29 protein-coding genes and 6 pseudogenes are annotated in these 40,727 nt (G+C 62.5%); 9 read left to right on the top strand and 26 right to left on the bottom strand.

Annotation, left to right across the window (positions count from 1 at the left end; translation table 11 throughout):
- The 3 genes and pseudogenes from BSG17_RS27365 to BSG17_RS23650 form a co-directional block, all read left to right on the top strand.
- Positions 1-333: pseudogene (locus BSG17_RS27365) on the top strand (hypothetical protein); the annotation flags it as partial.
- A gap of 654 nt (positions 334-987) precedes the next feature.
- Positions 988-1,370 (top strand): annotated as a pseudogene (locus tag BSG17_RS23655) (hypothetical protein); the annotation flags it as partial.
- 355 nt (positions 1,371-1,725) lie between these two features.
- A complete protein-coding gene (locus BSG17_RS23650) occupies positions 1,726-2,256 on the top strand; it encodes a hypothetical protein (RefSeq protein ID WP_089827843.1) in 531 nt (176 codons plus the stop codon).
- A 25-nt stretch (positions 2,257-2,281) separates the two neighbouring features.
- On the opposite strand, the gene BSG17_RS23645 is transcribed toward BSG17_RS23650, so the two are convergent.
- From BSG17_RS23645 to BSG17_RS26490, 3 genes are all read right to left on the bottom strand, one after another.
- On the bottom strand, positions 2,282-2,620 hold the full coding sequence (locus BSG17_RS23645) for a type II toxin-antitoxin system PemK/MazF family toxin (protein ID WP_139246786.1): 339 nt from the start codon (positions 2,618-2,620) through the stop codon (positions 2,282-2,284).
- Positions 2,620-2,979 carry a helix-turn-helix domain-containing protein gene (locus BSG17_RS23640; protein ID WP_089827842.1) on the bottom strand — a complete coding sequence of 120 codons (360 nt, stop codon included), beginning with the start codon at positions 2,977-2,979 and terminating at the stop codon, positions 2,620-2,622. The genes BSG17_RS23645 and BSG17_RS23640 overlap by 1 nt, the downstream gene beginning before the upstream one ends.
- 575 nt (positions 2,980-3,554) lie before the next feature.
- On the bottom strand, positions 3,555-3,989 hold the full coding sequence (locus tag BSG17_RS26490) for a hypothetical protein (RefSeq protein WP_139246785.1): 435 nt from the start codon (positions 3,987-3,989) through the stop codon (positions 3,555-3,557).
- Positions 3,990-4,299: 310 nt separating this feature from the next.
- Here BSG17_RS26490 and BSG17_RS23635 point away from each other — a divergent pair.
- A pseudogene (locus BSG17_RS23635) lies at positions 4,300-4,597 on the top strand (hypothetical protein); the annotation flags it as partial.
- Positions 4,598-4,832: 235 nt separating this feature from the next.
- On the opposite strand, the gene BSG17_RS23630 reads toward BSG17_RS23635, so the two are convergent.
- From BSG17_RS23630 to BSG17_RS28105, 22 genes and pseudogenes are all read right to left on the bottom strand, one after another.
- Complete coding sequence (locus tag BSG17_RS23630; RefSeq protein ID WP_089827841.1) at positions 4,833-7,607, bottom strand: BGTF surface domain-containing protein; 2,775 nt, start codon at positions 7,605-7,607, stop codon at positions 4,833-4,835.
- A 57-nt stretch (positions 7,608-7,664) separates the two neighbouring features.
- Positions 7,665-9,962 carry a phage tail protein gene (locus BSG17_RS23625; protein WP_089827840.1) on the bottom strand — a complete coding sequence of 766 codons (2,298 nt, stop codon included), beginning with the start codon at positions 9,960-9,962 and terminating at the stop codon, positions 7,665-7,667.
- 1 nt (position 9,963) lies between these two features.
- Positions 9,964-12,057 (bottom strand): putative baseplate assembly protein, encoded by a 2,094-nt coding sequence (locus BSG17_RS23620; RefSeq protein WP_089827839.1) that lies wholly within the window; start codon positions 12,055-12,057, stop codon positions 9,964-9,966.
- On the bottom strand, positions 12,054-15,398 hold the full coding sequence (locus BSG17_RS23615; RefSeq protein WP_139246784.1) for a putative baseplate assembly protein: 3,345 nt from the start codon (positions 15,396-15,398) through the stop codon (positions 12,054-12,056). The genes BSG17_RS23620 and BSG17_RS23615 overlap by 4 nt, the downstream gene beginning before the upstream one ends.
- Positions 15,388-15,792 (bottom strand): GPW/gp25 family protein, encoded by a 405-nt coding sequence (locus tag BSG17_RS23610; RefSeq protein ID WP_089827837.1) that lies wholly within the window; start codon positions 15,790-15,792, stop codon positions 15,388-15,390. Before BSG17_RS23610 ends, BSG17_RS23615 begins: the two co-directional genes overlap by 11 nt.
- 16 nt (positions 15,793-15,808) lie before the next feature.
- Positions 15,809-16,111 (bottom strand): PAAR domain-containing protein, encoded by a 303-nt coding sequence (locus tag BSG17_RS23605; RefSeq protein ID WP_089827836.1) that lies wholly within the window; start codon positions 16,109-16,111, stop codon positions 15,809-15,811.
- Between the two features lie 12 nt (positions 16,112-16,123).
- Positions 16,124-16,762 carry a phage baseplate assembly protein V gene (locus tag BSG17_RS23600; RefSeq protein WP_089827835.1) on the bottom strand — a complete coding sequence of 213 codons (639 nt, stop codon included), beginning with the start codon at positions 16,760-16,762 and terminating at the stop codon, positions 16,124-16,126.
- On the bottom strand, positions 16,759-17,874 hold the full coding sequence (locus BSG17_RS23595; protein ID WP_089827834.1) for a phage late control D family protein: 1,116 nt from the start codon (positions 17,872-17,874) through the stop codon (positions 16,759-16,761). The genes BSG17_RS23600 and BSG17_RS23595 overlap by 4 nt, the downstream gene beginning before the upstream one ends.
- A gap of 1 nt (position 17,875) precedes the next feature.
- On the bottom strand, positions 17,876-18,538 hold the full coding sequence (locus BSG17_RS23590) for a CIS tube protein (RefSeq protein ID WP_170864939.1): 663 nt from the start codon (positions 18,536-18,538) through the stop codon (positions 17,876-17,878).
- Positions 18,539-18,540: 2 nt separating this feature from the next.
- A complete protein-coding gene (locus tag BSG17_RS23585) occupies positions 18,541-19,143 on the bottom strand; it encodes a hypothetical protein (RefSeq protein ID WP_139246783.1) in 603 nt (200 codons plus the stop codon).
- A gap of 761 nt (positions 19,144-19,904) precedes the next feature.
- On the bottom strand, positions 19,905-20,387 hold the full coding sequence (locus BSG17_RS23575) for an SMI1/KNR4 family protein (protein WP_089827831.1): 483 nt from the start codon (positions 20,385-20,387) through the stop codon (positions 19,905-19,907).
- Positions 20,377-22,452 (bottom strand): hypothetical protein, encoded by a 2,076-nt coding sequence (locus BSG17_RS28110; RefSeq protein ID WP_244531695.1) that lies wholly within the window; start codon positions 22,450-22,452, stop codon positions 20,377-20,379. Before BSG17_RS28110 ends, BSG17_RS23575 begins: the two co-directional genes overlap by 11 nt.
- 777 nt (positions 22,453-23,229) lie before the next feature.
- Positions 23,230-23,769, bottom strand: a pseudogene (locus BSG17_RS28820) (eCIS core domain-containing protein); the annotation flags it as partial.
- A 152-nt stretch (positions 23,770-23,921) separates the two neighbouring features.
- A complete protein-coding gene (locus tag BSG17_RS23565; RefSeq protein WP_089827829.1) occupies positions 23,922-26,186 on the bottom strand; it encodes an AAA family ATPase in 2,265 nt (754 codons plus the stop codon).
- A gap of 6 nt (positions 26,187-26,192) precedes the next feature.
- A complete protein-coding gene (locus BSG17_RS23560) occupies positions 26,193-26,669 on the bottom strand; it encodes a phage tail protein (protein ID WP_089827828.1) in 477 nt (158 codons plus the stop codon).
- Positions 26,666-26,878 (bottom strand): DUF6760 family protein, encoded by a 213-nt coding sequence (locus BSG17_RS23555; RefSeq protein WP_089827827.1) that lies wholly within the window; start codon positions 26,876-26,878, stop codon positions 26,666-26,668. The genes BSG17_RS23560 and BSG17_RS23555 overlap by 4 nt, the downstream gene beginning before the upstream one ends.
- The gene (locus BSG17_RS23550; protein ID WP_211609314.1) at positions 26,875-27,453 is read right to left on the bottom strand and encodes a phage tail assembly protein; all 579 of its coding nucleotides are present in this window, start codon (positions 27,451-27,453) and stop codon (positions 26,875-26,877) included. Before BSG17_RS23550 ends, BSG17_RS23555 begins: the two co-directional genes overlap by 4 nt.
- A gap of 6 nt (positions 27,454-27,459) precedes the next feature.
- The gene (locus BSG17_RS23545) at positions 27,460-27,903 is read right to left on the bottom strand and encodes a phage tail protein (RefSeq protein WP_089827826.1); all 444 of its coding nucleotides are present in this window, start codon (positions 27,901-27,903) and stop codon (positions 27,460-27,462) included.
- A gap of 12 nt (positions 27,904-27,915) precedes the next feature.
- Complete coding sequence (locus tag BSG17_RS27680; RefSeq protein WP_211609313.1) at positions 27,916-30,861, bottom strand: choice-of-anchor D domain-containing protein; 2,946 nt, start codon at positions 30,859-30,861, stop codon at positions 27,916-27,918.
- Between the two features lie 145 nt (positions 30,862-31,006).
- A complete protein-coding gene (locus BSG17_RS23530) occupies positions 31,007-31,768 on the bottom strand; it encodes a hypothetical protein (RefSeq protein WP_089827825.1) in 762 nt (253 codons plus the stop codon).
- A gap of 28 nt (positions 31,769-31,796) precedes the next feature.
- Positions 31,797-32,414, bottom strand: coding sequence for a Pvc16 family protein (locus BSG17_RS23525; protein ID WP_089827824.1), 618 nt, complete (start codon positions 32,412-32,414; stop codon positions 31,797-31,799).
- Between the two features lie 203 nt (positions 32,415-32,617).
- Positions 32,618-32,698, bottom strand: a pseudogene (locus BSG17_RS28105) (VapC toxin family PIN domain ribonuclease); the annotation flags it as partial.
- Positions 32,699-33,520: 822 nt separating this feature from the next.
- On the opposite strand from BSG17_RS28105, the gene BSG17_RS23515 reads away from it, so the two are divergent.
- From BSG17_RS23515 to BSG17_RS23505, 3 genes are all read left to right on the top strand, one after another.
- Positions 33,521-33,835 carry a hypothetical protein gene (locus tag BSG17_RS23515; protein ID WP_089827823.1) on the top strand — a complete coding sequence of 105 codons (315 nt, stop codon included), beginning with the start codon at positions 33,521-33,523 and terminating at the stop codon, positions 33,833-33,835.
- Positions 33,836-34,206: 371 nt separating this feature from the next.
- On the top strand, positions 34,207-34,485 hold the full coding sequence (locus BSG17_RS23510; protein ID WP_089827822.1) for a PadR family transcriptional regulator: 279 nt from the start codon (positions 34,207-34,209) through the stop codon (positions 34,483-34,485).
- A gap of 1,921 nt (positions 34,486-36,406) precedes the next feature.
- Positions 36,407-36,853 (top strand): helix-turn-helix domain-containing protein, encoded by a 447-nt coding sequence (locus BSG17_RS23505; protein ID WP_089827821.1) that lies wholly within the window; start codon positions 36,407-36,409, stop codon positions 36,851-36,853.
- A gap of 181 nt (positions 36,854-37,034) precedes the next feature.
- On the opposite strand, the gene chrA is transcribed toward BSG17_RS23505, so the two are convergent.
- On the bottom strand, positions 37,035-38,384 hold the full coding sequence (gene chrA, locus BSG17_RS23500) for a chromate efflux transporter (protein ID WP_089827820.1): 1,350 nt from the start codon (positions 38,382-38,384) through the stop codon (positions 37,035-37,037).
- Positions 38,385-39,600: 1,216 nt separating this feature from the next.
- On the opposite strand from chrA, the gene BSG17_RS28815 reads away from it, so the two are divergent.
- Positions 39,601-40,305 carry a site-specific integrase gene (locus tag BSG17_RS28815; RefSeq protein ID WP_089827819.1) on the top strand — a complete coding sequence of 235 codons (705 nt, stop codon included), beginning with the start codon at positions 39,601-39,603 and terminating at the stop codon, positions 40,303-40,305.
- A 173-nt stretch (positions 40,306-40,478) separates the two neighbouring features.
- Positions 40,479-40,727, top strand: a pseudogene (locus BSG17_RS23490) (hypothetical protein); the annotation flags it as partial.

The raw sequence follows: 40,727 nt of genomic DNA, 5'->3' as shown, positions 1-40,727 counted from the left end.
CAACTGCCAGAATGGCTGGCCGAGAAGAAAGTCGAATCCAAGAACAGAACCACGCCTACGATATTCGTTGGCTACATCTCTAGAGAGACCGAGGACGCAATTCTCTTCGAATCATCTGCGGCGGCTCGACCACTGATGGGACTCGCACACCAGATGCACTCGCTCGAAAAGGGGATCGAACGCACCGAAGACGATACTGACCGCCACAAACAGCTGGAGGATCAGTTTCGAGAACACGAGCGGAAGTTTGATGATCGGGATGATCTACCCAGCCTCTCCGACGAGTGGCTTCCGAGAAGCCAGCTCGGGACGATTGTTCGACGCTGTACATGAATCGAATACCGGCTGTTACTCTGGAACCACTGTGCGAGATCGCGCGCTGTATTCACCTATGGAAACGCTGCTGACCAATCAAACCACCGCTGACGACAAAATAATTACGCCGTCCCGGTGCAGTCCTGCGCTTCCGACCGACGGGCGGGGCGGCACGACTCTGCGGGGCGGTCGCTGTCGGGCGGTAGCAATGGCTCACGACGGCCTCGACCGGCCACTGCGGGCCGCCGACGGGCGGCCCGCAGGTCCCTCGTCGCTGCGATTACACTGCGATCGTCACTGTCGAGTTGCTTGCTTCGGTGACTCGGGACGCCAGCGCGTGAAGTAGAGATTCACCTATTCGGGCTTTCCCGGATGCCGCTCCCGGCGGCATCCGGGCTGGTGCGCCCATAACTCGGCTTCTTTCGCACTCGGACCAGTCAGCACCACGTGCTCTGAGGCACGGAATACAGCTCGGTCTCTTGCGTCCCATGCTTGCTTCACGGTCTCCAGGGATAGCAGCGTTTCCATCGAGTCAGCACGGCCTCAGAAACCTATCACTGATTGAGGGTTAACCGAGAGCGACAAACACAACCGAACTGGAGCGCACCGGAGAGCGTTTTTCTGCCCCCCAAGGGTGCGGGGCGTCACACACATCGCGTCCCGAGAACCACAATGCACCAACTCATCTACGCGCTCGTTGAAGCACCGAATAGAGACGATGCCCTCACTAGAGGTAACGCAGCGTTCGACCGTCTCGTCGGCGTCGGGCCAGACACCGCCGCTGTCTTCGATTACTACGTCACGTTCGACGACGAGACAACGTCTGTCGCCGGAACAGCCCGATGGGGTGAATTACCCTCGTGGCATCAGTCGACTCCGACGAGGGAGCAAAACTCCTCGAACGAGGATGGAACGCAACGACCGAAGAATTCGAGCGGAATCTCGAACGAGTTCGAACCGCCGTCGAGGAGTTCAGCACTGAGGAACTCATGCGCGACAAGGAGCTTGCTCGACACGCCTGCTACAATCTCGGAGCCTACCGAGGGTCGTCGCTCGTAGAGCGCTATTGAGGATGACAACGCAGCCACTGCCGGCCGCACGTCTGTATGCGTTGCCCAGAGCTGGTCGATTTCGTCCCAATCTTCGATTTCTGGTTGGATAGCCAATATAGTCCAGCTCCTCTGTCCTGTACTCCGTTCAGGATGCCATAATGGTTTGTACTGTATAGATTGTCGCCATGTATGTGCCATGGCACTCCTGACATCGATTGGGGAGATGTCTGTGGTCATGCTGAATAGCGAGTCCCGTACTGTGTTTTCACAGAGTTGACCAGCTCGGGTCGGGTTCACACTCAAATTTCGGCTTCATTGATGCAAGAGACTATTATTGAACCGGAGACAGGTGAGACGGATGGACAAAGACGACATTGAGAAATGGAGCAAACGGTACGATGATGACTATGAGCACCGGCTACAGACCATCGAGAATGACCTCCATTCTGCACTCCACGATCAAGGCTATTTGACTCAAGACGGAGTTGTAGATGCTATCCGATGGAAATTAGACGCCCAAATCGGTCGCCGTAATGGGAATATCAAAAAAGTCCGCCAGCTCCCCGAAGCGTTCGTTGAGAAGGTAACCGAAGCGGCACTACTCGTTGAGGACCCGAAGGTGCAAGTTAGCACGCTTGACTCGATTCCGGGTGTCGGGGCTGCAACGGCGAGTGTCATTCTTACGTTCTACGATCCGAAGAAGTACGCAGTCGGAGACCGATATCTCATGGACGAGTTGCTTGATAAAGACCGGACAATGGGCATTTCGGACTACCCGAAGATCCTTCAGGCATTACTGGATCGAAACCCAGGAGGCTACGACCTCCGGACCGTTGAGAAAGCCTACTGGAAAAGATACACAGTCGAGAACGACGTCGGGAATTGGTAGCTCTGGCACTCATGTTGCCCGTCGCTCAGTCGTCGATGTCGATATACCGTCCCAGTCGTTCAAGTGCTTTCTCGAGTGGATGTCTTCCAACAGCCGTCACATAGCGTTCGATGTCTTTCCTCTCGATAGTCGCAACCGACCATGGCATGATGTGTGACTGCATCGACAGGGGCGCATCGTCGTAGTCATCTTCGCGAAGTGGGAGTGCTTCGTCGTGGTACGTCTTCGACGTGAGTGCGAGACAGATGTACTGTTCGCCGTGAAACGGGGCCTCGGAATTCCCGATGACAAGCCAGGGGCGGCCCTCACCATTGTCTTTGAATGGGTCGACAGCCCAGATAATCGCGCCTTGCTCGAGCAGCACTACTCCAGCTCCTGGCTGGCTTCCGTAGTCCAGTCATCTGGGTCTTCCTCACCATATCGTTCATCGAGCCGCTTCGTTGCGGTGTGAAGACGATACGCGCTGGATAATCGGTCTCGGTCGTCAGTGATGGCCCAGTAAGGTTCCTTGTGACGAACAAGGCCACGGTCCTTGAGTCGGCTAAGAAGCGTACTGACCGAGTCAGGGTTGACGTCTGCCCGCTCAGCGATGACCTTCGCCTTCCATGCGTGGTCACTGTGAGTCGCAAGGAACTCGACAATCTTCACCGTATCCGTCTTGGAAGCGAACTCGTCGGAATCGGCCTCTTCGAATCGTCGAATGTCGATGCTATCGGCGCCCATAGTCGTGACTTGGTGTTCCATCGTCAAACTGTTTGTGCTGTTCCCTGTGTTCGCTACCTCCTTCGGTACTATCAGAATTCGCCAGTCCGAACATGGAAAACACACCGCGCAAGGGTGTTCCACCCATTTTGCTTACATAGCAGTTGTTCCACCCATTTCGAATTTGGGTGGAACACCGTTACGTCCTGCGATCACCCGGCAAAAACAGCCGCTGTTCCACCCAAAAGCCAACTAGTATAGATGGGGGGTATGCCGGTGCTAATATTGGTATGTAAGAAACCAGACATAGAAGCAGTCCGACTAAGTCGAAGGGTGTCGCGGACGACACACGGGCGAGAGTGTCGCCGCCTCTGGGGGCCATCGGTTGCACCCAACAGCCGGTCGACGTCCCCACGGAGACACCCAACTGCAAACACTCACTGCACTCTCTGTATGTGTCACGCCGCTACTAACAGTATTTGGTGAGGTTTCTGCGGTCGTGCTGAATTCAGCGCGCGTCTGCAGCATCTTTAGGGAAATAATGTCTGGATATAGTTGATTCCGAATGACTACATTCTCGTTCTTCCCTCTCAATTTTACTTGAACGCCTCTCGGATGACGCGCTCTCGATAATCCTGGTCTTTGGCAGTCTTATAGACTATCGGCTCGTGGTACCGCCGATACGGCGATTTTTTTGCACGCTTGATTTCCCTTTCCACTGCACTCAGCCAAAGACGCTTGAACTCGTTGTCAACGATTCGTTCAGGATTTCCATCGAATCCAACAAACCATGGTCGCTGCGACTCATCCTCGTTGTATATTGCATCGAATCGCCCCTTCCGATCTGCCTCCTTGAGATATTTGTTGACACTTCCTTGATTTGCAGGGAGAATAAATTCAGTCCGGGATTGCTCCTTTCGGAAGGGGTGTAACACGTAACGGTTGTTTACTGTTACTGGAAGTGTTCTTTTCGCTGGTAACGACATAACCAATCGGGGATCGTCACTCGTGAGGCTTGTCTCTGAAAGCATAGAATCTACGAGATTAAAATACGAATTAACCCATCCTGGATTGGGTGCTCTACCGATACTCTTGATCAGCTTCGATTGTTTATTGCTACCCATACAACATCACAGGATTTGATCGATAATTAAATCGAGGGGAAGTTTGTATTGGTTGGACGAACCTGGTGCTGCATACACCCTCTGAGTGTTGCACGCCGCTACTGACAGTGATTGGGCACGATAATTTCGTGAATGACGCTGTGTGCCCACCGCACCGTCGGAAACGCAGTGGCTCGGAAGTAAGGGGTTTAGCCCAACTGCTGAACTACCACCTCAGATGCCCTTCAGCGTCAGTTGGCACACGCTCTGCGACACCCTTGAGGACCTCCCGGAGGGAGCGACGCTTAGTACTCCACTCTCGCATGACCGTTTTCGACTCCTCGACGTCCAGGACCACCGGGTGGTCATCCAGGTCGCCCCCACAGACGAGACGCGACCACTCCAACGCGAGCAGTTCGAAACACTGTATGACCGGATCCAGGATGCCGCCAACGGCTTCGACCTTGACCGACTCCCACCTGGCGCCGATCCGTATCCCGCGGTGTTGAGTGTGCATCCACGCTTCGAGGTCGTCGATGAGACGCCGGCGTTCCAGGCGACGGTGCAGATGGAGGTGCAGGCGAAGGTCGTCGCTGTCGCCGGACTCAGCGGCGAGGGCACCTTCGAGGAGCGCGACTCGCCGACGAGTAGTCTTCCACGCGCTGAGTTGCTCTCACACCGCCTCGATCGACTGGTCTGACGCCGCTGCACGCTGTGCGATGGTGACCTCGGGGTTCGAAGGGGAGTAGTCTGGTCAGTCGAATTCCGTGGTCAGTCCAACCGAACGGTACACACCCTGACTACGCTCGGTCCGTCAACGTCGCCCTCGAATCTGATCTCTTCGAACAGCTCGCCTTCCAGGTCGATCACGAACGTGTGACGTCCGGTGGACGCGCTAGCCGTGAGCTCTTGGGTGGTTCCGTCGTTCCCCTCCACGACCAGCGTGAGGGGCTGGTCGGCCGTCCGCACGGTCACCGTCGCGAAGTCGGTCTCTTCGAATCTGATCTCGAGTCCGTCCTCGATCGCTACCTCGGTGAATTCCTGACCAGTTTCGTCGACACGGCGGATCGAACGAACTACACCGTCCGCAAACATGACCGTGAACTCGGTCTCTTCTACCGTGAACTCGAGTTCGTCTTCGCCGTACAGACCTTCCGGAATATCCCTCGTCTCCACGCATTCGAGTTCGCGATCCGGATCAGGTTCGGATTCCCGTAGCGGGACGAGCCACTCGGCGGCCTCGGAGACGCCGTCCTGTGCAAGCGCCAGTTCGAGGGCGTCACGGGGGTCGGCACCCCTGGCCTCGTCGAGACGGGAGAGCGCATTTGCGAAGCGCTCCAGACTCTGTAGCGTCGCCAGCCGAGGACCAGTAGGCGGTCCCTCCATGAGCGCCCGCAACGCCTCTTCCTGGTCGCGCACAGTGTCGATGTACGTCCCGAAGGCAGCCTCGTCGCGGTAGGCGCCGGCCGCCAGGGAATCGTTCGATAGCTGGGTGATCGTATCGGTTATGCCCGTGACTTGCGTTCCGAACGTCTCTTTGACGACCGAGTACGCCGTCGGTTTGTACGCGATGGCCTTCTTGAGGACGTACGCCTCGAGTGCGTCGAGTCGCCGTCGCATCCCGTCGAATCCGGCGACTTCGAACTCGATCGATCCCCCCCCGAAGCCGGGAGTGATGGAGACGGTCTCGTTCGGCGAGACGATGAGCACGTCCTCGTCGGTCGTCGGGAGGTCGTTGAGTGTCAGATACGCGCTGGTGGTCCGTTCCCCGACGAGGAGAGTGAACGCGGCGTTGGCGAAGCGTTCCTCCTCGGACTCGACGCCGAGAGGGTTCCCGTCGGAGAAGATCAGCGGGCGTCGGTTGCTGTCGGTGACGACAAATGAACCGGCTTCGAAGTCTCTCGTCTCGATCGTCTCGCTTCCGTCGTCAGTGGAGAGTTCGCGGATCAGATCACCGACTGCACCGTCGGTGAACTCGCGGAGTTGGTAGGTCCCTGTGGGATCGAGACCCAACAGCAGGAGTTCTTCACCCTGATAGTACGTCCCTCCCGATGAGAGGGTTCGCGTCTCTTCGAGCGTGTCCGTGGTCCGTCGGACGACGAGTGCGGTCTCGTGGGGGTTGTAGTAGTTGGTTCCGTGCCGGACCGTGAGGTCGTGCAGCAGATTGTTCCCGTACACGAGCGGGCCACGAGCGAACGACGTGCTCGTCCACGTCTCGCCCGTGCGCCTGAACCAGCCGAGCAGGACGCGGTGATCCTCCCCGCACGTCTCACAGGTGGTGAGCGGCCGGTTCGTGTAGTACGACCGGGAGATGCCGGCGAGCGCCGACGCTTCGGTGCCACCCTCCGGGACGTCGGGAGCGGCGTCCGCGGCAACCACCACGGTGTCCACGCTCTCCCTGACGTCGGGGGCACTGTCGTCACGCGGAACCCGTACCGAGACGACGACTGGGGTGTCGACCGGGATGGGGTCGTCCGACGAGTCGACGACCGTCGCGCTGAACGAGTTGTCTTCGACGGTCGCCGTGGGTGTCAATATGAACGGCCGGGAGGGATCTAACGACCGGACCCTGACAGTCACCTCGACCCCCGAACGGGCGGTGGTTCGACCGGAGACCGTCGTCTCGGTCGCCGAGGAGACGACCGGCCGCTCGTCGAACGCGACCAGGAGCTCCGACGGGTCGGTCCCGGACGCTCGGGCGGTGAGCGTTCGGGCGTCGGTCGCGGTCACGAGGAATCGCCGTCCACCGGACGCGACGAGCACGTCGCCCGCTTCCAGTGCAACCTCGTCCGTCGACGCGTTGGAGAGGCGCTCGTCGCCCCCGCCGACGACGACTACGGCGATAGGAGTGGCGTCGGTCGGGTCACCGCCCACCCAGCGTTCGATGAGGAACGTCCCGTCCGGGGCCGCCGAGAGTGGGTAGGGTGGCTGGCCGACCTCCGCTTCGGTCGGGTAATCTACGTGGGCGACTGGCTTGTACGGCATCGAGGGCTCGTCGAACTCGACTTCGACGACGCCGCGCTCGAGGAACAGACTGTCGACACACCGCTCCTCACAGGCGTTCTCCACACCCACGGCCGCGACCGGTTCGAGGGTACACCGCTCGTGGTCGAGGTAGACCGACAGGACGTCGGCCTCGGTCACCGTGAGGCCGTCGGCTCCGGACGCCGGGGCGTCGGTTCGGTTCGGGTCGGTCACAGCGTCTTCGAGGACGAGTTGGCGCCCACAGCAGTCGAGTGCGAGGCCCGGCCCCACGTGGACGTCCAGGAACTCCGCCTCGACTTCGGATTCGGGCACCGGCCGTGTCTCGAGCGAGAGGCTGACGTCCAGCCCACAGACGACTCCTGCGCCGAGCACGAACTGTGCCAGGTTACTCGTCCGGCTGGCGTGTAACGCCTGTTCGCGGGCGAACACCTGTGGTGTCAACAGCTGTCCGAAGAAGAAGTTGTTCCCGACGGCTGGCTGCAGCCGCCCCTCGTCGAATGTCGTGATCTCTCTGTGTCCGTTCGTATCGCTTCGTCCGTTCGTGTGTGGTTGTGGTGGCACGGTCGTAGTCGGGGTTCGTTCTCGTCCGGTGTCCGGACGGCTCTCCTCGGGGTCGGTTCAGAGACGGTCGTCGCCCAGATGCGCTCTCACCCCCAACTGCGCGGACGGCTCTCTGCTGCCCAGCGTGGTGTCGCGACCGAGACTCGACCGACCGAGAACGAGGTCGGTGTCGCCGAGGACGCTGTTGACGCCGAGATACGTGTGTCCGCCGAGGAACACCCACGACTGCAGACGAACGGCGCGACCGACGGCGTGTGCCGGGCGGTTCTGCACGACCAGTCGCTGGATGGTTCGGAGTTGTTCGTCGGTGACCGACGGCCGGACGAGGACGAGGAAACACTGAGGACAGTTGAGAAACGGCTCGAACGTCTCCGCCATCGCCTCGTCGCTCATGCAGTCGAGGTCGCCGTACTCGAGGAAGAACACCGGCCGGGTGGCACGCTCGACGATCCGGTCGGTCACCGACTGACTCAACGACTCCGCCGCGGCGATGGCTTCGACTTCGGCGATCTGGCGTCTCTGCTCCCAGTTCCACGTCACGGAGTCGGCGGTGATGCCGCGGAGGTAGATCTCGAGCAGCGTGCGGAGGCCCTCGCGGGTGCCGCGGGCACGGAACAGCGCGGCCGCCTCCGAGAGCAGTTCACGCCGTGCCGTCTCGGGCCAGGTCTCGTCGACCACGAGCCCGAGCCAGCTCTCCAGCCAGCCCAGCGACGCCGCTGGGATCCCGTCGGCGTCGGCGTACCGCGTGAGGTGGTCGACCTCCTCCTCGATGTCGACGAAGACCCGCTCGTACATCGAGAGGAACCGTTCGAGGAAGTCGCGGGACTCGGGATCAGTCTGATAGATCGCCGGGAGGTAGCGGAGATACGACTGCCGCGGGAAGTACGCACGGAGGGTGTCGACGGTCGGAGAGGTGAACTCCTCGCCGAGGAGGTCCAACCGGATCCAGAGATATCGGCCGACGGCGTCGTTGAGGAACGCGTCGGCCGGGTTGAGAACGTCCAGCGCCGTCCACACATCGTCTCCCCGTGGTCGAAGCGCCGCGTCGTCGGTCGCGAGGTAGCGAAGCCGTACCTGCGTTCCGGAGCCTTCGTGGACGGTCGAGAAGGTGATGCGGTGCCACTGGGTCGAGTCGACGCCCGAGTCGACCCGACCCACGGCCTGCCCACCGTAGCGCTCGGTTTGGCCGTTCCACCGGTTCCGTCGCGCCTGGGTCACGAAGGAGACGACGTGTCGGTCGTCGTCGACGACGAACAGGCCCGGAACGGCGTCACCGTCGAGGCTCACGCCTCGGCGCAGTCGCACGCACCCCTGCCTGAATCCCAGGAGGCGCTCGAACCGCCTGCTCTCCGGACGGTGGCGGAGCAGTGCTCGCTCTCCGTCCGGTCCGGACGCCATGCCGACGACGAGTTCGTCCTCGCCGGCGACCGCCATGCACGTGAGGGCCGAGCCGGGGAGGGGTGCGCCCACGTCGCCCGTCTGTTCCGTGTAGCCCCGCTCGGTGGGTCCGCTGCCAGTCACCGTCCCCTCTTCGTCGCCGGTCTCGGGGTCGGGCACGAACTTCCGGACCGACGCCCCGGGCTGGTCACCCATGAGTACGGAGACGTTTCCCGCCTCGTCGCGCGTGAGATCGGTCGGAGACGCCAATCCATCGACGACGACGCGGCCAGTGCCGTCGGGCGACAGGGCGACGACGACCCCGGACGGGTCGGTCGTGGGCGGTGCCGGCGTCGTGTCGTCGACCGAGGTCGGGTCGTCTACCGGAACCGGGTCCCGGTCGAGGGCGAGAACGCCACTACCACCGCTTCCGCCCCTGCCGCTGCCTCCGTCGACGTCGACGAGGCTGACGATGTCGCCGAAGCTGACGCGGCGCTCCGTCTCGTCGGGGGAGGTGTGGGTTGTCCCCTCGTCGGACGACGGGACGACCGCGGTCTCCACGACCCAGCGCGTCTGCAGATACGCCTTCGAGATCGCCCGGATTGTGCTGGTCGTGTCGGGGACGTTGCCGCTCCGGTAGGCGACGTAGATGTCGCGGTCGGTAACACAGAGCGCGCGTGGAGTGCCCCATCGTCCGGAGTCGCTCGAACACCTAAGTCGACGGAATCCACGTGCCCCCGCCTCGTAGACGTAGATGACACCGGTCGCGGCCAGGAGGTAGAGCGTACCGCAGTCATCCTGGTCGACATCGACGACGACGAGCGTGGGGTCGTCGACGACCACGTTCGGGTCGACGTACGTCGGGGTCGACTCGCGTGCGAGTCGGACGCCCGCCCCCGATGTCTCGACGTTGGTCGAGTCGGCGCGCCAGGCGGCCCACTCGGCTTCGGTCCGGACGCCGACGAAGGCGAACTCCATCTCAGAACTCCTCCCCACAGGTGTCGGTGTCGACTTCGACGACCACCTCGTGGTCGAGAGAGTACGGCAGCCCCGTCTCGTCGAGCGCGACGTCGCCGTCGGGGCCGACGCGTCCTGCCCCGCGTGCGGTCACGGAGAGGTCGACGACGCAGTCGACGCCCTCGACGGCCTCGATGACCTCGTGCAGCTCCGAGCGATAGACGGAGCGGCCGAACGGCCAGCCGTCGCCGTCGAAGCCCGACAACGGGTGGATGAACGCCTCGAGTGCCTCCGTGATAGCCACCGTGCGCTCGGCCACAGCCGCAGTTGGCGCCAGACTGACCACTGCGGAGACGCCGACGCCGACGTACGACGGTGGGTGGACAGTCACTCGGTCGGTCACCAGCGCGTGTTTCGCCAGGTGACAGCGAACCGCGTCGAGGAAGCCCGCACTCGGGACGGGTTGGGGATGTGTCCCGTACGGAACGACGACGACGCGGACCTCACCACGGTCCGTGCACGCGTCCGGGTCGTCCGCAGCGGAGACGACCGTGGCGTGAGCGCGTCCGAATCTGAGCCCTGGGGTCCGCTTCGCCACGGCGCGGTAGTCGTCCGCCGTGACCGCCCGATACGGCAACTGCAGGTCGCGCCGGACCCGCGCCAGTGCCGCTTTCACCGTCTCGGCGTCCGTACCGCCTGTCGCGTCGCTGAACGGCGAGACGGAGACGTCGGCCAGCTCCTCGTCGACGAACTGCCAGGGAACCGTCGGTGACACGTTGCCCGCGCTGCCGCCGCCGTAGACGGTCCGCGTGGCGACGACGGACGACCCGGCCGTGGGCACCGCACCGGCGACCTCGTCGCCGAAGGTGAGCCGACCATCCATCGTATCCAGCAGGAAGACGCGGGCCTCCGGGCCCTGCCCGTCGAAACTTTTGACCGCGTGCCAGACGTTCGCCGGGTCCGCCAGCTCGGCCGGATCCACGGCGGCGGCGTCAGCCGGCCCCGGGACGACTGCGATATCGGCCTCGAGCACTGGAGCGTCGTCGAACTCGAACACCTGTCCGGGGTGGGCGGTCGTCTCCGCTCGGCCGTCCGCTCGTGTCAGCGTCTCGTTGTGAACCGTCCGGCGGTGGACCGCGGGGACGACGTTGAGGGCGACGGCCGACAGCCGTGGCGGGATCTCGTAGCCACCGACCTCGACGACACAGCGGAGCCAGTAGCGCGCCCGGTCGTCGTCGAGAATGACGCCCGGACGGGCGGGCCACGACCGAGTCGGGTCGGGAGCCCCTGGAGCAGGCACTCCGACGTCGGACTCTGCCGGTCGCTCGAAGACGACGCTCCCGCTCTCGTACAGATGGTTTGTTCCGTCGAAGACGACCGGGAGTGGATCCCACCCGTCGTTCGCGTACCAGCGGTCGTAGTCGACGCAGAACTCCCACGCGAGTTCGACGCTGGGATCGAACGTCGACGGCTCTTCGCCGTGGGTCGCGGGCGTGGGGAGCCCTCTGTCGTCGTACGCAACACCGAGCGCGACGCGAGGCGAGGGGTCACCCGGCGCACCGACCTCGGGGAAGGGGTCGTCGTCGAAGCCGAGATACAGTTGGCTCCCGGCTGTGGCGTCGGGGCCGAAGGCTAGAAAGCCCATCCCCTCGGTGTCGTTGACCACGCTGTTGTCTACCCGGCCACCGACGTGGTCGACGACAACACGGTCGACCGCTGCGTCGACGACGCTGACCGAGTCGACAGGGCCGAGCGCGGTCGTCTCGAAGAAGAACGCCGTGCGGCGGTCGATGCCGGCTGCCAGTACCATCCCGGTGGTGAGGTCGACGGTCGACCCGCTGGCCGGTGCCAGCCGAAGCGCGACCGAGGCCGCCAGCGGTGCCTTCGGTGCGTCTCCCAGGAGTTCGAGATACTTTCGGATCTGACGGTCGCCGAAGCGGTCGAGCTGGTAGACGTAGGTCTCGGCGAGCCACGCGAACAGCTCCAGGAACGCGATACCCGGGTCGTGGGCGTTGTGGTCGGTCCACTCCTCGGCGTACGTCGGGATCCGACGTCGGGCCTCGGCGAGATACGCGGCGTAATCACGGTCCCCGAGGTCGGGGACGTCGAGCGTCATCGACGGCCCCCCGCTGTCGACACCCGGCCCGTGAGTTCGACGCCGATGGCGTGTCGTCCGCTCGAAACGAGCGTGTCCGGTCCCAGGGTGGGCGGTGACGATCCGTCGGTGACGGTGACCGTGTCACCCGTGCTGACCGACCGGAAGGTGAGCGTGACGTCCTCGACGTGGTCGACGTGGTCGACGCCCTCCAGGAGCGCGTAGAGGTCCGACAGACAGGGTGGCTCGCCGAACGCCCAGCCAGCGCCGGACGGACCGCCAGTGAGCGGGTGCAGGAAGGACGTGACAGCGTCTATCGCCGTCGACTCCACCAGCGAGACACTCTCGGCGGTCGCCTGCGCGACGACGCTCGCCGCGACGGACACCGTCACGTAGCTCGGCCCACGGACGAACAGTCGGTCGGTCGGGGCGACGAGCGTCGCCGGCGCCCGCTCGGAGACCGCGGCGTCGACCCGGCGACGGAGTTCGGTCGACGGGGTCGGTTGTCGGTCGTCGGTGTGGGGGACGATTACGACCGTCACCCAGCCCAACCGCCGCTCGCCAGCCTCGTCCATCCGGGGGAGGCACCGCGCCCGCGCCAGCGTTCGTGACGTGTCGAGCGCCACCCGTTCGACGTCCCCTGGTGCGACGGCTCGCCCCCGGCTTCTGAGTTGCGCGGGGGCACGGGTGAGCACCTGTGCCACCGACTCCGCGTCGGCTCCACCGTCGGCCGCCTCCGGGTTCGCCACGCCGTCGACCAGTCGGATATCGCTTCGCAGCTCGGTGACCGCTCCGGCGGCGACGTTCCCACCGCGGCCGCCGCCAGTCCGGAACGATATCCTGACGTTCTCGACGCCGCGTGGCGGGATCGCTCCTCTGACGCCGTCACCGAACCGGAGCGTCCCCGTGAGGGGTTCGAGAGTGACGTGTCTGTCCCGGGCGGTCGACGTCAGGAAGTCCGGGACGACCGTCCAGCGGACCCACACTGCCTCCACGCGTCCGTCGGGGTCGACTGTCTCCTCCAGCGCCTCTCGTGCCTCGAGCGCCTCACGGTCCGCTCGGGAGAGTCGGTCGCCTTCGTCGACCCATACCGCGGGCTCCAGTACGGGGATCGTATCGACGACGAACTGCTGGTTCGGTCGGCCGCTGCTGTCGCCGAGCGTCTCGTCGGTGACGCTCCGGACGTTCCACCCCCACCCGGTGTTGACCACGAGACGTCGGAGCGTCGGCGGAACCGTCGACGGCCGCCCCGCTGGCGGGTCGGTACGGAGTCGGCGCTCGGTGTCGCACGGCTCGCCACTGCACGGCCACGGTGTGAGGAGGCAGGGGCAATCGCGTTCGGTGGGTGGCGCGGTGCCGGACGCGTCCGCTGTCGACGTCGCGGTCGACGCGACGTGCGCGTCCGAAACGGTCGTCGTCGTGTCGTCCGCTCGGCGGAACGACCCGTCGAGGTCGGTCACCCGCGCACGGAGCCAGTGGAGTTCCTCGTCGAACCGCTCGTGAGCGACGCTCGGCTCCGAGAAGACGAGGCGAACGAGGCCGCGTCTGGTGAGATCTGCCGTCTCGTCGCGCACCTCGGCCCGGGTCCACGCGTCACCGTCACCGCCGGGTCCTGCGGGCTCGGATCCTGCGTCGTACTCCCACCGGAGGCGGGGAGTGAAGGTCTCCGGATACTCCCGGTCTTCCGGCGAGACGAACAGGTGGAGCGGCCCACCGACGAGCGGCCCGTCAAAGCCAAGGTAGACGGTCTGGCTCTCGTCGGGGAGTCGCCGGAACGGCGTGACACCGCCAGTGGTCGGTTCGAGCCGGTAGTCGAGGTTGTTCAGACTCACCAGCGCCTCCGCTTGCCCACCTGTCTCCTCGTAGCCGACCGTGATGCCGGTGAACAGCGGGACGCCGACGGATTTCGTGACGAGCGTCCAGTACACACCACCGCCGAAGTCACTCGTCGTGTTCTTTCTGAACGTGACCTGGTGGAACCGACCTCTGCGGAGTCGGGCACGAATCCAGTGGCCGTCGACGCCGAACACGGTCGTCGCTTCGAGGTACGACGGGACGGGGAAGGTGATTCGTCCCGTCGTCGAATCGCCCGTCAGCCGGAGGTTCGTGACTTCCGTGCTGTCGGTCGGTTCCCCGCCGTCGGGTATCTCCTTGCCCTCGAGCTGCTCGATGAGCGCCCACGACTTGCCGTTCCAGTACTCCCACGCGACCGGCGGGGGGTCGAGGGCGCCGACGCTCTCGGGCGGGAGGTCGACGACATCCATCCCCGATAGCGTCAGCGTGATCGTCGCGTCGTGCTTCACGAACGCCTCGGCGCACTCGATGTAGAATGCGTCTCCTGGCTGGGGTGCCAGTCCGAACGGCTGCACCGTCGGCTTCCCATCCACGGGGATGTCGACCGGACCGCCGCCGGCGAGCAGGACGTCGATGGTGGCGTCCGTCGAACCCACGCCGACGGTGAGCGACTCGACTTCGAGTGACTCGAACGTCTCGGGGCGGACGTCCGGTTCGACAACTCCACGGATCCAGCGGCTCTCCACGCCACAGACGGTCGTCTCGGTGAGTCTCTCGAACCCAGGGTCGGTGGCCGAAGTGGGGAGCACCAGCGTTACCGTTGGGGCCGTCACCACCTCGTGGGAGACAGTACTGGACGCGAACGGGTGCCAGTTGGCGTCGGGTCCCGCGGTCACCTCGGCGTCGTCGCGTTCCTCGTAAAACTCCCAGCGGAGGTGGTCGAGGACTGCCGGAGCCGACGTCTCCACGGTCAGCTGAATCTGTTTCCCACCGGGAAGGTCGAACAGGTCGGTGTGGCCGACGAGGAGAGCGTGGCGTTGCAGTGACTTGCGCACGTCCAGCCCGCCGAACAGCTGGGTCGACTCTCCGGCCGAGAGTGCCGACCCGTGCTCGAAGATGCCGTCGATCGCCGGGTCGACACTGTAGAGGCGGTGCAGGCGGGCGGGCGTCGCCTCGAATCCCTCGCCGGGGACGAACTCGAACACCTGCTCCGGTGAGTCACCGGCAGGTGGGGCCGCCATCTGTGTTCCGGCCGGAATTCGGACGTTTTCGGTCGCTCGCTCGGAGAGCGTGACGGTCACCGGGGCACGTCCCGACTGTGGGGGGTTCCGGGCGAATCCGAGCGTGTCGTAGAAGCCGACGCGGTGTTTCTCGGGCACCCGGTTCAGCCGTGTCACGACGTCGGTGACCATCTCCGAGAACAGTTCGGTCAGAGCCCATCCGGGGTCGTCCGACTCCGGGACTGGTGTCCACCGATCCGTGTACGCCGGAGCCACTCGTTCGAACGCGTCGAGGACATCCTGTCGAGTCCGGGCGTCGACCACTGGCGACCGCTGGTCACTCGCCACTGTTCCCCTCTCGGATGTAGAACGGGTAGACGAGGTTCGACTCCGTGTTCGTCTTCCGGACGCGGTAGTCGACGCTGATGAGGAGTCTTCCCGCCGTGATCTCCGCGGCCGAGACCTCGACGGCCGTCACCTCGATGCGCGCCTCCCACTCGAGCAGCGCCCGGCGAACCTCTTCTTCCACCCGGTGGAGGGTCGTCGCGTTGACCGTCTTGAAGACGTAGTTGTGGATACCACAGCCGAAGTCGGGGCGCATCACGCGCTCTCCGCGCGCCGTCCCGAGGATGATCCGGATCGACGCTTCGATATCAGTCTCGCCCGCGGTGAGGGCGAGCTGTCCACGCCGGTCGGTACGGACCGGAAACGCCCACCCCTGCCCCAGAAATTCGGTGTCCATCGCTTTCACGCTCCGCTTATGGCCCGACCTGGACGGACTGTTCACCGCCCATGATGGTGTTCGGTGGCCCTGACTCGACGATGGTGTCGCCCTGTCTCGCAGCCGCGAAGCCGTTGATGAAGACGGTGGTCGTCCCCGGCTGCGTGAGCCCCCCGACGTGTGGGACCGTCCCGCTCACGAGTGGACACACGTGCACGTCGAGTCCGGCCCGCCACGCGGGCTGTCCCCCGATGAAGACGTCGCGGCATCCGCCGGCCGGGGGCGGCGTGAGTGGGTTTCCGTGCTGTGTCGCATCTCCGAGTCTGGCTGCTGCTGGCATTGAGTTACGCTCCTACGTTCCTGGTTTGTTGAGGTGAATCGGCTTACCGGCGACTGAGACCTCGCCGCGAGACGAGATGCTCACACCGGCTGCTCCGTCGAGTTCGATACTGTTCGCTCTGAGCGTGAGGGTGCTGTTCGCCGCTATCTCGACGCTGTCTCCCGCTGCGTCGAGGACGACCCGCTGGCCGGCGTTGTCCTCGATAGAGACCTTCCCCGACGCGTCGTCGAGGACGATCCGATGGCCCTCGTTCGTGACCAGCTCGATTCGCGTCTCCGAGTCCCTGTCGTCGAGGGTGACCTCGTGTCCGGTTCGCGAGCGAATCCGCAGCACGTCGCCCCGTTCTTCGGATTCGACCGGCGGTTCGGCTTCCGCGTTCCAGACCGACCCGAGGACGTACGGGTAGTTGATGTCGCCACCCTCGAACGCGAGGAATACCTCTTCGCCGGGTTGTGGAAGGAGGTACGTTCCGCCCTCGGGCGTGGCCAGCGGGACCACGACCCGGATCTGGTCGCTCTCACGGTTGGACCCCCGCCACGAGTAGCGCACCCGGACCGTACCGGGGTTGTCGCTGTCCTCGCTCTCGACGACAGTGCCGACCGCGAAGTTGAGGCGGTCGTCGACACCGGTGTCGACGGACGGGTCGATCACGACTCCGCCCCTCCCTCGGCCAGTCGAACCCTGAAGTCGGTCGTGTACCCCGACTGGTCGATTCGGTGTGTCACACCCGTCACGTAGTAGGTGCCATCGAACCGCCCGAGACCGCCGAGTTCGAGGAGTTCTCCGATGCGGAGGTTCGGGAGGCCGACCACCGTTCCGTTACCGGTGACGCGTTCCTGCCGGAGCCGGTCGTACTCCGCCTCCGCGACGAGTTGCCCCTCCGCTGCGGAGGTCACGGGGGTGTGTATCTCCTTCATCCCCGGGGCGTCCGGGTCTGCACCCCTCGGAGCCTCCTTGGTGATGTCGAGTCCCTGACGTCGGTCGGTGTATCGGAGCACGACACCCGGGAGCTGATTGGCCTCGTTCGAGGTGAGCGAGAAGGAATGTAACGACTCGCCGTACAGCAGCGTCAACAACCCGCTGGCGTTGCTCGCGTCGTCTGCTGACGGCCTGAAGTAGAGCCGGTTCTTGTACTCGACCTCGGTAGCGGTTTCGGAGCCGATCGGGTCGACCCGGGTGAACAGCTCGAAGTTGTACCGGTTCGCCCGAGTACGGAGGAACTCGTAGTCGTCGTTCGACCGTTCGAGCTTCCGGAACCGGTCGAGGTCGAGCGGGCCGGCGACGAGGTTCTGCTGGGTGGGCGTGAAGCCGTACCGTTCGACGACCGACGCGACGATCTCGACCATGTTCATGTCTCTGAAGTCCGTCTCGCCGGTCTGTTTCGTCAGTTCGTGGAGCCTATCGTAGCCGCTCACGGCGAGCGTCGGGAGGCTTCCAGACGGGAACTCCGGCTGGATCGACTGTATCTGTCCGTGGAGGACCGGAACGAACTGACTGTCGTATCCGAGCTCGATACGGATCGGCGTCTGCCGGTCGAACAGCTGCCACACCGTCTCGACGAACCTTCGCTGTTCGAGGTCGAACGCGTCGACCAGGGTGAACGAGAACTGGTCGGCTCCGTCGAGCGTCGCGTCCACCTTCAGGCCCGAGACGACGCCGTCGTACTCGCGGACGATCCGTCTTGAGCCAGGCGGGCCGACGACGAGGCGGAACTGCGGCCGATAGAAGTCACCGTACTGCGCTCGGGCCTCTTCGTACTGCATCTCACACCTCCTCCAGCGCCGGGAGAACGAGGTCACGACCAGGGGTGACCGTCCGCGGGTTGTCGATGTCGTTCGCTGCCGCGATCGTCCGCCAGTGGGCGGGGTCGCCGTACTCCCGCGCGGCGATGAGTGCAAGACTGTCCCCTTCGGTTAGCCGCCGGATCTTCGTCTTGTCGGGCGAACTCCGTGGCGACTCTAGCCGCTCCCAGCGGGGCGAGTCGTACTGCTTGAAGGTGACGTCCACCCGTGCGCGGACCGGCGTTCCGTTCGGGAGGAAGAGTGTGAACCGCTTGGTCGCGCTCTCAAGGACACACCGGAACGTGAGGCTCGACCACTCGACTAGCAGTCGCGGCGGTTCATGTACCTCGCCATCCACGGTGAGGAGCTGGTCTAGTCGGTTCGTCGACTTCCGCACGTCCGTCCCCTTCTCGTAGGTGTCGAAGAACAGCTCCATCGAGAGCGTCTCGGCGGTGCCACTCACGAACTGCGTCACCGGCGTCGTCAGTCCGAGGAGGTTCTGTTCTGCGTACGTGGTGTTCCGTGTGAGCGTGTACTCCGTCGGATTGAACAGGACGTCGAACGACTCGCCGGCGACACCGTCGCGGTCGAGGACCGTTATCTTGAGTTTCGTGAGGCTCTGTTCGGTCCCGGTGAAGTCGACCATCGTCAGCGACCCCGCCGTTCGCGTTCGACCCGAAGCTTGCGTGCGAACTCGTCGTAGAGACGGTCGACCAGTCGGTCGACCTCGGCTCTCGGCGCCGTCGAGAGGTCGAGGGTCGGTGCGGGCGTCAGTGGTGTGGGCGTCGCCGTAGCGTGCCCGTTCGTCGCCGGCATACCGGGACCGACACCGGTAGACGATGTCGACGTGCTCGTCGTCGCCGGTCCTGACCGGCGGTCGTTCGTCGTGTCGTCTCGGCCAGACGAGGGAGTAGTTCTGACTGTCAACGTCGGCTTGTCGGGCGGATTTACGGCGGTAGGACCGAACGCGATCTGTCGCTCGGCGGTTCGAGACGAGCGACGCCACCCGACACGCGCCGGTGGCTCCGTGGTGACCCGGAGGTTCGGTTCGGTCTCCATCCACTGCGGACTCGTGTTCGGCGGCCGCCACCGAGCGGTCGGACGCCCTCTGGTCGCTCGCGCGAGCGTCGTCCGAGGTTCGACGAGGTGGCGGCGGACCGGTCGGAGTGGTTCGTTCGACTCGGTTACCGAGGTTCTGACGCTGGACGCGTCGCCGGTCGTCGGAGCCGTCGCGGAATCACGCGTGTCCACCGGCGTGGCAGTCGTAACCCGTCCCCGTCGGAATTCATTACCGCCAGCCCGTGGTCGTTGCGAGACGGCATCGGGCCGACTGACGACAGTCGGTGGCGACGTCCGCACTCGCGTTGACGTCGTCCTCGGTGTGACCGTGTGCAGGTTCGTGACGACGGTCTGCGTCGAGTGGTGCACGTTCGTCGTCAGCACCGACTCGACTCGCGACGAGGGCGTGCTCGACGCGACGTCCACGAGCGACTGCCGCGGCCGGGCGTGTCGAGAGTGGGGCCGTTTCACTACTCGCGTCCGGTCGACGAACACGCGCGTCACGAACGGCTGGAGTGTCAGATACGAAAGCTGTGGGTGCCGCCGCCGACCGAACCAGTCGGAAATTCGACCGACAAACGGCCTGATCGTGGTGAACGATCCGTCGGCCCCAGCCACCGCACCGCGTCGGCGCACCGGACGCACGACTCCGAGGGGTCGCACGAACGGGGGCTGGTGGTCGTCTCGCTCGATGAACGGCGTTGGCACTACTAGATCCTCTGGTCTCTTTTTGGTCTGCTGAGGAGTAGTATCGGTGACTACTCGTCAGGGGAGATGTTGTTCGCGAGTATATTATATCTTATTTACATTATACGAGATACTCCTGGCGAGAGTAATGTTTGTGGATCCCACTCGGTGAGGGATGCTGAAACGTCCTGCACCTATGCAGACATCTACCAGGTGTGGCTGACCGCTCGATAACAGGGGTGATACCGTCGTCGGTGCTAGTCGAGCTATCCCTCAGTCGAGTAAAAGTAATCCAAGAAATTCGCTCCATCCAACACTCGAGATACCACGTCGGAGAGGCTCTCACCGATGAGGACCGACGAATCTCTGTCGAAGACGTTCATCTCGACGTAGTACACCGCATCTGGCCCGTTTCCAAGGTGGTCTTGTGGGTCGAAAAAATACAGACAACCCCCTTCGTCGCTTCCGAACACCAATGGATCTGAGAGATCGTCTGTGAACCTCCAGCCCTGGTTGAGTTCAACCAATCGGTTGACCGGTTCATAAACGAGAGACGTATTCGGGCCGTACACTACGCCACTCCGAGAGCGTCGGAGCAGCTCACGATAGTCAGATGGAAACGTACATCCTAGCGCTTCCTCGGCAGTATCGATTTCTTCCGAGGGCGCTGGAGGCTCGCGAACCCACTGGTCGCCTTCTAGAGCCTCCAGCCGTTGAATGAAGTTCGGAGTCCCCATCTCAACTGCCATCTGGAGTCCAGTCTCCAAAAATATCTCGCAGTTGCGAGGCAAGGAGCCTCTGTTGCAGTTCACGATACAGATCGCCGAAATGGTCCTCAACCTGATTAAGGATCTCGTCTCGGAACCGTGGTGGAACCTCGGCCTCGATCAGGTCTAATTCGACGTTCCGAAGTTCGTCCGAGAAACTCCGATTCTGTAGGCCCGCTTGCCGTGCACGCTGTCGGCCGGTGATGATCTGGTGTGGGGAGCCACGGTAGCTATCTCGAAGGAGGATCGTCGGCGCGTTATTGTGGTTGTATCCGGGGATTCGTGCTCTTGCCCACGCGCCCTGAACAGCGTGGTGTGCCTGAAACACCGAGGCTGTTCCTCTGTGGCCGGGGTCCTGCCCAACCATTCGGTGATAAGGACCGACTTCGTACTCCCAAATCTCTGCTCCGTCTCGTCTGCGTCTGTAAACGTAACGGTCACCAACCTGTCGTAACACCCCTCCTGTGGTCACCTCACGCAGCTGTCTGGTGTGTCGTTCGACTTGCCTCCAGGCCCTCGAACTTTCGTCGCGGAGTTCGTCGAGGAATGACCGTTGAACGACAGCACCCTCGCCCCGAAGAATACTCTCGATGGCGTCCAAGTACCGCGTGAACCGGGTGTATCGGTAGTTAGATCGCCGGAGTAGTAGACTGAATGTCTCGTACCCGTGATTGTGAATGAATCCGAGAACCCGAGGTCGCTGGGCGAGTCGTTCGAAGAACGCGAACGTTCGCTGGCGCATGAGCCCACCTTCAATTGCCACGTCCGAGATATTTCGAACGACGAGCATGTACAAGTCGGTATCCTGTCTATCGATGAGACGCATCAAGTTGGTAAGCCGCTCTGCGTTGGCCTCCGGATGCCGCATGAGTCGGGAGAGCCCGGCAACCAAGTCATCGGTCAACGTCCCGGCAGTTCGTTCCAGCGCGCGGAGTACTCGAACCCGTTCGAGTGCGCTCTGGACGACGTCAGACGTGTCACCTCCGATGTCCGCTAGCCGCCGGATGCTCCGCATGTTGACTGAGTCCAGTGCCCGACCGAGACGCACCAGTTCGTCGTCCGGGAGGTACGAGAGGTAGCGAAGCGTATCTGTCGGGGAGGCCCGACTCGCCCGACTCATCAGTCGAGCCAGTCGCTGGAACTTCTGTGCGATGGCTGTTGCGTTCTCGATACCACCGAACCCCATGAGCGACCCGCTGATTCGAGCGAGTGGAACGGCGCTTCTGCCTGCTGCCCGACCCCCGGTGAGAAGGGCTTTCACTTCCCCAACCCCGACGAACCAGGACGCGGCTTCCCAGATAATCGCCCATTTGACACGACGGATAACGTCCTCTGTGACCCCGAGGAGTATCGCACCTTTCAACCCCGAGACTGTGCTACTTGCGAGTTGTTCCCCGATGGTGCTCAGATACGTCTGCGCTCGAGCGTCGCCCCACACAGCGAGCGCCATCATCTTGATGAGCATCGCCAGCTGATGGAGCCCGTCGACGATTTTATCCGCCTCTGTGAGAAGAGACCACACACCTTCCAGTGTACCGACCGCCCACCTGACTAGCCCATACCACGCCTCCTCAGCTTCCTCGAGTGGATCGTCTACGTGACCTGGAAGCAGCTGGAAGCCGAGCGAGAGTGCGATGTCGAGCAGTTCGGTCCCGCTGATACCACCCGGGTCGGCGAACCGACTCCCAACCGAAATGAGCAGGTTCCACAGTTCCGAATCGAGATCGTCGAACATGCTGTCGAAAATCCCACCATCACGGAGCAACTGGACGATCGCCTCCAGTTCGGAGCGACTCTCGGCAGCGGTAAGGATTTCTACAATTGCTCGTTCCTGTGGCTGATACGTCCAGGCGTCGACGAGGACCCGGATGTAACGGGCCTTGCGCTCGAAGGGGAGGAGCCGGAAAGCGAACGCACCCAGTTCAGCCAGGAGTTCAGAAGCGCGCTGGGTCTCCCCAGCTCCGACGAGCCGATCGATCTCGTCGAAGACGAACCGGCGAGCGGTCTCGGTTGGAACTACTCCTCTACCTTCGGGTGTGAGACCCAACTGTCGTATGAACAGATCTACGATTCGAACGTTCTGCGGGAAGATGGTGTCACCACCAGGCGTTACCAGTGCACGAAGTAGGTACGGTCTTGACTGTGCGTCGCGGAGTTGCAGGTTCCACGTCATGTCGCCTGCGAACGGTACGACCCGACGTCCCTGTATTTCGAGTTCTGATTCAGCCGACGCAGGTTCTGACTCTGATTGTGTCGATTGCTCGGATGGTGGTTGCGTCCTCGCAGAAACAGCAGACGCCTGTGGTAACTGGAGATTCACGTATCCGTGGCCTGATCCGGTTCCGACGACGTAGTACCGTTGTTCTTCTGGTGGGTCAAGCAGCGGCCCCTGGATAATCGCGGACGTGCGTGTTCCGAAGAGCAACCGTCCCCAGATGACGGCACGAGCCAGTTCGGAGGTGACGACGTGTCGATCCGAACGCACTTTGATCGTCTGGAAGCCGGGCGATCTGGAGATGATCACGATCGGTTGTTCTTCAAACGGACTCGGTGACTGTTCGATACGGTCGTCTTCGACATCTCCCGTCGGAACCGATATCGTCGCCTCTGTCGGTTGCCCCTCGTCGAACGTGATCGAGTGGCTGGATACGTCCTGTCGAGCGATAACTCCTGTTCGAGCGGTCCGAGCTAATACGGCAGTGTCGACAACGCCCCCCTGTGCAACGACGCTGGCCGCTGTGTCGGCGGCTCGTTCGAGCGGTTCGGTCGGGCGAGTAACTCGATACCCAGCCGTTCCACGGTGGTCAGCGACTCCGCGGTTCTGTACGGTGTGAGCCAACTCGTGGGCAAGCAATCCCAGACTGCGACCCGAGCCGGGGCGATACGACCCCTGCCTGAACCCGATACCCTGCCCGACGGTGAACGCGTGAGCGTCGATGGCTCGTGCGGTTCGATCCGTCTGTGAGTCTGTGTGAATCCGAACACTGGATAGGTCAGTTCCGAACCGTGGCTCGAACCACCGACGGATCTGTCGAGGGAGCGGTTGACCACCGGGACCGAGTACTGGTGTCGGCGTCCCTCCTGGTGACTCGGGTGACGGTGTTTCCCCTCCCGTGAGCAGTGAGCGCCCGGTAGCTCCATGATTTCTGTGTTCGTGACTCGTTCTGAGCGCTTCGTGGTTCGTCGGCCACCAAACAGGGGAAGTGCCTAAAGCCGAAGTCAGTGCGTCTCTCGACTGGACTTCGTGATGTCGGGCTGATCTAGCGACTCCCGTGGGCGAGAGGCTCGGAGCCCGACGAGACTCCGATGAGTCTGCCGATTTTCTTGTCTCCTGATTGTCCGAGCCAGTCTCTCGAGACTTCATTGGCCGGCCCGTCTGTGTGTTTGTATCTCGCTCGCAAGCATATCCAGACCGAGGTGATGGAGTGGTTCGACTGTGTCGTGATGGGGTGTGTCTGCCGCCAGTTTCGGTTTCGAATTTTTCAAGAGGTTCTCCGTTGGGTTAGACTCCGGAATTCATCCCTTGCTCTCCTCGAAGTAGGTCCCGAACGCATCAGGGCCGACGAGGCGGCCAGTCTTCTGGAACTCCCGTCGCATCGCTCGCACGACGTGACTCATCTCGACGCGTTCACCCTCTTCGGCCGCCAGAAACGCCGCGGTCAACGCCGCGTTCCGGATGTTGCCGCCGGGAATCTCAAACGTCGAGAGGAACTCGTAGTCGAGGTCGCCGACCGGCGTCGCCGTCGGGAACACTCGTTCCCAGAGTTCGCGGCGCAGCGTGCGGTCCGGCCGGGGGAACTCGAGGCTCACGTGGATACGCCGCAAGAACGCGTCGTCGACGTTCCGTTCGAGGTTCGTCGTCAGGATGACGGTGCCGTCGTGGGCCTCGATGCGCTGGAGCAGGTAGTCCACCTCGATGTTCGCGTAGCGGTCGTGTGAGTCGCGGACCTCGGTCCGCGTGCCGAACAGCGCGTCGGCCTCGTCGAACAGCAGGATGGCGTCGGTGGTCTCGGCCTCGTCGAAGACCGCCGCGAGGTTTTTCTCCGTCTCACCGATGTACTTGCTGACGACCCGTGACAGGTCGATCTTGTACAGGTCGACCCCGGCGTCGGTGGCGAGTATCTCGGCCGCCATCGTCTTGCCCGTGCCCGAGGGACCGGTGAAGAGCGCGAGCAGGCCGTTGCCGAGCGTGTACTTCTCGGCGAACCCCCACTCGGTGTACACCCGGCCGCGGTGCCCGATGCGTGCCGCGAGTTCGCGCAACACCGCCTTCGTCGCCGCCGGCAGGACGATGTCGTCCCAGCCGAACGTCGAGACGACGGGAGTGGAGAGCGTTTCCAGGCGCTGCCCAGAGAGTTCTCGGCAGGCGTGATACAGCGTGGCGTCGGAGAGGACCCCCGTCTCCCCATTTGCGCCGTCCTCGTCGTCCTCGCCGTCTCCGTCGTCATCGTCGTCTTCGGCCGCAAACTCGACCGCCACGCTCTCTGCGGTCGCGATGGCGTCGGCGATACGTCCGGGTGTGAACCGGAACGTCGAGGCTAGTCCGTCGACGTCGACGGCCGACGCCCGGCCGTCGAGTAACTCCCGCCAGACGTCTCGACGCGTCTGATACGGAGGGATCCCGAGTTCGACGGCGACGAACGCGTGGTTCTCGGGGGGTCGTGGCGGTCGCCAGGCCTCGCTCCCGGCGAGGAGGACCGTCCGCGGCAGGTCGTCGAGGCGGTCGACCACGGCACGCCGTGCAGTCTCCGAGCAGGCGTCGACGTCGGTGATGAGCACCGACGCGTCCGACAGGAGCGCCTCACGCCTGACGGCGTCGAGCACGCGCGAGAGACCGCTGTCGGTGTCGGTCAAGTGGGTGACGACCCGCGTGGCGTCGACCGTCAACAGCGCCACTCCCTGTGCGTGACTGATCGCCGTGGCGACCGCCCGCACACCTGCACCGGGCGGGCCGTGGAGGGAGACGGTGGCCGGCACGTCGGCGGCACAGACCCACTCGACACGCCGACGGGCCCGCTCGTCGAGCCATCGAAGGCGAGTCGCACCCGCGTCCACCTCGTGCTCGAGCGATGCGACGTCGGCCAGGAGCGGGTCGATGTCGTCGCCGCCGAGGAGGTAGTCGACGAGGCGTTCCGCGACGACCACCGGACGGGACGGGAGCGGAACTCCCTCGCGCTCCCCGGGGAGCGACACGAGCGCATCGCGCACAAGCGGGGCACTCCGGGCGAACGCTCGGCGGACCGCGAGTCGTTCTCTCGTCCCCGCGTCGACGGCACTGAGCAGTTCGACCGTCAGGTCGACGGTCGGGCGCTTCCGCGTCACGTCGTCCTGGAGATACGAGTAGAGCGTCTCGTAGTCGGAGGAGACCGACGGGGCGAGCGCGACGAGCAGCGCGTCGACCGACGTGGCGTCAAGACCGAACAGCTCTTTCACGCGAAGGAGACGGAGTTCACCGCCAGCCGTCCGGGTTTCGACCTCTCGAGTCGCGATCTCGTGCGCACGTCGGTCGGCAGCGGCCCGCAGCGTCTCCCCGGCTTGAGTGGGCGACGCTCCCGTCGGTCTCCCCTCGTCGACCAGTCGCGCGACAGTCTCGTCGGAGACGTACAGCCCGCGGTACTCGTCGACCGTCCCTGTCTCGCTCCACCACGCGTCTAGACGGCACCGGATCAGTGCGTCGAGATAGCGTAATCGATCGAGGAGATGTGCGAGGCTGTCGGGGTACGGACCGGTGGCTCGGTCAGCCAAGTCGACGTCGTCGGCCCACGGTTTCGACTCGCGCATCGCCGATCAGATGAGCCCCCCGATCCCTTCCGATTCGGGTGGGAGCCCTGGTATCTTGGTCAGCCCCTCGTGAGCGAGTTCGAGTGACTCCATCGCGACCGTGTTCCCGTCGGCCTGGAGTTCCGGTCCACTCCACTGCACGGGGAACGCGTCACTGAGCGCCCAGCCCCAGGTGGGATTGCCCGCGTGGTCGTGCATGAGAATCTCGACGGGAAGGCGGAGGAACTTCCCGTACTTGCTGGGGTGTGTCCAGGCGTAGAGGAGCGGCGAGTTGCCCAGGCCGTGACGGAGTGTGACCGTCGACTGTGTGACCCGGGTCGGCAGTCTGTGGGTGTGTGAGTTGAGCCCACCCTCCTGGTACTCTTCGGTCTCGACTTCCATGGTGAGCCCCGACACCTCCGAGAACCCTGCGACCTCTTTCGGGCCGACGAGGACGACGAACCGAAACGAGAGGTACGGATCCGTCTCCCGCCCGTTCGTCATCGAAGCTCCTCCAGCGAGCGGATCCTCGTCTCACCCGTCGCCTCGATTGCCGTGGCGTTCATCCGCTCATTGATGCGGCTGATCTCTGCACACCAGCGCCGTCGCTCCCAGTGTGGCATGTTCAGCACCTCCTCACGGCTCCACCCGAAGTGGTAGGCCACGAACGCCACCTCCTCGTAGAGGCGATCGGGTGGATACCGTGCCGTCACTCCCACGACGGGACCTCCGACTCCGGCAGCTCCTCGCGCAGGGTGGCGAGCGCGGTGGCGTCCGACTCCCGGTTGGCGTTCGACTCCGATCCCGCCTTCGACTCCGACGCCGAATTCGGCCCTGCGTTCGCTCCCCCGTGACCGTCGTCCGTCCAGGGGTCGACCGTGTCGGTCAATGGATTTCCCGCGTGGGGCGCACTCTCCGTCGTCGTCCCGTCTCCGCGAACCGACACTTCGAACTGCTCGCCACAGTCGGGACAGGTCGCGTCGACGGTGTCCGAACCGCGGTCGTTCACTCGCTCGTACAGTTCCTGGAGGTGCGCGATGTCGGCGACGAACAGCTTCTCGACCACCTCCGGGGTCACCTCGGGGAGCGTCCCCAGCTTCGTGACGACGCGGGCGAGCAACAGCACCGTCAGATACGGAGGGTTGCGCTGGACGCGCGAGTCACAGAGCGGGTCGAGTTCGTCTGCCGCCGTGGCCAGTCGCATCGTCCCCTCACGGTGGAGCGTTCCGTCGTCGTCGAACCCCCTCGGTAAGGTGAACTGGAACTCGGTCTGGAGCAGGTCAGGCATCTGCGATCAGGGCTCCTTCCGTGTCATCCCTTCGTGGACGATCTCGAGCGACTCGACGGCCACCTCGTTGGCGGACGCATCCAGGTCGGGGGCGTCGTACTGCGTCGGCCAGGCGTTGGTGAACTCCCATCGGGTGGCGTCGTTGCCCTCCTCGTCCAGGAGGACGACCGCGATGGTGCGTCGGGCGTCGGTGAGGTTGCCGTCTTCGACCTGTTTCCGCCACGTGAACAGTTCGTCGAGCGACCCGTCAGTGACGCCCTTCTGGAGGGTGAGGTTGCCGTACGAGACCAGGCCGGCGAGCTTGCGCATCGTCGGGCCTTCGTTGCCTTCGCGGTACTCGATCGGCTCGCTCGTCGTCTCGGGGATGGTCGCCTGGCTGAACGTGATATCCGTCCCGTTGACCTCTAGTCTGAATCGGTAGCTCCGGTATGGTCCGTGTCTGTCTGGCATATCTGGTACCTCTCAGGCCCCACTCGCGTCTGCCGTCCACTGGCCGATTCTGAACACGACGAACTCCGCCGGCTTGGTCGGGGCCACGCCGATGACGGCGATGAGCCGGCCGTTGTCGATGTCGTTCTGGGTCATCGTCGAGCGGTCACACCGCACGAAGAACGCCTCCTCGGGCGACGACCCCATGAGCGCACCGGACCGCCAGACCGTCGTGAGGAAGTTCTCGAGGGTCTGTCGCACTCGCGCCCAGAGCGCCTCGTTGTTCGGCTCGAACACCACCCACTGGGTCCCCTGGTCGATGGACTCTTCGAGGAAGAGGAACAGTCGGCGCACGTTCACGTACTTCCAGCTCGGGTCGGACGACATCGTCCGCGCCCCCCACACGCGGATACCGCGGTCACGGAAGCTCCGGACGACGTTGACCCCCCGGGGGTTGAGCATGTCCTGTTCGCCTTTCGTGACGGTGAACTGCAGTTTGTCCACCCGTCGGAGCCGCTCGTTGGCGGGTGCCTTGTGGACGCCCCGCTCGACGTCGGTCCGGGCGTAGACGCCGGCGACGTGGCCCCCGGGTGGGACCCGGGTGATCACGTTCGTCTCGGGGTTCTGGACGTCTACCCACGGGTAGTAGAACGCTCCGTACGAGCTGTCGAGAGGGGGTGCCAGGGTGCCTGCCCCGTCGTTGTCCTCGGACGCCTGCAAGATAGCGAACCGGTCACCGAGCGTCTCGCAATGTGTCACCAGCGCGTCGGTCAACCCAACGACCTCGTTCTCGTCTGGCGCACAGACGAGCGAGATCTCGTCCAGCTCGACGAACGCGTTGAGCCCCGTCCGCTCGCCGGCTCTGTCGTTCCCCTCGTAGTCGTCGAGACCGATCTCCGGTGCCGGTCGCCTGAACGTGCCGTCGAGCCAGAACGGTTCGACGTCCCACCCGGTCGGCATGGCGGTGCCCTCGCGAGCGAGTCTCACGACGGTCGACGCCCGGTTGACCGTCTCGACGAAGTACGTCTGCGACGACTCCGACACCGAGAGGTTGTCGTACGAGTCGTCGATGTCGGGCTCTGGGACGGGACTCTCTCTCCCCGTGTTGAACGGCCCGTGGTCACGGGCGAGCGCCGCGTCGTCGTCGCGGGCCCAGTATCGGACCCGCAGCCGGAACACGGGGTTCGTTGGCGAGTACTGCGTCCCCGCCCCGACGCTGATGGCGACGTTCCGCCCCCACACTCCGGGGCCGACGGCGGTCACCGACGCGACGGCAACACTCGTGGCCGCGTCGAGGCGGTCGACGATATCGGCACGCACCGGGAGCGTCAGTTGCTCCGGCGTGCCACCACCGATGCTGTAGGGGATGGTGAGTGTCGCCTCGACGGTGTTCAGCGTCGGGTCCATCGTCGTCGTGTCGAGCGTCACGGTGACGAGTGTCGGGTCGCCGTCGGCAGCCTCTGCGGGGGTGACCGTGACGCCGAAGCCGTCGATGTCGGCCCCGCCCGTTCCGGTGACGGTCGCGTTCAACGCGTCGAAGACAGCCGAATCGCCCCCACCGCTGCGATTGGTGACGGAGACCTCTTCTCTCGCAGTCGTCCCGTACGGGACCTCACCCATATCGATGCGGAGTACCTCGGGGGCCAGGTCGGTCGGTCCCTGTCCGACGAGCGGCACCCGCAACGGCTGCGCAGGAGTTCCGCCGACCGAATAGGGAATCACGAGGATCGCCTCGACGCGTGAGTCGTCGCCCGCTGTGAACTGCACGTCGAGTGTCGACTCGTCTCCCTCCGTGAGGGTATCTGTCAACGTGTCCCCCGTGTCGGTGAACTGAGAAACAGAAGCGGTGGCATCATTCGGGTCGACGGCTTCGATACTGGCTCCATCGACGTCGACGTCGACGTTCGACCGGTTCCTGAGGACGAGCGACTGCGGCGGCGTCGCGGTTCCCGTGGTGTCGACCCGTCCGAAGTCGAGGGCCGGTTCGGAGGCGACGAGCGCCGAGGCCGCCTCTCCGGACAGTTTGATAGTGAGGTCCTCCGGCGCACCACCGACCTCGTAGGGAACGGTGAGCGTGGCAGTCAGGGGACCGAGATCAGTCGGTCCCGGGGCGAACTCGACAAGCAGTGTCGTCCGGCCCTCCGGGCCGAGACTTTCCGGGTCGACCGTGGCGGAGAACGCGTTGACGTCACTGCCACCGTCGGTCGGCGTCGGTATCGTGCCGAAGTCGACCACCTCCGTCGAGAGGTTTCGCAACGCGACGCGCCGGGTCAGAGGGTCTCCAGCGGCGACTGCGGCCTCGAAATCGACGTGTAAGGCGTCGCTCCCGACGTTTCCCGCCCCCTGCCCGACGAGTTCGACCTCGAACGTCCGTGTCGTCGTCGCCTCCAGGCCGCCGTAGGGGACAGTGAGCGTGTGGGTCGACCGAGAGCCATCGGTCGGCTGGTACGTCACCTCGATACTCGTCGCCTCACCCGGTTCGACCTCTGTCACGGTCGGCACACCGACGTGGAAGACGTTGCCGGTGGGCGGGCGGCCGATGTTCCCCCCGTCGATTCGGATCGGTACGTCCAGTTCGTTGGTGAGCGTGAGCGTCTCCGACGCACGTGTCCCGATACGGACTGACCCGAAGTCGACACGCGGCTCCGCTCCACCGACCTCGCTCCCCTGGAGAGTGCCCGTCGCCGTTTCCCTCTCGGCCTCGATGCGACCGACGAAACAGCGCTTCCCCCCGTTGTCGAAGAAGCCCTTGACCGCGTATCCGAGATACGTCGAAGCGAGGCGTTCTCCAGCGGCGTACAGTTTGAATCCGCCGTAGAAGCGCTCGTAGTCGGCCGGGCTCGTAAGTAACCGTGGGGCGACCTGCCCCCGTTCCGTCTGTCCCAGGAATCCGACCGTACTCGTGCTCACACCCTCGATGGGTTTCGGTCCCATCTCGATCTCCTCGACGTACACGCCCGGAGAGAGGTACTCCGCCATCTACGCCCACCGTCCACACCGGTGCATGACAGTAGGTACCACGTAATGGTAGATAACCATTTCCCAGATTAGTTATAATATTATAGAACTGTCAAGTTTCGCAAACATACTCGAGGACGGGGTGACAGACCGGCGCCGCAGGGGCTCAGGGTGGGTCGACGAACGTGAGCACCGTCCGTGTGGTCCGCCCCGTTTCGACCCGGACTGTCGATTCGACTGTCGTCGAGCCATCGGTCGCCACGAGTGTCGGGTCCTGGTTGCCGACCTTCGTCACCCACTCTCCGCCCTCACGGACGACGGAAACGGTGCCCTCGGGCGACGGCTGGAAGAACAGCACGAACTCGCCGATGTCGGTGGTTCTCGCCCGGCGGTCGACGCCGTCGACCGCGACCGCTGCGTCCGGAACGGCTCTGTCGGCCCCGCCGCGCTCGTCTCGGACGGTGCCACGGACGAGTGTCGTCGCCGCGGGGAACGGATACGTCGTTGAAGGCATCATCTCGAGGACGACGGGACGCTGTCGAGGGTTTATCACCGGCGGCGTCGGGCTATCGGTAGTCACCCACTCGACCTGCTCGCTAGTGTCGTCGTACCACGGCCCGCCGGTGACGCCGACGGTGATCGGACTACTCGGCAGGTCGACGTCGAGAAACAGGTAGTGGCCCCGGCGACCGCTCACTGGTGTCACGTCTATGCCGTCGACTGATACGTCGAGCGGCCACTGCGGTGGACGGCCGGTGAAAGCGTCGACGACTCGAACGACGAGCGAGAGCGAGGCACGGCGCTCGCGTCCGGTGTCGAGCTTCCGCCATCGCCACTGTCGGGGGGAGGGGTTGGCACTCGGTGCCGTCCCTCGAACGACGAACGTGCGCTCGTCGATGTGGCCACCGGGGGTCCGGTAGTCCGTCATCGCCAGCACCTCACCAGTCGCTGCCGAGTCATGGGTCAGACCCCTCAGCGTCGGCGTCGTCCGCTCCCGCTCGGACGTACTCCTCGACGTACCAGTCGGTGACTGGCGTCGTCGGGTCGTTCCGCGCCGGAGCGACGAGCACCGGCGAGACGAGGTAGGAGACCGACGGCTGATACGGCGTGTCCGCGAACGTGTTCCATACGTCCAGTACCTCGTCCATCGCCTCCGTGTGCATCGTGATCCGGACGTCCTCGCCGACCTGAACGCCGCTGAGAACGGGGTTGTCCTGCAGTACCCGTATCGCTTGCCCCAGGACGCGGTGCTGTTCGTACGTGTCGTCGCTGTCGGGCTCAGTACTGGTGGGCGGGACCGTCAGGAGGTACGACAGGTCCAGTGCGAGCGGTGGCTGTCTCCGTGTGCCGTCCGGTTCGACATACGCACTGCGGTTCGACACGTCGCCGTTCCGTGTGATCCGGTACAGGTAGACGGTGAGGTGGGCGTTGGGTGCCGGGAGGTCGGCGGGCGAGAGCAGCTCGACGTTTATCCCGGCGGTTTCGTCGATACTGATCTCCTGGAGCCCGTCGGTCAGAAGGATCACCAGCGCCCTGCTCACGCGCTCGATGACCGAGTGGTCCGAAACGGACACGGGCTACTGCCCTCGCGTCGGCCGCTGACGTCTCTCTCCCCACTTACCCCCGCCGAGCCTGTCACCCCTGGTGTCGACGACAGTCTTGTCGTCTCTGTCGCGGGTCATCGTCTCTCCATCACTCTGTCGACGCGCTAACTCTTAGGCGTTGTTCAACATTCTTCAATACTGGTAGATCCGAATCGAGGTGACACGTCCGAAGTTGGACGAGCGTCGTCGTGCGCACCGTCGCGACGGTACGCCGCTGCGAAGAGAACCGTCGTATCGACAAACTCACGTGGCATCTATACTTGCGGGAACGATCGTATGACCTCGGACGGGACCTCCTATGAACTGGTCGTCCTGAGCGACCCAACGGGCCGCACTGAGGCAATCGATCCAAGAATCGATGTTAACCCGTTCCGTACTGAAGAATCCGAATGTTACGGACTAGAGGTTTTGACGGACGAAAAGAGTGAGGAGGAAGAATCTACGAAGAAGGATTGAGCGCGGAGGCCCACGCATGAGCGCGCGCGAAGAGCTAGAGATGCATCTCTCACAAGCGTTGTCGCGAACGGAGGACCCGGACGTGCAAGCGCATCTGTCCTGTTGGATATAACTTATAGAGTCAGTACAGCTGAATCTTGCACTTCGCACCTCAAGGGCTAGGTTAATCTAATGCATTATATTATCATAGTTCAGTAGCCTGCCGCTCACTGAGTATCTCAACAAAAGCCTCGCCGACAGAAATGCAGGATTATCGACCGCGTTCGAGACGCCCACACGACGACGGTGCACTACACAGGCAACAACAACGTCGACTACTCGAAAGAGTGCCACCCAAAGCAAAGTGACGTCCAGATTTCCACGAGTGCAGCGATGGTGACAAGCCCCCGACGACGAGGCGGGCAATCCGTAATTGGCGTCCCACCGACTTGCGGTCCCCGCCCGCATCGATGACGAACAAATCGCGGTGGCCCCGAGTGCAACCGAACGTCGAAGACGAGGGCAAACGGGTGGGAAACTCCTTCCCGCTTCTAGCTACTCACCGACGCCGACGCACGCCCACCAGCCAATTCCCACCCCAACATGTATCAACACTAACCACTAGCTAGTACTAAACTGATATGTCCGCGTCACTCCCCACCCAGCTCGAAGCCCTCGAAGCCCGCTCCCCCCAACACTACGGAACGTTCCGACGACATCTCCCCCTGCTCCGGACGGCCCTCAACGACGCCACACGCCCGTATCCAACGAGTCGGCAACTGTACGACCAACTCGAAGACCCACCGATCCCACCCCACACCTTCGGCCGCTTGGTTGCCCTCTTAGTCGACTTCGCGATCATCGGCATCTACACGGAGCGCTCCAGCGCCAACCGCTACGATATTCGTGCATATGACTCGGCAGCGCTCAAGGAGCTCGAGGTACTGCTCGCGTAAGCACCCGCAGCGAGCGCACACGACGTGCGTCCGTGCGCCAGCTAACTGCACGAAAGCGACGACGTTCATTCGGGTGTCCCGGTCGTCGCGCAGGTCGAGTGTCGGCCCTGTCGTCGACGAGTGGGGAGATCTATTGCACATCTGATGGACGTCGCCATACTCGAAGACCAAAGCGGACATATCACAGACGCCTCCCTGGCCGTCGCGAAGATGGGACAACACGATTGGACGGATTGAGAGTGTGTCTAGGCGATTGGTAGTTCAGCCACTCCACACATACAGAATTTATTTATATTATAAGATTGTTCGGAATAGAAATACACAAATGCACAGAAGACAATCGATACAGAGAGGCAATAGGGATGAACGGAATGTTTGCGTTGAGTGGGTTCCAGCGAGACTTGCTCGTGGTGGCAAGTGGCCTGGAGAACCCATCGGGACAGCAGCTCAAAGGCCAATTCGAAGATGAGATGGGGACCGAAGTGAAAGACGGGCGGCTGTATCCGAATCTCGATACCCTGGTTGAGCAGGGTTTACTCGAGAAAGGCCAGCGGGACCGCCGGACAAACTACTACCAGGTCACTGAAAACGGGTCGTCGACCATCCAAGAGTACGTGGAGTGGATGCAAGCGCGAGAACTGCCAGCCTAACACTCGGTTGGCGGTGTGGTGAAAAGCAGATGCTCGCACCCCGGTTCGCTTCTGTGCACCCGATTATTCCTCTGATGGACAGAGCATATGCGGCGTGCGGCGATGAGTGGGCTCTGCAAGAGAGGCTTGGATGCGCTCACGGTCCTCCTCTGTGATACCCTGGGCAGTAGCTGCCGATGAGTCATGTGAATCCATTGAAATTTTCTTAGCTTTTTGTTTACCAGACACGGTGATAAGCATTTTGAATATGTTTAATAATGTCACTCTCAGGAAATCCTACACGACTTTCTGAGTGGTTTCAGAAACGCAGTCCTGTGTCCTGATGGCCAGTTCAGTCCCGTCGATCATCGCAGAAGAGCCACTGCTGCACGCTGCAAGAGGCATCTGACTGTGAGGACTGCGGATCGGGATTGGAGATGGTGCCGCTGCACGTGCGACGTCTCACATCCGGGTAGGGGGTAGTGTCGCAGTCGGTGTTTTCGAGTCGCCCTCTACCACAGCGTCGATATCTCTACACAGACGATTCGCTGTCGATAAGTCGTTTCCAGATAGACTGAATGGCCAGTCACCACCGCTCACAATGGGGTGTCCACGGTCGTCGCAACGGTCGGGTGTCAACCCTGTCGCCTCCAAGAGGGAAATCCCCACGGCGCCAAACGTACGGGTGTCGACGGCGTCGCCGCTCGTGGGTCTGTCACGCGGCGACGGTATCCCAACCCCGCCCTGGGCGCTGTCAGTAGTCGCCGGTTGCAGAGACCGGATGTCGTACTCGAGAGGGCTGCGACGCGAGCACCGAGATGGGCCCGCCGTGTGGCACACACCACGTGGCTGGACTCGCGGTCGTCCGGTTGAGTCCACTGTGTCGCAGCCGTTGGGTGCGCTTTTGTCTTGTCAGTTCGGCCCTCGTCGTCGCCACGAGCGGTTCGCCATCCGTTTTAGATCCAGTTCGCAGTCGCCGACAGTACCATCGACGTCGCACTCGACACACTTGCTGGCAGGCAGACACGCAAGACCCGGTTTGCTCAGTGCACTAGATACTAGTCCCTGATCGAGTGAGAGACGGTCTGCAACACGGCTAGTGAAACCAGCGACGCGAAGAAGAAAGCAGACCCATCTCCCACCGCGACAGTGGCGTGCGCTAGTCACGACGTGAGAGAGTCCCCAGGGAGAACCCAATAGTTGAGACTCCGCACGCACTCGCCTCGGGTGAAAACGCCCTTGGCCAGAGGGCGTTGCGAAAACCGGAATGCCATCTGCATTCTCCCCGCTGCGGGGTTATGATTGCGGGGTGGGTAGAATGCATTCTCAGCTTCGTCCCTCACGCGGTTACGTGTAGTGGCCAGCTGTGACCGTTCCTTGCAGTTGCAGTCCGACGCACCGAGTAGTGGTGTCGCCTCCGGACGGACACGGAGTGTGGACACTCTGGAACCAGTGACTTCGTCTGTGTGTTCGGTGACCTCGCCAGCGTCATCTACTCGTCGCCGAGCGGTGGGCACAACTGTTTGTGCTGTTGGGTGCAGTGAGATCGAGTGCGGGTCGGCCCACCAATGTTGGTCTCCTGCGGCGACGGTCGTCGCCGACAGCAGCAGGCCTCCGCGTGCGGTCAGGTCCTGGCGTTGCCTCCCTCATTCGCGATGTGTGTCGTCGTCAGGTTGGCGTCGCCGCGAGGGTGCACTCATCCGCATCTCGCCTGTCGCTAGTGGTCGACATCCCCTCTCGAGCGCTCGCCTGACACCCCTGTCTCGACTGTATCAACTTCCAGAGACGTTCGTCGTCGACACCCACCTACACAGCACCGCTTGTTCGACACCCCATCTGGCCAGCGTTCACCTCGTACCCCGCCTTATTGTGTCGGCGGTTTCGATGAAACCGGTTACTAATGCATTAAGGCCTATACTGATTCAGTGCGAAGGACCCCACAATGAGCGACACAAACGACGACGAATCCAGTATCGAGACTGTGACAGGTGTCCGGCGATCAGCCCTCGAAGCAATCGCCTATCTCGGTGGGGAGGCACCCGTCCACGACATCATGTCCGCCGCCGAGATTGCCGAGGGATCACGGACCTATGTGTTCCGCCCACTGCGTGATCAGGGCCTGATCGAACAGAGCGGTGAGGCGGATCGGGGAACGCGCGGCCCGCCGGGAGCGGTCTATCGACTTACCGACGCCGGGCGTGAGGTCCTCGACGAACATGTTGATGCAATCCCATCCGCCGAGGACGTCACACAGCTTCGAGACCGGGTTGACGAGTTAGAGCGGGAAAACGAACTCCGTCGCGACGAAGTCAAAGCCCTCGTCGCCGCCCTCGAAGACCAGGGTGTGCACGTCAAAGACGCCTACCTCAGTCTTCGCGACGACGCGTAGAGATGTAACAAAAGAATCCGGACAGTGCGCTTGTCTTTTCTCCGGATATTGTCAGAGGCGGCGTGACACAGACAGAGAACGCATCTTGCACTACATAGATGCCTGAAAGTGACGATGAGTGGACGGGAATCGGTCGAAGAAGCTGAAACTGTTTGGTTTCGCTACCGTTGGGTAGAGTGAATTACAGGAAAAAGAACGCTCCAATCCCGACAGCCCCGCCGCCGATGATGAGGTATACCGCGTCGATTCCCCGGCGGAAGAGCACGAAGGTCGCGCCGGCAAGGATAACCGTGAGCGGGTCGACGAAGGACTCCTGAGCCAATGTGACGGTCGCGCCAAGGATGGCGCCGACGACCGCCGCGTTCACCCCCATCAACGCGGTCTGAACAATCTCGTTGTCACGGACCTGAGCGAAGTACGGGAAGAAGCCCAAAATGAACACGAAAGACGGTCCGAACGCTCCGATGGTGGCAACGAGTGCGCCGATGACGGCTATCCAGATGACCCCACCGCTCGCATCCAACAGGAGCTTGTAGCCCACGAACGCGGTCGTCATCACCACAGGGCCGGGCGAGAGCTGGCCGATGGCCACGCCGTCGACGAACTCGCGAGCGGTCATCCACGCGAACTCGTTGACGACGTACTTCTCGATGAACGGGATCAGGACGAGCCCGCCACCGTAGATGAACGACCCCGTGTAGATCATGAACAGAAAGAGCTTCACCCAAGTGTTCGCCCAGAGGGCCACCAATAGGCCCCATATCGGCGAGCTCTCGACTGCCGTCCGAAGATATGGCCCCAGGATTGATTCGAGCCGGTCACGGAACAGATAGACAGTGCTGGCGATCGCTCCGATGGCACTCCACCAGCCAACGCGCTTCCGGTTCTCCCGGACCCAGGCCATCCGATAGATTGCCACCGCCATAAGCCCGGCGACGATGAATGACAGCACGGGGTTTGGATTCAAAACCACCGTGACGACGATGGTGGCGACGAGCAGCACGAGAAGGAGGAAGTCAATCGTCCAGGCTTCTGAGCCGAGTTCAAACTCAATATCGTTCCGGCCCTCTGCGAGTGCCGAACGTCCCATCGACCACGCCGCACCGACGATGAGACCGATGACGACCGGATTGATTCCGTAGAAGAAGGCCTCGACGGATGGGACCGTCTGGTAGACAAAGTACAGCCAGGAGAACGTCACGACGAGGGCGAACGTTGGGAGCATGAACGCCCCACCCGCGACGAGCGCGCCGAGTGTGCCACCCCGGACCCACCCCATGAAGATCCCGAGTTGCGTCGAGGCAGGCCCCGGGAGGGTATTGCAGATGGCCAATCCCTCCATGAAGGTCCGCTGGTCGGTCCACCCGTCCCCACCGACAAGGTCGTCCTCCATCATCGCGATGTGGACGAGTGGTCCCCCGAACCCAACGATGCCGATGTAGAGAAAGTATCGAGCTATCTCGGCGAGTTTGGCTTCAGATGGCTCGCCACCGTATGATTTAACGGCCTCACCCTCTGTTGGTTCTGCCATTGCTGACTTGTTGTTCCACCCCTCTCGTGGGTATCACATAACATTCACTCGTCAGGAATCCGAATATACAACGGTCGCAATTTCTCTGCAAGATATGCGCGCTGTATTCAGCACGCAGATTTCAGCAGGTAGGAATCTTGAGACGTTGAAGAGTACGAAGACTTCAGCTAATCACTATGAGTAGGGTGGAAATAGCTCCCGATAGAAAACGTCGGTGCCCCGCTTACCGAGGTGCCGATCTTGCGGTAGTTCGCACCCTTGCCGTGCAAGTCAAGTACGTTGAGTATAGTCTCGAAAGGTATCACAAGTGGTCGATACAGGCGCTTCTCGTTCGAACAATCTGTGAGGGAGGCCTGTTCTAAATAAAGAAAAGAGAGACCCCCATCCGAATAGGGGACGCTCGTTGTTAGCCTCTAATCTTAGTCGTGGACTGTTAGGTTTCCACCTATCACGGTTCTTGATGGATTAGTCATGGTAGGACATTGCAGGAAGTTATCCTCGTTACTAGACCTATCAAATTCAATTTTATCGGGCTGACCCGTACCGGAGTTATCTTTGACATAAATTATGAAGCGTGCTCCATTGCCTTGTGTAACCGGACCAGAGAATGCCGCAAGGTTCCCGTTCTGGGTGTAGCAATCAATGGTCCCTTTATTACGCTCGTCTTGGGAACCTTGAAACCGCGCAGTCCATTGACCACCTATCCCCTTCGGATGGTCACTTCCATGGGCGGTAAACGACAGTTTTATGTCTTTGTTTGCGTCTGAGACCGTGACGCCCCCGGTAGTCTTCCCTGTAGTTGCAGCCGCAGCACTCCCACCGATTCCCGAACCGATGGTAAGCCCTCCCGCTACAATCGTACCTTTTCGAAGCATTTCCCGACGTGACCAGTTTGGCTTGTCTTAAGATGTGTCTCTTCTCATAGTTCTTTGTCCCCGAAGGGCCTTTGCTCCGTGGGACAAATGTACTTCCACCGCTGAGAGCATAACATCTTTTCACCACGCCACCAAGTGTACAATATTGGCGAATATGCCATTTCGAAGATGATATTTCAAAAAATGCAATAATTCCTATGACACTATATTCTGCTGATAAATCCACATTGGATCCTGTGAACCGAAATCCTCTCTGTTGGTAAATACACCCTCTAAGTGTTGCACGCTGATTCTCTCTACTTACAGACATATTCTCGGGATTCGGGACCTATCGAACTGTGATGACACCGCATCATTCCGAGAGGAACGCGTGGGCGAAGCGGCATCGAAAAGCACTGACGGCTCGACACACCCACGAAGATGTGCTGACCGACCGTGAGTTTGAGTTGCTCTTAGAAGCGTGCTCCGAACTGCCCAGCCCTCGAGCATTCCAAGCGCGGTTCATCTGTCTTATCGCCGGTCGACTCGGATTGAGGGCCGGAGAAATCGCTCACTTCGACACGACTTGGCTCGACTGGGATCGGATGCTTATTCGAATTCCACAGTACGAGCCATGTGCCTGTGGGTACTGCCGTCGACAATCAATCCAAGAAGCTACACGCAACGACGAGCTCACCGAAGAAGAGGCGTTGGAAGTTCGCTGGCACCCGAAGACGATCGCGTCTGCAAGAGCGATACCATTTGACCTGTCTCTGCGTCTTGAACTTTGTATTGAGCGGTTCACGAACCGGTACGATTCGTTCTCCCACTCACGCTTGACCATCAACAGACGCGTTCAAGAAGCAGCGAATCAGGCCAATCTCAACGGTCGCGTGTATCCACACTGTTTGAGAGCAACCGCTGCCAGTTATCACGCCTACAAGGGAGTTGCACCAGTCCCACTCCAGGCGCTGATGGGATGGAGTGATCTCGCCACCGCTCAAAAATACATCCGGATTTCAGGAACAGCTACCGCTGATGCCCTTCGACAGGTGCACCATCGGTAGCTGCTGGGTTCAATGCGCTCGCAGAAACCTCACCGAATACTGTCAGAACCGTCGTGCAACAGACAGAGGGTATATTCAGCACGGCGACTCTGATTATTTCGCAGTTGCTGATCAGAACAGCTGTCAAGATCGGTGGGAGATCTTAAGGTGTTTGCACCCTCTCTTTTGACAGAGTGGCTGACCTGATTACCGAATACGCCGATTACGACTCGTTCGCCCGTGAGTGGCATTCAGGGACCCTCGCCGACTACAATGTCTCGCTCGACGAAGCCCGGAAACGGGGACTTCTCAACGAACAGCAGACTCGAAAACTATGGCAGTTGTTAGGGCTCCTCGACCCCGAGGAATGTCTCCTTCAACTGCCAGAATGGCTGGCCGAGAAGAAAGTCGAATCCAAGAACAGAACCACGCCTACGATATTC

The organism is Halogranum amylolyticum (genome assembly GCF_900110465.1).
GTDB lineage: Archaea > Halobacteriota > Halobacteria > Halobacteriales > Haloferacaceae > Halogranum > Halogranum amylolyticum.
Note: the sequence above shows the minus strand (reverse complement) of the source record. Positions and strands in the feature narration are given on the sequence as shown.

Coding starts and splice junctions, on each gene's coding strand:
- BSG17_RS23650 (WP_089827843.1), top strand. CDS start 1,726: ATGGACAAAGACGACATTGAGAAATGGAGCAAACGGTACGATGATGAC.
- BSG17_RS23640 (WP_089827842.1), bottom strand. CDS start 2,979: ATGGGCGCCGATAGCATCGACATTCGACGATTCGAAGAGGCCGATTCC.
- BSG17_RS26490 (WP_139246785.1), bottom strand. CDS start 3,989: ATGCTTTCAGAGACAAGCCTCACGAGTGACGATCCCCGATTGGTTATG.
- BSG17_RS23625 (WP_089827840.1), bottom strand. CDS start 9,962: ATGGAGTTCGCCTTCGTCGGCGTCCGGACCGAAGCCGAGTGGGCCGCC.
- BSG17_RS23620 (WP_089827839.1), bottom strand. CDS start 12,057: ATGACGCTCGACGTCCCCGACCTCGGGGACCGTGATTACGCCGCGTAT.
- BSG17_RS23610 (WP_089827837.1), bottom strand. CDS start 15,792: ATGGACACCGAATTTCTGGGGCAGGGGTGGGCGTTTCCGGTCCGTACC.
- BSG17_RS23605 (WP_089827836.1), bottom strand. CDS start 16,111: ATGCCAGCAGCAGCCAGACTCGGAGATGCGACACAGCACGGAAACCCA.
- BSG17_RS23595 (WP_089827834.1), bottom strand. CDS start 17,874: ATGCAGTACGAAGAGGCCCGAGCGCAGTACGGTGACTTCTATCGGCCG.
- BSG17_RS23590 (WP_170864939.1), bottom strand. CDS start 18,538: ATGGTCGACTTCACCGGGACCGAACAGAGCCTCACGAAACTCAAGATA.
- BSG17_RS23575 (WP_089827831.1), bottom strand. CDS start 20,387: ATGGCAGTTGAGATGGGGACTCCGAACTTCATTCAACGGCTGGAGGCT.
- BSG17_RS23565 (WP_089827829.1), bottom strand. CDS start 26,186: ATGCGCGAGTCGAAACCGTGGGCCGACGACGTCGACTTGGCTGACCGA.
- BSG17_RS23560 (WP_089827828.1), bottom strand. CDS start 26,669: ATGACGAACGGGCGGGAGACGGATCCGTACCTCTCGTTTCGGTTCGTC.
- BSG17_RS23550 (WP_211609314.1), bottom strand. CDS start 27,453: ATGCCTGACCTGCTCCAGACCGAGTTCCAGTTCACCTTACCGAGGGGG.
- BSG17_RS23545 (WP_089827826.1), bottom strand. CDS start 27,903: ATGCCAGACAGACACGGACCATACCGGAGCTACCGATTCAGACTAGAG.
- BSG17_RS27680 (WP_211609313.1), bottom strand. CDS start 30,861: ATGGCGGAGTACCTCTCTCCGGGCGTGTACGTCGAGGAGATCGAGATG.
- BSG17_RS23530 (WP_089827825.1), bottom strand. CDS start 31,768: ATGACGGACTACCGGACCCCCGGTGGCCACATCGACGAGCGCACGTTC.
- BSG17_RS23515 (WP_089827823.1), top strand. CDS start 33,521: ATGTCCGCGTCACTCCCCACCCAGCTCGAAGCCCTCGAAGCCCGCTCC.
- BSG17_RS23510 (WP_089827822.1), top strand. CDS start 34,207: ATGTTTGCGTTGAGTGGGTTCCAGCGAGACTTGCTCGTGGTGGCAAGT.
- BSG17_RS23505 (WP_089827821.1), top strand. CDS start 36,407: ATGAGCGACACAAACGACGACGAATCCAGTATCGAGACTGTGACAGGT.
- chrA (WP_089827820.1), bottom strand. CDS start 38,384: ATGGCAGAACCAACAGAGGGTGAGGCCGTTAAATCATACGGTGGCGAG.
- BSG17_RS28815 (WP_089827819.1), top strand. CDS start 39,601: ATGACACCGCATCATTCCGAGAGGAACGCGTGGGCGAAGCGGCATCGA.